The organism is Pseudonocardia hispaniensis (assembly GCF_042658695.1).
Lineage (GTDB): Bacteria > Actinomycetota > Actinomycetes > Mycobacteriales > Pseudonocardiaceae > Pseudonocardia > Pseudonocardia hispaniensis.
The window spans coordinates 182,702-239,300 of record NZ_JBHSQW010000044.1 but is presented as its reverse complement, the minus strand read 5'-3'; the positions used below and the strand labels follow the sequence as shown (position 1 = coordinate 239,300).

Genomic DNA, 56,599 nt, shown 5'->3' with positions numbered 1-56,599 from the left:
GCGAGGAGGGCGACGCGCAGCCAGCCGTGCCGGTCGGTGCTCACACGCACCATCGCCACACCCATGCCCTCGGCAAGCCGGTGGGCCTGCGCGCGGAAGTCGTCGGCGACCTGGCCGGGGAGCATCCGGACGACGAGGGTCAGCGGCGGGCCACCCTCCACCCACTGGACCCGGGGTGCCGAGGTGTGCGGGATACCGGCAGCCGTCTTGGAGTGGTGCACCAGCCCCGCACCGGTGACCGTGTCCTCCCAGCACCAGCCGAGCCGGGCGGCGAGCTCGTCGAGCTCACGGATCTCGCGGCGGCGCCGCAGCCGGGCGCGAAGGCCGCGGCCGCGGTGCCAGTCCTCGGTGATGACGTCCGGGACGTCGCGGGGCACGAGCGTCATCGCGCTCCCCCGCACTCGGCCAGCTCCCCCAGCCAGACCCAGCCGCCGCAGTCCGGGCAGCCGTCGCGGACCAGGACCTCGAACTCCCGCCGTTCGGTTCGCGCCGGCTCCCACACGTACGGGCAGGCCTGGCACACGATCACGGCGCGGATCAGTTCGGGCGCCGGCTGCTGCGCGAGCAGCCAGGAGACGGCGGCCCGACGGCTGGGCAGGCCCTCGGTACGGCACCTCGCCGCTCCAGCTCGCCCGGCCGGGTTGACCGCCGCGTACCAGCTCAGGCGGGCCGTGTATCGGCCGCCGAGCCAGCGCTTCTCGGAACCGACGACACCGTGACCGCGCCAGAACTCCTGCACGGTTCCCTGACCGTTCGCATCCCGCCTGCGCACGATGCGGTAGAGGCAGCCGCCGTGCCGCACCGTGAGCTGTTCCCCCAACCCGTCCATGGTCAGCCCGCGACCTCGGCAGGGCGCTTGCCCGTCGCCGCCGTCGACCGGATGGCCCCAGCGCGGTACCAGACCTGCACTCCGGTGACCTGGTCCTCGCGGTTCTTGCGCTCCATGACGCCGATCTCGAAGTCGAGCAGTTCGACCGGCGTCCCGGGCGCGATGTTCTCGCCGGGGTTCTTTTCGCTGGCCAGCCCGACGTTGATCAGCTCGCGCTGCGGGCGGCCGAACGCGCGGAACTCGGCGGCGAGCTGAGCGACCCACTTCGGGGTGCCGTCCTTCGCGACCTCCTGGCGGTACGGGTCGCCGAACGCCGTCTTGGGTTCGACGCCGAGCAGCAGGACGGAGCTGAACGTGCGGGCCTGGTCGACCTTGAAGTTCTGGATCACGACGAGTCCACCTCTCATGTCAGGTGACTGATGCGTCCTCGACAGAGGGCGTCTACGTCCCTACGGTTGCGGACATGAGTGTCACATGTCAAGGACAAGTTTGCCCCATTGAGGTGGACGGTAGCGTCCTATTGGCCGGACAGAACCGTCCCCGGCCGCACCAGGTGGACAACATGGAGATGCACGAGGTCATCCGCCAGCGTCGCAGCGAACTGGGCATGTCCCAGGGCGACCTGGCTACGAAGGTCGGCGTCGACCGCCGACAGATCCGCCGCTACGAGGCGGGAGAGACGCAGCCGACGCTATCGGTCGCGAAGACGATCGCCCGCGCGCTGGGCATCACGATCGACGAGCTGGCCGGCGACGAGACGCACCGCGTCGACCTCACCGGCGACTGGTGGGCCTGCTGGCAGTCCTGGAACAAGGGCCGCGAGGTCATCAACCCGCATGAGGTGCGGATGACCCAGCGCGGCGACACCGTCGACATCGTCGCCGTCACCCGCGGCACCCCCCTCGACGTGGGCGGCTACATGTGGCGCGGCGAGATGCGCCTCTGGGACAACGAGATCCTCATGGGCTGGTACACCGCCGACGAGGGCGCCGTCCGCTCGAAGGGCACGCTCTACTTCCACCTCCACCAGCACGGCGGGCACGCCACCGGCCGGTGGGTCGGACTGAGCTACGACGGCCCGATCATCAGCGGGTGGGGCGCCCTGGCCCGGTCGGAGGACGAGGTCGTCCGGTTGATGGACGAGCTGCGGAACGAGGAGAAGGCGAGCACGTCATGACCGAGTCGGCCCCCGAGCAGTACGAGTGCGTCGAGGTCGTGATCACGGCCGAGGATCCGGAGTGGCTCGCGAACTTCACCCGGCAGCTCGTCGAGGATCGCCTCGTCGCGTGCGGGCACAACATCGCGCAGATCCGGGCTATCTACCGGTGGGAGGGCAAGGTCTACGACGAGCCGCAGGCGCGGGTGGGGCTGCATACCCGCGCTTCGCTCGTGCCTGAGATCGTTGCTCGCGCCGACCGCGACCACGCCGACGACGTCCCCTGCGTGATCGCACTGCCAGTCAGCGCTGGCCACCCCGACTACCTCCGCTGGATCTACACCGAGACGACTCGACCTCACCAATGAGCGCTTCGCACGAAGATCGCAATGATCCGGAGAGCCGCCGAACCGCATTGGCGAAGAGTTTCAACGGCTCGAAGAGTGCGATGTACAGCGCCCAAATACAGTTCGAAGCAGCCAAGCATGGCTCCGCCCTGCACCCGATACCGCTTCGGGAGGGTCGGCCGACTCTCCCTCACGACGCACCCGGTGGGCTATCAGAAGCGGAGGCGGGGGGATGGGGCAGGTCAGCGAGGTAGCGCGCGAGCTGAGACGCGAACGCTGCACCGTCGTTGACGCACACGAACCCGCGGCCGTCGACGAATAGCCTCTTCCGCACGGTCGAGCGGCGGTAGTAGACGCGGCCCGTCGACTGCTCGACCCGCTGCACGGTGATCTGCTTGGTGAGGCCCTTGGCCCGGTACCAGCGCCGCGCGATGCGGCCGGCCGCGACGCCGACGGCGGGCGTGACCTGGCGGATCGCGAGGCAGCGGGACAGGCCGCGGTAACCCCAGAAGCGGCCGGCGCTGCCGGTCTCGACGAGGTCCGCATCCGGGCAGCCACAGGTGGGGCACTCGTCGAGGGCCTGGTCGTAGCCGGCGCCGCACTCCGCGCACACCAGCTCGGAGGAGACCCACTCGGGCGGCACCCGGTGCTGGTACTCCTTGCCGGTCGCCGCGGCGCCGTACTTGGCGAAGTAGATCGCCATCCGTCGCGGGTCGGTGAGCCTCACGCCCTGGGCGTAGTCGACGCCGGTCCCGGCGACGAGATGACGGCGACGCTGCTCCGGGTCCGGGTGCCCGACGATGTCCGCCCAGGTGATCGACAGCCAGCGGCGGAAGTCGACGACGACCAGGGCGCCGGTCTCCGGGTCGGTGACGGTGGTCGTGCCCATCGGCGGGGTGGTGGAGAGATGGAAGTGCACCGCGCCGCGACCCTGGAACTCCTTCTTCCACGGCCCGCGCAGCGGCTCACCCCAGGCTCGCGCGTAGCGCTTGCAGAGCGCCTGGAAGTGGCCCATCGCCGCCTCAGCGGTCGGCGCGACGGTGAGCCAGTCGCCGGGGTAGGTCAGGGTGAGCATCGCCGGGAGCCGGCCACGGCGGTCCTCGATCGAGCTGCGCGCGGACCGGCAGGCCGGGCAGTGCGCGAGCTGGTCGTCGAACTCCTCACGGCAGGCGTCGCAGACCCGGAAGCGGCCGTAGAGCTTCGTGTAGTCGAGATCCGACAGCCGCTCGACCAGCCGGGCGCGGGAGCGCCGCGTCCACGCCGTGATGGCGCCCCGGGTCGGTAGCGGGTCCGGCATGTCGCCCTCCCAGATCGCCGCGATGTCGACGTGCTTGCGGTGCCGCTCGACCTCCCGCTCGTGCCGCCGCTCGGCGCGGGCGTAGTCGCGGGTGCGCACGCGGAACACGCCGGGGCTGACCACGATCTCCCAGCGCGGCCCCTCGGCGATCTTCGAGCCGATCCCGACCGGGCCGCCGGTGATGTGCGGGATGAGATCGGCCGCGTGCGCCACCAGCTCCGGGCTCGGGAACGACGGCTGCCAGAGCGGAGCGACCGTGAGGGCGTTCTCGTCCTCACTGCGGACAGATATGGCACATGGGACAAGCCCGGCGCCACCGGCCGGCGGCGCCCCGACACCGGACACCGAGCCGGCCCGGCCCAGGGCTCGCCCCGCGCTCATGCCTCCGGCCCGCGCGGGGCGGCCAGGGCCGGCCGGCCGCCCAGCCGGGCGGGGCGGGCCGCCGCCGAGGACGGGCAGGACCGAGCCGACGAGTCCGCGCGTCATCGAGCCACCCCGACGTTTCGCGCGACAGTCGTCCGAGCTGGCCATGTAGCAGCCGTGTAGCAACGGCACCCGCCGCGGACCGTCCACGATGGAAACGACGAGCGGTGCCCGCGCTGGTCCCGGACATCACCGGACGGCCTCACACTCCCTGCCGTGGCTTTGGGAGCGAGGGGCCGTGGGTTCAAATCCCGCCACCCCGACCAGACCCGACCGTGGGTACGTGACCTTGCTGCCGGTCGGCCGGGACGAGCCCGATGCGCGAGGCGTTCTTCGCCGCTGCTGCGACGACCACCGTGACGCATATCGCCGGAGCCGGCAGCCCGCGCCGACGAATCGACGAACGCGAGGAGGGACGGCCACGCCAACCCTCGAATGTGAGACACATCACTGCAAGTCCCAGTACCCTGCCCCGATGAGCCTCGTCGTCGACGGCAACAGCGGCCTACTGGGACAACTGCTGTTCCTGGTCGTCGGCGGCATCATCGGTTTCGCGATCGCCTCGTTGCTCGCGCGAGTTCGACGCCACCGTGCCGAGCGAGAACGTCTGTCGCGTGCTGAGCTGAGCGCCCAGGACCGAGCGCGTTCCGCCGCCATCGTCCTTCGCGACGAGCTGGACAGGGCGGCCTGGGCGATCACCCGAGCGACCGACTATTCGAACCTGGCCAGATCGATCGGGGACGCCCGCCGCTCCCTCGACCGCGTAAGACTCGATCACATCGCGCACCGCACGGAGCTCAAGCTGGTCGAGTCCGCGATGAACTCTCTGGAGGCGAGCGAAGGCTACATGTTCTTCGCGTCGCGGATCCCGGCCGATCATGTCCTCGATCTGGCCGAGGCCACCGCCGCCAACAGTGGGACCGTTCGTGCCATCATGGGCTGGCTGACCGCCGTCCTCGACGAGGACCGCGGTGAGCTGAAGGCCGCGAGCGACGACCTGGCCCGTGAGGTTCAGAGACTGCGGGACTGGACCAACCGAATCGGCGACCAGCTCGACGAGCACGACCGAACGGTCAAGGCGCGCGGCAGGACGCCACGACGAGGCCTTCCGTCCGACGAGCCCTAGCTCATGACCTCCCCTCGGCCGGACTGAAACCCGCCGGATCCGCGCCACAGGCCACGAGTCGTCATGGGGGCCGGTTCATCGAAGGGTGGGGGACACGATGAAGGTGCTTCTGGCGGGCGCCTCCGGCGCCATCGGCCTGCCGCTGATACGGCAGCTGCGCGCGGCCGGACATGACGTGGTCGCAATCCATCGCGCCGAACGCGGCCGCGACGCGGTGCTCGACGCGGGTGCGACCCCGCTCCGCGCCGACGTCCTGGACCGGGACGCGCTGCTCGACGCCGTGCGGGACCATCGGTGCGACGCGGTGATCTCTCAGCTCACGGCGCTGAGGAAACCGCCGATGCGACACCGGGACATGGCCGGGACCAACCGGTTGCGCATCGACGGCACCGCGAACCTGCTCGCCGCCGCACAGCGAATCGGCGCCACCCGGTTCGTGACCCAGTCGATGGTGTTCGGTTACGGCTTCGGAGACTTCGGTGGCCGCGTGCTCACCGAGGACGACCCCTTCGCCCCGGCCGGACGCGGCCGCTTCGAGGATCATCTGGCCGCGATGCGGTCCAACGAGAAGCAGGTGTTCGGTGCGTCCCACGTGGCCGGGATCGCGCTGCGTTATGGGCTGTTCTACGGTCCGGGACCGGCTGGCGACGCGCTGGTCGACGGCCTGCGCCGCAGGCGCCTGCCGACGGTGCGCAACGGCGGAGTGCTGCCGTGGGTGCAGATCGATGACGCCGCGACGGCGACGGTCGCCGCCGTCGAGCGCGGCGCGACCAACTCGGCGTACAACATCGCCGACGACCTGCCCGTCAGCCTCTCCGATCTGATGATCGCGCTGGCCGATGCGCTCGGGGCACCGCGCCCACCTGTCATCCCGTCGTGGCCGCTCACCGCCATGCCCTACCTCAAGGCGATCATGACGGGCGGCCTTCGGGTCAGCACGGCCAAGGCCAAGCGGGAACTCGGCTGGACGCCGCGGCGGCCGACCTACCGCGAAGGGGTCGCCGAGATCGCCGACCACTACGTGCGGACGGCCGCCTGAGCCGGAACCGGTGAGCGGTCAGCCGGCTACGCCGGGAGCACTCCGACCCCGTGTCCTCGCGCTCCCGCTCACCCCTCGGGCGCCGGCATATGGCCGAGCTGGACGAGCATGCTGACCTGGTCGTAGTACCACTCGCCGCGAGTGACCTTGCCCTCGGCGTTGTACTGCCGGACCTCGCAGAACGGCAGGTTCACCTGCCGGCCGGTCGCCGGAAGCTGCCCGAGCATCCCGTCGTTGGTGCCCGACCCGGTGAACAACAGCACGGTCGTCGCACCGCCGTCGATGATCCGGGCGTTGCTGACCATTGCGTCGGAGAAGCCGGCCACCCAGGCCTTCTCCGCGTCCATCCATTGGTCTGGGCCCTTGGCGGTGACACCCCTGGCCTGGTCGACGAGTTCGCAGTCCTGCGCGAGATCCGCGGCGAACGCATCCCAGTTTCGCTGGTTGAACAGATCGATCGACCGAAGGTGACTGTCGCTGTTGCTCATGGCCATCCCTCACTTCCCGCTGGAAGGGGAGCCACGCTACCCGTGATGTGACTGCCATCACATCGACTGAACGGGCGTGTCCGCGGGCCGGCTGCGCTCAGCGGCGGAGGATCCCCCGCTCCACGGCGACGGCCACCGCGGCGGTGCGGGAGTCGACACCGAGCTTGCCGTAGATGTGCACCAGATGTGACTTGACGGTCGCCTGGCTGAGAAAAAGCCGCCTGCTGATCTCCTGGTTGGACAGCCCGTCGGCGACGAGCCGCAGCACCTCGGTCTCCCGCAGGCTCAGCGCGGTGGCGGGGGTACGCATCCGGTCCATCAGCCGGTTCGCGACCGCGGGCGCCAGCGCCGAGCGGCCCGCCGCGGCGTTGCGCACGGCGGCGGTGAGCTCCTCGGGCGGCGCGTCCTTGAGCAGGTAGCCGGTGGCGCCGGCCTCGATCGCGGCCAGGATCTCGGCCTCGGTGCCATAGGTGGTCAGCACGAGCACCCGTGGCGCGCCGGGCCGCGCCGCGATGGCCGCGGTCGCCGCGGAGCCGTGCATGCCGGAGCCGAACTGCAGATCCATCAGGACGACGTCGACCTCCGCCGTCCCGGCCAGCGCGACGGCCTCCTCCGCGGTCGCGGCCTCCGCGACGACCTCGATCCCGGGCTCGCCGTCGAGGAGGGCGCGCAGCCCGGCCCGGACGACCGGGTGGTCATCGGCCAGCAGCAACCGGATCGCGTCACTCACGACGTCGCCGCCTCGACGGGCGGTGGGTTCGCGAAACTGACCGCCACCGCCGTGCCTTGACCGGGCGCCGACTCGACACTGAGGGTGCCCTGCAGGCTGCGGGCTCGCGCCTGCATCGCGGCGAGCCCGAACCGGCCTCCGGCGCCCGGCAGGGGCACGGCGCCGGGATCGAAGCCGACACCGTCGTCGACGACATCCAGCGCGACGCGATCGTCCATATAGCTCAAGGTCACCTCGGCCCGGCCCGCGCACGCATGCTGCACGGTGTTGGCCAGCGCGGACTGGGCGATGCGCAGCAGTGCCACCTCCTGGGCGGCGGACAGAACGGCCGGGGTGCCACTGAGGTGGAAATGCACCGCCAGCCCGGAGCGCTGCGTCGTCGTCGCACACAACCGTTCCAGCGCCGAGGGCAGCGAGCCGTCCGCCAGACCGGGCGGGGTGAGGGCGTGCACGAACCGCCGGGCCTCGGCGAGGTTGTCCGCCGCGGCGACCCGGGCCTGCCGGACGTGCCCGGCCGCGGTGTCCGGCCGCGCGGGTAGCGCGCGCTCGGCCGCGCGCAGCAGCAGCTGGATGCTGGACAGTCCCTGAGCGAGGGTGTCGTGGATCTCGCGGGCCAGCCGCTCCCGCTCCGCCAGCACACCGGCCGCGTGTTCGGCGGCGGCCAGCTCGCTGCGCGCCGCGGTGAGCTGTTCGATCAGGCTGCGTCGGTGCTCGCTCTCCCGGTAGAGCGCCTGGTAGCCGAGCGCCGTGCCGACCGCCACGGCAGCACCCAGGGCGGGACCGATGACGACCGCCGGGGTCAGCTCCCCCTGATGCCAGGCGAACCCGCCGATCGCCCCCACCGTGGTCACGGCGACCGCGGGCAGTCCCCAGCGCGGCGGGAGCAGATGCAGCTGCAGGAAGAACAACGGGAACGCCAGCCACACCCCGTCGGGAGTCAGCGCCAGCAGCACCAGCCAGACCGCGGCCAACGTCCCCAGCCACGCGCCGGCCGCCGCGGCGGAGCGGGCGACCCGGGGAGTCAGGGGACCGGCGGCATAGACGGCCGCCAGCACGAGCGCCGCGGCGACGATCGCCGCCCGGTGCGGCAGGCCGGTGGTGACCGCGCGTCCGGCGGCGAGCGCGAGCAGGCCCGCCACCAGCAGATGCAGGCAGACGCGCAGCACACGCAAGGGGTGATCAAGGGTTCGGGGGTTCACGGCAGTGGCCAGGCTAGCGGGCTCCCCATCCCCATCGCCTCGTTCCGGATCCATCGAAAGGTTGAGCTTCGGCTCACCGGTTCGATCCGTGAGGTCCCAACCCGGGCGCGGTGCCACCGGCGTCCCGACGGTCCAGAGTCGGAGTCACACACACCCTCGAACTCCGGAAGGGCATCCGTGAACAAGCTGTACTGGTCCGCCGTCGCCTACCTCGTCCTCGGACTCGCGGGCGGGCTCTACTATCGCGAGCTCACCAAGGCGGTGGAGTTCACCGGGGCCACTGAGCTGGGCGTCGTGCACACCCACCTGCTCGTCCTGGGCATGACGTTCTTCCTGATCCTGATCGGGCTCGAACGGCTCTTCGGCCTCTCGCGCAGCGCGCTGTTCCCCTGGTTCCTGCGCACCTACCACGCGGGCCTGCTGCTCACGGTGGGCGCGCTGGCCGTCATCGGTACCCGCACGGTGCTCGGGCTGCCCTCCGGCGCCGCGCTGGCCGGGGTGTCCGGTCTCGGGCACATCCTGCTCACCGTCGGCCTCGCACTGCTCTTCGGCTGCCTGCGCTCGCGGCTGTCCACGCCGACGCCGGGTGACGCCGCCGAGGCCCGCCCGGCCGCGCTGCGCTGATCGCGACCGGTCACGAAAGGAGCAGACATGTTCGTCGCCTGGAGGGATCTCCGGTTCGCCCGCGGCCGGTTCGCGTTGATGGCGAGCGTCGTCGTGCTGATCACCATGCTGGTCGGGTTGCTGTCCGGACTGACCGCGGGTCTGGCCCGCGACACCACCTCGGCCGTGATCGACCTGCCGGCCGATCACCTGGTGTTCACCGCGCCGCCGGACGGCCAGCAGCCCTCGTTCACGAACTCGGCGATCGAGCCGCAGCTCTGGCGGCAGTGGGCCGAGGTACCCGGGGTCCGGGCGGCCGAGCCGCTCGGCCTCACCACCGGCTACGCCGAGGTGGGCACGACGACGGCCGCCGTCACCGTGTTCGGCGTCCGGCCTGGCTCGCCACTCGCGCCGCTGCCCGACGCCGTCGGCCCCGGTACCGCCCTGGTGTCGACCGGCGCCGCGGACGCGCTGGGCGTCGGCACCGGAGACAGCGTGACGATCGCGGACCAGCGGTTGCGGGTCGAGACCGTCGCCGTCGACGCCTCCTACAGCCACACACCGGTGATCTGGACCGGCCTGGCCACCTGGCAACAGCTCGCCCACACCGACTCGGCCACCGTTCTCGCGTTGACCACCGATGCCGGGGCCGATCTCGCCGCCGCCGATACCGCCCTGGGCACGCACACCCTCACCCGCTCCGACGCGCTGTCCGCGATCGGCTCCTACTCCGCGGAGAACGGCTCCCTGCAGCTCATGCGGGGCCTGCTGTTCGCCATCTCCGCGCTGGTGATCGGCGCCTTCTTCACGGTGTGGACCATCCAGCGCAGCGGTGACATCGCCGTGCTCAAGGCGCTCGGCGCCACCACCGGCCACCTGTTGCGCGACGCGCTCGGGCAGGCCCTGGTGCTGCTGATCGGCGGCACCGCCGTCGGCACCGGCCTCGCCGCGGCGCTCGGCGCCCTGGCCGCGGAAGCGGTGCCATTCGTGCTGGACGTCGGCACGATCGCGATCCCGGCCACCGTCCTGGTCGTCCTCGGGTTGCTCGGCGCCGCGCTGGCCGTCCGCCGGATCACCGCCGTCGACCCGCTGACCGCCCTGTCCGCCCGCTGAACCCCATCCGTCTCCCGAAGGAAGCATCCGATGAGCCTGCGCCTGACCGGCGTCACCCTCACCTATCCCGACGGCGAGCACCGGCTGACCGCGCTCGACCAGGTCGACCTGCAGGTGCCCGCGGGCACCGTCACCGCCGTTCTGGGCCCCTCCGGCTCCGGGAAGTCCAGCCTGCTGGCGGTCGCCGCCACCCTGATCCGTCCCGACCGCGGGCAGGTCGTGGTCGACGGGACCGACACCACCGGGCTGCGCCAGGCCGAGCTGACCGCACTGCGGCGCACCCGGATCGGCATGGTGTTCCAGCAGCCCAACCTGCTCGCCTCACTGACCGCCGCCGAGCAGTTGCAGGTGATGGCGCATCTGTCGGGCCGGTCCCCGCGCAGTGCCCGCGACCGCGCGCACGAGCTGCTCGCCGCCGTCGGGCTCGACCGCCAGTCGGGCAGGCGGCCGCACCAGCTCTCCGGCGGGCAGCGCCAGCGGGTCAACATCGCCCGGGCGCTGATGAACGACCCCGCCGTGCTCCTCGTCGACGAGCCGACCAGCGCCCTGGACCACGAACGGGGTGCCGCCATCATCGACCTGCTCACCGGGCTGACCCACCGCAATACCACCGCCACGGTCCTGGTCACCCACGACCGCTCGCATCTCGCGGGGGTGGACCAGGTCGTCGAGCTGATCGACGGCAGGCTGCGCAGCCCGGCGCATCTGTGATGCGGGGTGCCGACCGGTTCAGGCGGCCGGTCGGCGCTCGCCGCATCCACCGCTCGAACCGTCACGACATCCGTGTCCTTCGCAGGCCGGGCGCCGCGGCGGTGGGCGAGGGCCTCACTCTTCGTCATCGCCGCAGGTAACGCCCCGGCCCGGGGCGCGAGTGAACCTTCAGGTGGGCGAGAAGTCACCGCCCACCTAGGGCCGGCACATCCCTCTCCCCCGCCGGCCCTGGTCCACGTCGGCGTGCCCGCCGGCGTGGACCCCCGGGGCATTCCCGGCCGCCCCATTGGGAACGATCGGCCCGACTTGTCCGTTGAACTGCATGAGAGCGGGCTCTGGGCCCGGCATGGGGAGGAACGACCCGATGACCACGATCGTGACCGTGCTGGTCCTGGTCGCCATTGCCGCCGGCATCGTGTGGTTGGTACGCCAGCGCGCGGCGGCACAGGCACGCGAACTCGAGGACGCGAAGGCCGAGGCCCGTCGATGGGTCGAGCGACTCGGCGGTCAGGTGCTCAACCTCGTCGGCACCGACGAGGCCGCCAAACAGGCCCTTGCCGACGCGGCCGAGCGCTACAACGCCGCGGGCTCGCAGCTCGACCAGGTGAGGTCCACCGCGCAGGCCCGCCAGGTCACCGAGACGGCCTACGAGGGCCTCTACTACGTCCGCGCCGCTCGCACCGCGATGGGCCTCGACCCCGGGCCCGAGCTGCCGCCGCTACCCGGTCAGCAGCGCGCGGGGGCGGTGAGCGAGGACCGCGACGTCGAGGTCGAGGGGCACGCCTACAGCGCCTCGCCGCACCCGTCCGACCGCAACCGGCACTACTACCCGGGTGGCAACGTCGCCGGGCGGCCGGTTCCGGCCGGCTGGTACTCCGAGCCGTGGTGGAAGCCGGCCCTCGTGGCCGGGGCCTGGGGCGTCGGCTCGATGCTGCTGTTCAGCACGCTGTTCTCGGGAATGTCCGGAGTGGCCTACGCCGACGGATTCGCCGACGGCCTGGCGGCCGGCGACATGGGCGGCGACATGGGCGGCGACATGGGGGGAGACATGGGCGGCTTCGGGGATGTCGGGGGCGACGCCGGGGGGTTCGACCTCGGCGGTTTCGACTTCTGAGCCGACCGACGTCGCTGGAAACCACGGCCGGCAGGTCCGGCCACGCCACACCGACCGGCCCGGCGGGAGCGTCCCGGGCCGGTCAGTGGCGCTGGTGCGCCGGCTGGCAGGTGGGGCACCAGAACAGGTTGCGAGCGGCATGCGCGGCATGGGTGACCGCGGTCCCGCAGACCAGACACTCCTGTCCGGCCCGCCGGTAGACATAGACCTCGCCGCCGTGCCGGTCCTGTCGCCCCGGCTCGCCGCGGCGGCGCGGATCGTGCTCGGGCCGCACGGTGTCGATCCGGCCCCGGCGAGCCCCGGCCCGCATCAGCGCGACGAGGTCGTTCCACATCGCGTCCCAGGTCTCGCGCGGCAGCGCCCGCCCAGGCAGTAGCGGGTCGATCCGGTGCCGGAACAACAGTTCGGCGCGGTAGACGTTGCCGACCCCGGCCACGACGGACTGATCCATCAGCAGCGTCGCCAGAGGTGCCCGGGACCGGGTTATCCGTGCCCACGCCCGATCGGGATCGGCGCCGCGGCGCAGCGGATCGGGGCCAAGCCGGGCCCGCAGGGCGGCGACCTCGTCGTCGGTGAGCAGCTCGCAGGCCGCCGGTCCCCGCAGGTCCGCATAGTGCGTCGCCCCGACCAGCCGCATCCGCACCTGCCCCCGCGGCTCGGTCGCCGGTAACGGGGCGTCGTCGAAGGTGCCGTAGAGGCCGAGGTGGACATGGACGACCCGGTCCGGGCCGTACCGGTGGAACAGGTGCTTGCCGTGGGCGTCCACCCCGGTGAGCACCGCGCCGTCCAGCAGCGCGGCGGACTGTGCGAACCGGCCCTGTGGGCTGCTGACCCGCACCGGCGCCCGGCCGAATCGCCGTCGGTGCAGCCGCGCGAGCCGGTGCAGGGTGTGGCCCTCCGGCACGGCGTCAGGCCGGGTCGGGCACCGCCGGGTACGTCCCCGTGCGCTCGTAGTCGGCCAGCAGGTCGATCCGGCGCTGGTGGCGGGGCTCGGCGGAGAACGGCGTGCGCAGGAACGCCTCGACGATGGCAGCGGCCTCCTCGAAGGTGTGCATCCGGGCCCCGACGCCGATCACCTGCGCATTGTTGTGTTCGCGGGCCAGGCGGGCGGTCTCGGTGCTCCACGCCAGCGCGGCCCGGCAGCCGCGGACCTTGTTCGCCGCGATCTGCTCGCCGTTGCCCGACCCGCCGATGACGACGCCGAGGCTGCCGGCATCCTCGACGACCCGGCGGGCGGCCTCGATGCAGAACGGCGGGTAGTCGTCATCCGGGTCGAAGACATGAGCCCCGACGTCGATCGCCTCGAAGCCGAGCCCGTTCAGATGCTCGACCAGCCGGGCCTTGAGCTCGAAACCAGCGTGGTCACTGCCGAGATAGACGCGCACAGGCGATGATCCTGCACCATGCGCGCGGTGGCGGGTGTCGACGGGGTCCCCGGCGGCTGGGTGGTGGCCACGGTGCGCTCGCGCCCGCGGGGCGACGTGGTGACCTGGGCGGTGCTTCCGGACGCGGCCGCGGTGGTGGCCGCGACATCCGGCTGCGCGGCGGTCGGTGTCGACATCCCCCTCGGACTGCCGTCCGGCCGCACCCGCCGCGCCTGTGACGAGCACGCGGCCGCGCGGCTGGGCCGCCTGCGGTCGTCGGTGTTCCCCGCGCCGCCCCGGCCCGTGCTCGACGCGGCCTGCTTCGCCGACGCCTGCGCCGTCGCCCGCGAGCTGACCGGGCGCGCGATCAGCCTGCAGACCTTCCACATCGGCCCCAAGATCCGGGACTGGGACCGGGTCGAACCACTGCCGGACGGGCTGATCGAGGTGCATCCGGAGCTCTCGCTGCGCGCTCTCGCCCCGGAGATCGGATTCGCGCCGAAGCGGACCGCCCGCGGGGCCGGGCAGCGCATCGCCGCACTGGCCCGGTGGGTCGATCCCGCGGTCGCACTGGCCGACCTGCCGGTCGGGGCGCGCCTCGACGACTGTCTGGACGCGCTAGCGTGCGCCTGGTCGGCGGCGCGCTGGGCGCGGGGCGTCGCGGAGATCCTCGGGGCGGAGATCGACGAGCGCGGTCGGAGGATGCGTGTCGTGGTCTGAGAACGGCAGGCGCGACGGACGGGCCCGCTGGTGCGAGGTGGCCGACGGTGTGCTGGCCCGCAGGTACGCCGAGCTGGACCTCACCACCGGGCTCGTGCTGGGCACCGAGCGCGCACTGGTCATCGACACCCGTGGCGACGAGCGGCAGGGCGCTGAGCTCGCCGCCGCGGTCCGGGCGGTGACCAGGTTGCCGATCGTCGTCGCGATCACCCATGCGCATTTCGACCACTGCTTCGGCACCGCGGCTTTCCTGCCGTGCCCGGTGCATGCACATCCGGGATGCGCCGCCGCGCTGCGCGTCACCGCCGACACCCAGCGCGCCGAATGGGTCGCGCACTACCGCCGCCGCGCCCCCGAGACCGCCGAGGCACTCGCCGCGACCGTCCCGGTCGAACCCGACGGTACGGTCGATCCGGTCGCGCTCGTCGACCTGGGCGGGCGCACCGTGCAGCTGCGTCACCTCGGTCGCGGACACACCGACCACGACGTCGTCGCGCACGTCCCCGACCAGGGTGTCGTCTTCGCGGGCGACCTCGTCGAGCAGGGCGCGCCACCCGACTTCGGCGACGCGTTTCCGCAGGACTGGCCGGCCACCGTGGCGGCGCTGCTGGCGCTCGGTCCGGGCGTGGTCGTCCCCGGGCACGGGGAGCCGATGACCCCGTCCGAGGTGGCGGACCAGCGCGACGCGCTCGAACGGGTCGCCGCGCTCCACGCCGCGGTCGCCACCGGTGCGCTGGACGCCGCCGAGGCGCAGCGCCGTTCCCCGTTCCCCGGCGTGCGCTGGCCCCGCTGACCCGGGCGCCCCCCTACAGGATTCTCTGCTGCGGGCCGACGGCCCGTCTCCGTTCCGCCGACCGCACCCGGCATGCCCTGGAGGTGTCGGTGGACGGGTCGTTGTCCGGGTGGGCGGCCGCGGCGCGCGGAGCCTCGAGCTGATCGATCTGCGGACCGACGGGCGGGCCGCTGCCGGAGCCGTCCGGCGACGTCCTCACCGCGGTGGCGTTCACCAGCGGCGGGAGGACGTTGCTCGTGACGAGCGAGGGCTCGGCGCCTTCCCGGCTTCCTGGTGTTCGACGACGAGGGCCATGAGGTGCGCGGTGCCACCAACCGCGCGGCGCTCGTGCGTGAGGTGGTGCGGTGGGTCAGCGACAACATGCGCGGGATCGGCTTCCGCACGGCCTGAGGGTGCGCCCCGACCGCCCGCGTTAGGCTTCTGCTGTGAAGAGAGCCGATGCGGTGGTCGGTGCACCGGCGGGTGTCCGGGTGCCGCAGTATCCCATCGAGTCGGTGGACAACGCGCTGAAGGTCCTGCTGCTGCTGGGCGAGCGTTCCGAGTTGCGGCTGACCGAGGTGAGCGAGTACCTCGGGGTGGCGTCGTCGACCGCGCACCGACTGCTGGCCATGCTGACCTACCGGGGGTTCGTCCGGCAGAACGAGCGGACGAAGGCCTACGGCCCGGGCACCGCTTTGACCGGCGTCGCATTCGCGATCTTGCAGCGCTTCGACTTCCGCGGCGTGCTGCGCCCCTATCTCGAGCGGCTCAACACCGAGCTACGCGAGACCGTCCACCTTGGACTGCTCGACGGCGCCACGGTGCGGTTCATCGACGCGATCGAGAGCCCGCAGGCCGTCCGCGTCGCGTCGCGGCTCGGCCGGTCGATGCCCGCGAGCTCCACCTCGACCGGCAAGGCGCTGCTCGCGCAGCTGTCGATCGAGGAACTGCACGCGCTCTACCCGGACCAGGAGCTGGAGGGCCTCACCGACAACAGCATCCGCAGCCGCGATGAGCTCGAACGGCAACTGGAGGGCGTGCGCGAGCGTGGTTACGCCACGAGCGCCGAGGAGAGCGAGCGCGGTGTGTCCTCGGTGGCGGTCGCGTTCCCGTTCCGCCGTTCCCCCGCGCGGATCGCGTTCAACGTCGCCGTCCCGGCCAGCCGGATGTCCGACGAGGACCAGCGGGTCATCGGCGCGCGGTTGCGCGCGATGGTCGGCGAGGCGGCGCAGCTGCTGCACAGCTGAGCTCTCGCCCCCTGCCCGGGCGAGCCGTCCGCGCGCGCTTCGCTAGATGTACCCAGCCATCACGATGGATCCCTCGGTGAGCGACGAGTCCGATCCGCTGTCGCTCGACCCGTTCGACCCAGCCAACGGGCCCCCGTTCCCGGTGGAGTTCCAGCGCCGCTACCCGGCCGCCCAGCGGGCCCGCAACCAGCGCATCACCGACCGGGTGCACGCCCGCGGCGACGCCGGGGTCTACGAGAGCAACACGCGCGGCATCCTCGACGAACTCGCCGCAGGCGAGCCCCTCGAGCTGCTGGCCGGTGACCACTACTTCACCCAACCGGCCGGGGCTCGATCCGAGCTGGCCGAGCTGCTCACGGGCTGGCTGGGCCAGCGCGAGGCATGAGGATGCGACTCGGTCACGGAAATACCCCGACTCGCGCGCGGAAATACCCCGACTCGCGGGTCAGGTGCGGCTGAAGGACTGGATGAGCTGGTTTCCCTCGGAGCCCGTGCCGACGATGAACCGGTAGGGCTCGCGGGTCGTCACGCCATCCCTGCGGGTGAACACGATCGTTGCCTGCACCGCGTTGGCCCCGGTCGATCGCGCCGACTCGACGGCCACCGCACTGAGCTGGTCGTAGAAGCGGCGGAAGCCCTCGATACCGCCGGACTGCGCCTGCGCGCCAGGACCGAGCAGCGCGAACGCCTGATCGACGTTGGCGGGCAACAGCCCGTAGTAACGCTGCACGAACGCCACGGCGTCACCGGGAGCGACCTGGCCGGACGGCTCGGTGGTGACCGCGGGCGATGGCGTCGTCGTCAGCGGGAGGGTCGGGCCGGTCGTCGGCGCGCGGGTCGGCGCTCCGGCGCCGGTGGCGGGCGCGGCGGAGGTCGCCGACGGCGGGCCGGCGAGCGGCGGGACCTCGCTGGCGGCCACCCCATCCGACGAACGCAGGATGCCGATGACCACACCCGTGGCGATGACCAGCAGCACCAGCGAGCCGATCAGCACCGGGATCCGCAGCCGTCGCCTGCGGTCGGCTCGGTTCGGAGCCGCGGGAGCGCCTGCTGGGTTCGGCGGCGGTCCGGTGAACGCCGCGGCGGGAACCTCGATCTCGGTCAGCGTCCGCGCGTTCAGCTGCGCGGGAACGGGTATCGCCGGACCGGGCTCGGCCGGGGACTCGGGGTCGCCCTCGACCGCCGGGCCGGTCGGGAGGCGGCTGGCCGCGACGGCGGCGAGCACGTCGCGGGCCTGAGCGGCGGTCGGCCTGCTCTCCGGATCGCTCGCCAGCAGCCGCATGAGCAGCGCCGTCAGCGGACCGGCCTCCGTCGGCGGACGCACCGCACCGGTGGCGACCTTGTGCAGCAACGCGTACGCATTGTCATCGAGCCCGAACGGCGGCTCACCCTCCACGGACGCGTAGAGCGTGGCGCCGAGCGCAAAGATGTCCGAGGCCGACGTGGGCTGCTGACCGCGGGCGACCTCGGGCGCCAGGAAGGCGGGAGTCCCGGCGATCATGCCGGTGCGGGTGAGCTGAACGTCGTCGACGGCCCGGGACACCCCGAAGTCGGTGATCTTCGCCCGTCCGTCCTCGGCGATGAGCACGTTGCCCGGCTTGATGTCACGGTGGACGACGCCCGCGGAATGTGCGGCGACGAGGCCGTCGGCGACCTGCCGGCCGACGGCGGCGACCTCGAGCGGCGGCAGGGGGCCCTTCTCGGCCAGCACCGCGGCCAGCGACCGCGAGGGCAGGTACTCCATGACCAGCCACGGCCGGTCGTCGTGCACCACGACGTCGAACATGCTGATCACGTGCGGGTGCTGCAGGCGGGCACCGATCCGACCCTCGCGCAGAATGCGCTGACGGGCCTCCTCCAGGGCCTCGCCGCCCGAGGTGCCGGGTGAGGTGGCCGCGATCAGCTCCTTGATCGCGACGGTGCGGTTGAGCAGCTCATCGGTCCCCCGCCAGACAGCGCCCATCGCTCCAGCGCCGATGCGCTCGTCGAGCCGGTAGCGATTCCCGATGCGAGGGGCATCGGAGTCGGTCGGGCTCATAGAACTCCAACGTAGGATCGCGGGGACTGACGCGGCCCACCGGGCCTTGTGATCCTATCCCTCGAACAGGTGTCCCCGGCCGCGGCATCCGCCATCCCTCGATGACCGTGTGTTGTCCACCCCGGCGTGGCACCGCCCACATGATGCACCGCGACCGCATCCGCGGCAGCCCCCGCCCCGCCGAAGCCCGGGCGGTGCTTGCGGGCTAGGTGTACCCAGCCATCATTGCGGCAGCCCCAGCTTGCGGGAACAGGCGGGCCAGGAGCCGTAGCCGCCCCGGTCATCGCGCACCTTCCGCGCCACCGCGATCTGCTGCTCGCGGGTGGCCTGGTCGGCGCGCGGGGCATAGGCGGTGCCGCCGTAGTCCCGCCAGGTGGCGTCGTTGAACTGCAGGCCGCCGTAGTAGCCGTTGCCGGTGTTGATCGCCCAGTTGCCGCTCGACTCACACTGGGCGAGCCGATCCCACACCGCTTCATCCGGCGCCGGGGGCGGCGCGGCGGGCGGTGGCGCCGGGGGCGGCGCGGCGGGGACCTGAGGTTTCGGCGGGGCGGAGGACGGCACCGGTGGGTCAGCCGACGGGGACGGCGGGGCGATCGGCCGCGACGGGGGCGCCGGAGACGGGGGCACCGGAGACGGGGACGCAGGAGACGGGGACGCAGGAGACGGGGGCCGGGCGGCCGGGTCCGGATCGTCCCGGACGGCCGCGGCACCGGGCCGCCCGAACCCGGCCTCGACGTCGTCGAGCACCAGCACCCAGTCCTGTCCGGCGCCACCGGGGGTGCGGAACAGCGCCCGGCCCTGGCTCGGCAGCACCGAGAGCTCCATGGCGTCGCCCGTCCGGGGGTCGTACCACCACGGCCGGACCCGGTCACCGGACAGCGCGTCGAGATCGATCTCGACGTCGAGGCCCGCGGCCGTGTAAGCGATCAGGTACGACCCGTCGTCGGCGACCGCGGCGACGATCTGCTCGGCTCCGGTACCGACGTCGCCGGTGAGAACCCGCTGATCGGATACGGCTCGCTGGTAGGGCCGCGACTCCAGCAGCGACCGGAGATTGCCCAAGCCACCGGCATCGGACACGGTGGCCGCGCCGCCGAGAAGAGCCCAGTAGGCGGCACGGCGGACATCGCGCCAGCGCGGCGACGCCTCGTCCGCTGCGGCGACCAGCCGGGTCTCGAACGAGTGTGACGCCGGGCGCGCCGACGGTCCTGGGCAGGCGTCGCCGCAGCTCGGCGCCCCGACACCGGCCACGGTGCGAACCGGCAGCCCCACGCGCGGGGTCAGCAGCGCGAGGACGGCGACACCGAACAGCACCACGGCCACCGACGGCCACCAGCAGTTTCGATCCGATCGCGGGGAGCGCACGCCGCACGGTCGCAATGACCGGGCGGCCGCCGGGCGTGTTCGAGGCCGGTGGTTGCGATCGCACACCGCCGCACGACCACACCGGCCTCCCCCCGGACGGGGGAGCCGTTCGGCGCACCAAATGCCGCAATCTGGCTCAACGGGACATCACAAGTGTGACGAGTAATACCTTGACATCCCGCGTTTACTCGGGATGCCGCACGATTTGCGGCGGGGTCGTCGCGGAACGGAGGAAGCACCGATATGAAGATCGCGGATATCCTCAACACCAAGGGCCGGGTCGTTCACACGGCGGTGCCGTGGACCACGGTCAGCGAAGCCGTCGACCGGCTCAACAGGCTCGGCATCGGCGCACTTGTCTCCTGCGACCAGGATCGCAAGATCTGCGGGATCATCTCGGAACGCGACATCATGCGTGGCCTCGGCAAGTACGGTGCCGCGCTGCTGGACATGAAGATCGACGAGGTGATGACGCACCACGTCGTGACCACCACGCCCGATGAGTCGATCGTCTCCGCGATGGCCCAGATGACCCGGGGCAGGCACCGGCACCTGCCGGTCGTCCAGCACGGCGCGCTCGTCGGCATGGTGAGTATCGGTGACCTGGTGAAGCACCGGGTGAAGGAGATGGAGTTGGAGACCGGCGTGCTGCGCGACGCGTTGATCTCGCGTTACTGATCTCGCTGACCGGCGGGCGGCTCTCCGGGGAGCCGCCCGCCGCAACCAGGCGACGATCGTTCAGTCGAAGATCGGGTCCTCGGTGCGGGTCCGCTTGAGCTCGAAGAAGTGCGGGTACTCGGCGAGCAACCGGGCGCCGTCGAAGAGCCTGCCCGCCTCCTCCCCACGAGGCACCTTGGAGATCACCGGACCGAAGAAGGCGACCCCGTCGACGTGGACCGTCGGTGTCCCCACGTCCAGACCGACCGGGTCCATCCCGCGGCGGTGGCTCGCCACGAGCTGCTCGTCGAACTCGGTGGACGAGGCGGCCTCGGCCAGTCCGGCCGGGAGGTCCAGCTCGGCCAGCGCCTCCTTGATCACGATGTCGAAGTCCTTGTTGCCGCCGTTGTGGATCCGGGTCCCGAGCGCGGTGTAGAGCGGCCCGAGGATCTCCGGGCCGCGCTGTTGCGCGGCGGCGATACAGACCCGCACGGGGCCCCAGGACTTGTCCATCAGCCGCTGGTAGTTCTCCGGAAGGTCGCGTCCCTGGTTGAGCACGGCAAGGCTCATGACATGGAACCGCACCTCGATGTCGCGGACCTGCTGTACCTCAAGAATCCAGCGCGAGGTGAGCCACGCCCACGGACACAGTGGGTCGAACCACACGTCGACCTGGGCGGATGGTGTCTCGGCGCTACTCACGGTGACTCCGTTCCTGAACAATCTCGGTGCCCGGCGGCCGGGCGCTTCCCCGCAGCGGTCAACACCTCCGACCCGGCCCGTGTTCCCGCGCCCTCCGCGGGCCCACCGGGCCGCCGTGCAGGCGACGCACCGGCCCGGCTCATGGTTGGATCGGCGGTCTGCGTGCTGGTCGACCCGCAGCGCGGTGAGAGATCGAGGAGAGCCGAGAAGGACATGGCCCCGCCCAACCTGACCCGAACCGAGGCCGAGCGTCGTGCCGCCCTCCTGGAAGTCGCTGACTACGCGATAGTCCTCGATCTCACCGACGGCGCGGGTTCCCCCGGCGACAGCACCTTCGCGACCACGACGACGCTGCGGTTCCGCAGTCGTGAACCGGGCGCCGACAGCTGGATCGACCTGGTTGCCGCCGAGGTCACCGCGGCCACGCTCAACGGGCGCGAGCTGGATGTCTCCGGCTACCGGGAGGACGACGGCATCGCCCTGCCCGGCCTCGCCGCCGACAACGAGCTGACGGTCGTCGCTACCGGCCGGTACATGAACACCGGCGAGGGGTTGCACCGGTTCGTCGACCCGGTCGACGGCGAGGTCTACCTCTACAGCCAGTTCGAGACGGCCGACGCCAAGCGGATGTTCGCCTGCTTCGACCAGCCCGATCTCAAGGCCCGGTTCCGGCTCACCGTCACCGCACCCGTCGGCTGGAAGGTGGTGTCGAACGCCGCCGTCGAACGGACCGAGGAGGGCCCCGGGGGCGCGCTCGTCCACCACTTCGCGACCAGCGAGCCGATGTCCACCTATCTGGTGGCGCTGGTCGCCGGGCCCTACGCCGAATGGCGGGACGAGCACGACGGGATCCCGCTCGGGATCTACTGCCGCGCCTCGCTGGCCGAGCACATGGACGCCGAGCGCCTGTTCACCGAGACCAAGCAGGGCTTCGACTTCTACCACCGTCATTTCGGCGTCCGCTACCCGTTCGGCAAGTACGACCAGCTCTTCGTGCCCGAGTTCAACGCGGGCGCGATGGAGAACGCCGGCGCGGTGACGTTCCTGGAGGACTACGTCTTCCGCAGCCGGGTCACCCGGTTCCTCTACGAGCGCCGCGCCGAGACCGTGCTGCACGAGATGGCGCACATGTGGTTCGGCGACCTGGTCACCATGCGCTGGTGGGACGACCTGTGGCTCAACGAGTCCTTCGCCACCTGGGCGTCCGTGCTCTGCCAGGCCGAGGCCACCGAGTACGAGAACGCGTGGACGACCTTCGCGAACGTCGAGAAGAGCTGGGCCTACCGGCAGGACCAGCTGCCCTCGACGCATCCGATCGCCGCCGACATCCCGGATCTGCAGGCCGTGGAGGTGAACTTCGACGGGATCACCTACGCCAAAGGCGCGTCGGTGCTCAAGCAGCTCGTCGCCTACGTCGGGCTCGAGCCGTTCCTTGCCGGGCTGCGCAGCTACTTCTCGGCGCATGCCTGGGCCAACGCGACGTTCGACGACCTGCTCGGTGCGCTCGAGCGCGCCTCGGGCCGGGATCTGTCGGACTGGGGCACGCAGTGGCTCAAGACGACCGGGCTGAACATGCTGCGCCCGTCCTTCGAGGTCGACCACGATGGCCGGTTCACCCGGTTCGAGGTCGTCCAGGGTGGCGCCCGGCCCGGCGCCGGGGAGCTGCGCACGCACCGCATCGCGGTCGGGATCTACGACGACGAGGGCGGCCAGCTCGTGCGCACCCATCGGGTCGAGGTCGACGTGAGCGGCGAGCGCACCGAGGTGCCCGAGTTGGCCGGAGTACCCCGCGGCCGGCTGATCCTGGTCAACGACGACGACCTCACCTACTGCGCGCTTCGACTGGACCCCGACTCGCTGGCCGTGCTCGTGGACCGGATCGGCGATATCGCCGATCCGCTGCCGCGCACCCTGTGTTGGTCGGCCGCCTGGGAGATGACCAGGGAGGCCGAGCTCAAGGCCCGCGACTTCACGGCGCTGGTCGCGGGCGGCTTCGGCGCCGAGACCGAGATCGGCGTGGTTCAGCGGCTGCTGCAGCAGACCCAGACCGCGCTCGGGTCCTACGCCGAGACGGCGTGGGCCGCCGAGCGGGGCTGGCCGATGCTGGTCGATGCGCTGCTGAGCCGGCTCGACACCGCAAAGCCCGGGTCGGACGCCCAGCTCAGCGTGGTCAACGCGCTGGCCGCCAGCGTGCTGGACGAGGCGACGCTGGACCGGATGGCCGGCTGGCTCTCCGATCTCGACGTCCCGCACGGGCTCACCGTCGACACCGACCTGCGCTGGCGGCTGTTGCAGGCGCTGGTCGCGCACGGAAAGGCGGATGCGGCCCGCATCGACTCGGAGCTGGAGCGCGACGCGACCTCGACCGGGCAACGGCAGGCCGAGCGGGCCCACGCGCTGCTGCCCACCGCCGAGGCGAAGGCCAGGGCGTGGGACCGCGCCGTCCACGACGACGAGCTACCCAACGCGGTCAACGAGGCGATCATCGCCGGGTTCAGCCATCCGGCCCAGCGTGACCTGCTGACCCCCTACGTCGAGCGCTACTTCGCCGAGGTGGCCGATGTCTGGGCGCGGCGGACCTCCGAGCGGGCGCAGCCGGTGGTGCTCGGTCTCTTCCCGTCCTGGGCGGTGGACCCGCTGACCGTCGCGGCCGCCGACGCCTGGCTGGCCGACGACTCGCATCCGCCCGCCCTGCGCAGGCTGGTCTCGGAGGGGCGGGCCGGGATCGTCCGGGCGCTGGCCGCGCGGGAGTTCGACCGCTCGTCACCGCCGGGCGGACCGGACGGATCCTGATCCGCAGGATCCCGCCGGGCTGCCGCTCCCTCGCCGCCCGGGTCGGCGAGGGACGGCGTCAGTGGCAGGCCCGCCCCAGCGCACGCAGCAACCGTCGCACGCGTCCGCCCCGAGGCCGGTAGGCCGAGCAGACATCCGGACCGCAGGCCCCGCAGTCGCTGCCGCGACGCAGGTGCTCATGCATCTCGGCGGAGTGCCCACACAGACAGCTCGTCCGGTCCACCGCCACCGCGGCGGGCGGTGCGGCCGGCGGTGGCGCGACGGCGGGTTCCTCGAACGCCGGGCGTCCAGGAGGGATCGGAGGCGCTGCGTCCCACTGCAGCGGGAACCCGGTCGGCGGAGTCAGAACGGACGGGCTCACGCCTCCAGGCCGGTCCTGCCTGTCGCGCCGCGCGCGGCGGCACGGCTCCACTGGCGGATCACCCATACCGGTCCTGCCCTTCGTCGCACAGCGGCCGAAAGCCGCTTACCGACCAGTATGGGACTGTGTCCGCACCCCAGGAATCCCCCGCGGCACCGAACCGGTCGTCAGTTCGTGACCACCGGCGGGGTCAGCGCACCCGCGGTCGCCCACCCGCCTGGTCTGCCAGCATGCGCAGGCCGCTGAGCAGCCCACCGACGAGGTCGCCCTCCCGGAACGAGGCCACCATGCTCATCACGGCGAGCTTGGCGCCGCGATCGGGCAGCCGCAGCCGCGCCTCCTCGCCGGTGCGCACCTCCACGAGGCGCTGTCCCGGGCTCACCGCCACCAGCACCGCCTCGCGGGCACCCTCGAGCACGCCGTGCAGCTCGGTGACCCGCTCGGACGGGCGCGGACCGAGATCTCCGAGGTAGACGCTGAACCGCAGGCCCGTCTCCCGGCTGGCCAGGGTGAGGGCCTCGTCCAGCCTGCTGAGCTGGACCGGGCTGAACGGCTGGTCCGCGCGCGACGGCTCGCGGAAGACCTCGGCGGCCGAAACCCGGCCGGACGCGGTGACCGCGGCACCCACCGGAAGGTCCCGCTGTGCGGTGTCGATGGCCGCGCCGGAAGCGGTGTGCTCACCAACTGCCACGGGCACCTCCCTGCTCGCCGTCGCCGGTGTCCTCGTCGCGCGCGGGCGTCAGCCCGGCGCCCTCCGGATTGGCCGTCCAGAACACCGGACCATACGTCCAGGGCTGACCCACCCGGTACCGCGGCCTACGTGCCAGTCGCGGCGCGGCGACCATCAGGGCGATGACCAGGCACACGACGAGCGGCGTCACCACGAAGATCAGCACCGTCTCCACCACGCTCACGGCCGTGAACCTAGCCGACGCGCCGCCGCGCGTGGCCATCAGGTCCGCTGGCCTGCGGATCCGTTCGGTAACGGCGGGACCGGCCACACCGAGACAAGGGACGGAACATCCCTCGGCGAGGAGAGCGGCGCATGAAGGTGGTTCTGTTCTGCGGTGGTTACGGAATGCGGATGCGCGACGGGGTGTCCGACGTTCCCAAGCCGATGACCTACGTCGGACCGCGCCCGCTGATCTGGCATGTGATGCGTTATTACGCGCATTTCGGGCATACCGACTTCATCCTCTGTCTCGGCTACGGCGCCCGTCACATCAAGGACTTCTTCCTCGGCTACTCCGAGACGGCGTCCAACGACTTCGTGCTGCGCGGCGGCGAGGTCCAACTGCTCAGCAGCGACATCCAGGACTGGACGATCACCTTCATGCACACCGGGCTCGACTCCCCGATCGGGGAACGGCTGCGCCGGGTGCGCGCGCTGGTCGAGGGTGAGGAGATGTTCCTGGCCAACTACGCCGACGTCCTCACCGACGCGCCGCTCAACGACATGATCGACGAGTTCAAGCGCAGCGACGCCGTCGGCTCGCTGCTCGCGGTGCCGCCCCAGTCGGCGTTCCACTGCGTGCAGCTGACCGACGACGACCGGATCTCGGAGATCACCAGCGTGCAGGAGCTGCCGTTGTGGGAGAACGGCGGCTACTTCGTGCTCCGCCCCGAGATCTTCGACCACCTTCCGCAGGACGGCGACCTGATCACCGACGCATGCCGGCCGCTCGCGGCGGCGGGCCGGATGCTCGCCTACCGCTACCGCGGGTTCTGGCAGCCGGCCGACACGGTCAAGGAACGGACGGCGTTGGAGGCCGCCTACCGTGCGGGCCGCAGCCCGTGGATGGTGTGGACCACCCGTGAGCGTCCCGACCCGCTGCAGATCACGATCGCCGAGATCGCCGCGGGCGCCCAGGTCTGAACCGATCCGCGGCCGCAACCCGGCCGACTCCGAGACCCGATGTCCCCCATGCCCGAGCGGCGCGACCCGCCTCCGCCACCGGTGCTGCCCGTCCCGATGCGCAGGCCGATGGCGATTCTTGCCGGGCTGGCCGGGATCGTGGTCACCGTGCTCGCCGTCCACTACGCGGGCACCGCCACCGCCGGTCCGCTCGACCAACGGCTGCGGGCCGGGGTGTGGAACCTGTTCGGGCGGGCACGGCCCGGCGCGCTGGTCCTCGACCTGTTCGGTGAGCCGGTGGTGGCCGCCCTCCTGGTGGCGGCGCTCGCGGCGCTCTGCCTTGCGCTGCGCCGCCGGGCGCTGGCCGTGGTCGCCCTCGTCGGCCCGGCCCTGACCGGCGTCGCCACCACCACCCTCAAACCGGTGGTCGGGCGCACGATCCACGGCGGTCACCTGGCTTATCCCAGCGGACACACCGCGACGGTGACCGCGCTCGCCCTCGTCGGCATGCTGCTGGTCGCGAGCCTGGTCCGGAGTGGGCGAGCGGTCGGCCTGCTGCTCGTGCTGGGCGGGGCCGGGGCCGCCGGCGCGGTGATGGCGGTGGCACAGATCGTCCTGGACGCCCACTACCCCACCGACACGGTCGGCGGGTTCGCGGTGGCGCTGGCGGTCGTGCCGGCGACGGCGCTGCTGGTCGACCGGTTCGCCGCACGATGGAGGTGGCTCCGAAGCCCCACCGATGCCTCCCGATGATCACCGGCGCGGACGTGCCACCTGCTGCAGAGCCGGCCGCAACTGGTCGAGCAGCCAGCCGACGGCGACGACGTTCGGCGCCTGCAGCGCCACGGCCTGATCGAGGGTCAGCGGCAGATAGGTGCCCTCGCGGACGGGACGCAGCCGGCGTACCAGCGGGTTGCTCTCGAAGGTGGTGCGGTCGCCCTCGCCGGCGAAGGTCATGAACAGTACGTCGGCGCTGTCGAGTCGGCCGACCTGCTCGTAGCTGACGCCGACGGTGCCGGGCGCGAGCGCGGCCGACGCGGGCGCGTCCCGGAAGTTGTCCGGGATCCTCAGGCCGAGCGAGCGCATGAACACGGTGGAGGCGTTCTGCTCGCCGACGACCATCGGCAGGACCTCGCCACGGGCCTGGCCATAGAGGTAGGTGCGCTCGGTGAGGGCCGGAAGCTCGGCACGCAGCGCCGCGACCGTCGCATCGGAGGCGGCGATCAAGGCCTCCACCTTCTCGCTCTCGCCGATCGCCCGGCCGATCTGACGGGCGTCATCGTGCATGGACGAGCCGTACAGCGACTTCTCGTAGACGACGACGGGTGCGATCCGGGAGAGCCGCTCGTAGGTCGCCCGGTCGTCGACCATGGGCGCGGACACGCCCAGGATCAGGTCCGGCCGGTACGAGGCGACCTTCTCGACGTTCACACCGCCGCCGATGTCGGCCGGGATGCCGAGGACCTCCTCCGACAGCGGCGTGCGGAGGTAGGGCAGGTTCGGGCCGCCGCTGTCGTTGCGCACGGCTCCGACGATCGGCGCATCCACGGCGTTGGCCACGGCGACATCACCGTAGCCCAGCGCCACGATCCGCTGCGGCATGGCCGGAATCGTGGTCGCCCCGTAGGCGTGGGTGATCGTGACGGGAAAGGGGCCGGCCCCGTCGGTCGCAGCGGGTTCGGACCCGAGGCCGGGGGCGCGGCCGGTGCAGGCCACCACCATCAGCGAGCAGACGGCGACGACCATCGCGACCGGAACGGACCGGCACCGGGCTGGACGCATCGACACTCCTCCGGGCAGGCTAAAGTTAGCCTCACCTAATCGAATCGAGGAGTGGTGGTCAAGACGGGACCGCGGGGGCAGAGGGCGCGCCGGCCACGCCCACCGAACGAGTGCGGCGACCGCTCACGTCCCGGATGAGCCACCGGGCGGTGCGGCCGGCTTCGACGGTCTCCCGCGGTCAAGCGCTCAGGCCGTCGCCACCGCCATGGGCCGCCTGACCGACGACCTCGTCCGCGAGGACCCACCGCCCGCCGTTCGCCTCGATCTCCGGGAGCGCGGCCCGGACCTCGTCGAGCAGGTCCGGCACGAACAGCAGCACCGACTCCGGCTCGGCGGTGACCAGATCGTCGGTCCCGATCACCGGGATGTCCGTGCCCGGCATCCGGCTGCCCTGCTTGGCCGCGGACACATCGGCCACGCCGCAGAGCAGGTCCCGGCCGGCCCTCGCGCTGTGCAGCAGCCCCACCGAACGCGACGCGGCGCCGTAGCCGTAGACCCGCCTGCCGTGGCTGCGCTCGTCCGCCAGCCAGCCGGCCAGCCGCTCCCCGTCGGACCGGGCGGCCTCCTGGAACGCCTTCATCGCGACCGGGTCGAGCACCCCGCAGCCGATCTCGCGCTCGGTCAACGCCGCGAGGTCCGCCTCGGCTGCGGCGCCGTGGCGCGCCGCGATGAGCACGGTCCCGCCGTAGAGCGGGAACCAGAACGCGGCGAACGCGGTCAGGCCGACACCCGCGAGCATGGTGCGCATCGCGGGAACCGAGTAGTACGCGTAGTGGCCATGGCGGATCGCGTTCCATTCGGTGCGCTGCAGAATCGCCGCCAGCGAGTGGAACTGGACGAGCAGCAGCCCACCGGGACGGGTGCGCGCGGCCCGCTCGCGGAACGCGGCCTCCTGGTCCTCGGCGTGCATGAGGCCGAAACAGCAGTCGAGGACGACGTCGGCGGGCTCGCCCGCGGACGCGGGTACCAGGCCGCGCGAGGTCAGCAGGGAAAGCCAGGTACCACCGTGCGGGCTGGGAAACTCGGCCACCGTCCCCGCTGAGGGCAGGATCCCCGACGCGGCCAGCCGGGCGACGGCGTCGGCCGCCTGCCGGGTGAGCGCCTCGGGCTGGACGCCCTGCGGGTCCTCCGGCACTGCCATGTCGTCGGCAAGCTGGGCGAGCCCACAGCCGGCGCACAGCCACAGCCGCAGCGGAAACACCGGGTCCGGCCCCGGGTCGGCGAGCCGCGGGAAGAACTCGCAACCCGGCTGGGTCCCGAGATCGGCGACCACCGATCCGTCGTCCGACCGACAGAACCGGCACCGGATCAGGCCGACCGACGCACCACTGATCATGCTGCACCACCTTGAGGGACTCTCACGGGACTGGCCGGATCGAGGTACTCGGAACGCGGGACCAAAGCGTTACCGGCTCGCGGAACGTGCCCACCGACTCGGCAAGGTAACGACGCACCGGACGCGGGCGAGTCCTTCCCTGAGCACCGACGGCCGCGGGCCGAATCCGGTGCCGGCGACCAGGGAACCTGACCGTACCTGGCGGTGGCAGAAACACGGCATGGGGGCCAGCGATGACGGTGATGGCGCCGGCCCTGTCGAAAACGGTGCGGGCCGCAGCACGAAGGCTCAGTTGGGGCATGGCCGACCAGGCGGTGTCCAGCCTGACCAACTTCGCCGTCGGGATCGTCGTCGCCCGCTCCCTGGGGTTGGCCGAGTTCGGGGCGTTCAGCCTGGCCTGGGTGACGTACGGGGTGGTCCTGAACCTGTCCCGCGGCCTGGCCACCGATCCGCTGGTCGTGCGGTTCAGCGCGGTGGCGGCCGGGCGCTGGCGCGCGGCGGTGTCCCGTTCCTCCGGGACGGCCCTGGTCCTCGGCCTGGTCACCGGCGTTGGCTGCGCCGGGATCGGACTCGTCGTCGGCGGCCCCATCGGTGCCGCATTCGTCGGGCTGGGCCTCGCGCTGCCGGCCGTGGCTCTGCAAGACTGCTGGCGGTTCGCGTTCTTCGCCGCGGGGCAGCCCCGCCGGGCGATGACCAACGACCTCGTCCGGGCCGCGGCCCTCGTTCCCGCGATGTTCGTCGTGGCCGAGTCCGCGAGCATCGTGGGCTTCATGCTGGCGTGGGGCCTGTCCGCGGCCGTCGCGGCCGGGTTCGGCTGTCTGCAGCTGCGCCTGCTGCCCAGCGTCGGCGCGGTGCGCGGCTGGCTGCGCGAGCAGCGGGACCTCGGCCTGCGCTACATGATCGAGAACGTCAGCAGCAGCGGGGCCGCGCAACTGCGCATGTACGGGCTGGGCGCGATCGCCGGGCTCGCCGCGGTCGGCACCGTACGCGGCGCCGAACTGCTGCTCGGCCCGTTCCTCACGGTTCTCATGGGGCTGAGCCAGGTCGCGGTGCCGGAGGCCGCCCGGGTGCTGCAGCGCTCGCCACACCGGCTCTCGGCGTTCTGCCTGCTGCTCGGTGGCGCCCAGGCCGTCGCCGCGCTGTTGTGGGGCCTCGGGCTGCTCCTCCTGCTGCCCGACGAGATCGGCGAGCACCTCCTTCACGCGCTCTGGCTGCCGGCGTCGGCGCTGATCCTGCCCGCGACGTTGGCGGTCATGAACGCCAGCTTCTTCACCGGGGCGGCGGCCGGGTTACGGGCGCTGGGCGCCGCTCGGCGCAGCCTGCGGGCCCAGCTGCTCGCCTCGGCCGGTTACGTCATCGGCGGGCTGGCCGGCGCCGCGGTGGCCGGAGCGCTGGGCTCGGCCTGGGGGGTCGCCCTCGGAACCGCGTTCGGCGCCACGGTGTGGTGGTTCCAGCTTCGCGCCGGCATCGCCGAGCGCACCGCGACGACTGTGTCGGCGCAGTCGCCATCCGTCGAGAACGAAGGGACTCCGGCACCATGACCTCCGCCCCCAGACTCACCATCGGTCTTCCCGTCTACAACGGTGCCCAGTACCTGCCCGAGGCGCTCGATGCCCTGCTGAAGCAGAGCTACCCCGACTTCGAGCTGCTCATCTCCGACAACGCCTCGACCGACGCGACCATGGAGATCTGCCAGCAGTACCGGGCGCGGGACGAGCGCATCCGGGTCTTCCGCCAGTCCCGCAACATCGGCGCCTGCCCGAACCACAACTTCCTCGTCCACCAGGCCCGGGGCGAGCTGTTCAAATGGGCGTCGCACGACGACCTGTACGCCCCCGACCTGCTGCTGCGCTGCGTCGAGGCGCTCGATGCACATCCCGAGGTGGTCCTCAGCCACGCGGGGCAGGGGACCATCGACAGCGCGGGCGAGATCATCGATGTCTTCGACTACACGATGGCCACCGACTCCCCGCATCCGCCGGAGCGGTTCCGCAGCCTGCTGTTCGCCCCCGGCGGCGACGACTTCTACGGCGTCATCCGCACGGACGTCCTCCGCCGGACTCCGCTCAACGGCAGCTACCACCACTCCGACCGGACCATCGTCGCCGAGCTGGCCCTGCTCGGTCCCTTCCACCAGGTCCCCGAACTTCTGTACTTCCGCCGCGACCACCCGGACCGGGCAGAGCGGGCATGTCCGACGAAGCGGGCACGATGTGCCAACATGGATCCGCGCCGCGCGAACCGGTTGCGGCACCCGGAGGTGCGTTTGCTCGCCGAGTACGTGTGGGGGTTCATCGCGGCGATCCGCCGCGCTCCGCTCTCGAGCGCGGATCGCAGGCGGTGCTACCGCGACCTCGCGTCGTGGCTGGCGAGCCGGGCGCTGCCCCGTCCGGTCGGCTCGCTGGTGTCCGCCGGCGAGGCCGGCGACCGATGAGGGTGCGCGGCGGACACCGGACGACGCGGGCCGGGCCGCGCGACCGGCCGCTCCGGATCGGCCTGTTCGGCCTGCTGGGCTCGGGGAACATCGGCAACGACGGCTCGCTGGAGGCGGTGCTCGGCTACCTTCGCGAGGAGCACCCGGACGCGGTCCTCGGCGGTCTGTGCGCGGGGCCGGAGCGCTTCTCGGCGCGGTGGGGCATCCCCGCCACAGCGTTGCACTGGTACGACACCGTCGCCCCCGCGGCGACGGGGATCACCGCGGCGGTCCTGAAGGTCGTGGGCAAGGGACTCGACGCGTTCCGCACCGCGGCCTGGGTCCGCCGGTTCGACATCGTGATCGTGCCGGGTATGGGCGTCCTCGAGGCGACGCTCCCGCTGCGGCCGTGGGGGTTCCCCTACGCCCTGCTGCTGCTCTGCGCGTCCGGCAGGCTCTTCGGTACGAAGATCGCCCTGGTCAGCGTGGGGTCCTCGGTCATCACGCAGCGGTCGCTGCGGGTCGTGGTCACCTCGGCGGCCCGGCTTGCGCACTACCGGTCCTACCGCGACACCCTGTCCCGCGACAACCTGCGGACGATGGGCGTCGACACGTCGGCCGACGAGGTGTATCCCGATCTCGCCTTCGCGCTCCCGGTGCCCGACTCCGCCACGGACCGTCCCACGACGGGCGCGGTGGGCATCGGGGTGATGGACTACCGCGGCGCGAACGCGGACCGTGACCGAGCCGACGAGATCCATGCCGAGTACCTGGCGAAGGTGAAGCGCTTCGCCCGGTGGCTCATCGACGACGGCCGTTCGATCAGACTGGTCACCGGCGACGGGGCCGACGCCGCGGTGGCCGCCGAGATCGTCGCCGACCTGCGGGCCTACCGACCGGATCTCGACCCGTCCCGGGTCCTCGCCGAGCCGGTGTTCTCGCTGACCGATCTGATGACGCAGTTCCGCTCGGTCGATTATGTGGTCGCGACGCGATACCACAACGTCCTGTGCGCGCTGCGAATGTCGAAGCCGACGATTTCGATCGGCTATGCCGCGAAGAACGACGTCCTCATGGCCCGGATGGGCCTGGGGGATTTCTGTCAATCCGTCAGATCATTCGAGGTGGCCCGACTAGTCAATCAGTTCCGCGAACTCGAGGGCCACCGCGAAAAACTGACCGACGTGCTGTCCAAGACGAATCTGGAGCACACCCAACATATCCAGGAACAGTTCGCCGCACTGTCCCGGCAGATCCGAAACCATCCCATTTCCCACAAAGGCTGACATGACCCGCACCGACCTTTCCCTGCCGATCTCGACCGAGCAGAACACGCTGCTGCACACGATGGTCCCGGGCGGCGCCCACACCTACGCCAAGGGTGACGACCAGTACCCCGAATCGCTGGCCCCGATCATTTCGCACGGGCGCGGTGGCCATGTCTGGGACGTGGACGGGAACGAGTACATCGAATACGGATCGGGCCTGCGTTCGGTGAGCCTGGGACACGCTCATCCCCGGGTGCTCGAGGCCGTTCGCCGCGAACTCGACCGCGGCGCCAACTTCGTCCGCCCGAGCGTCGTGGAGATCGCGGCGGCCCGGCGTTTCCTGGAGACCGTCCCCACCGCGGACATGGTGAAGTTCGCCAAGAACGGCTCGGACGTGACGACGGCCGCCGTACGGCTGGCCCGGGCCGTCACCGGCCGGACAATGGTCGCCATCTGTCGCGACCAGCCGTTCTTCTCCACCGACGACTGGTTCATCGCGACGACCGCGATGTCGGCCGGCATCCCCGAGCAGATCGCCGAGCTCACCGTCCGCTTCCCGTACGGCGACCTCGCCGCCACCGAGGCGGTACTCACCCAGCACGCCGGTCGGATCGCCTGTCTGGTGCTCGAGCCCGCGGCCGCGCAGGAGCCGCCGCCCGGCTACCTGGAGGGGCTGCGCGACCTCGCGCACCGGCACGGCTGCCTGCTCGTCTTCGACGAAATGATCACCGGTTTCCGCTGGTCGGAGGCCGGTGCGCAGGGTCTTTACGGGGTGGTCCCCGACCTGTCGACGTTCGGCAAGGCGCTGGGCAACGGGTTCGCGGTGGCGGCGCTGGCCGGCCGGCGCGAGCTGATGGAGCGCGGCGGGCTGCGCCACGCCGACGAGCGGGTGTTCCTGCTCTCCACCACGCACGGGGCCGAGACGCATGCGCTGGCGGCCGCGATGGCGGTGCAGCAGACCTACGTCGAGGAGGGCATCACCGAGCGGCTGCACCGGCTCGGCGACCGGTTGGCCGCGGGGGTGCGCCAGGTCGCGGCCGATGCGGGTGTCGGCGACCATGTCCTCGTCCGCGGCCGCGCGAGCAACCTCGTGTTCGCCACCCTCGACGAGAACCACCAGCCGTCGCAGCCCTATCGCACGCTGTTCATGCGCCAGCTCATCTGCGGGGGGATCCTGGCCCCGTCGTTCGTGGTCAGCAGCGCGCTCACCGAGGACGACATCGACCGCACGGTCGAGGTGGTCGCGAAGGCCTGCGAGGTCTACCGCGCGGCACTCGATGCGGGGGACCCGACGCCGTGGCTGGCCGGGCGGCCGGTGAAACCGGTCTTCCGCCGGTTCGCCTGACCCGGGCACGGCCAGCGGCACACCCTGGCTCCACACCGCGCGGGAGGGACCGGCCTCTACGACGTTATGGAGCCAGAACGCCGTCGAGGTGACACCCCTGACCGCACTCTGGCTCCATAATGCGCGGGAAGCCCGCACGCGACCTACAGCGCGGGCCGATGCTGGCTCCACGGGTTGGCGGCCTCGTAGGCAGCCGCCGCGGCGAACACGGACAGGTCGTCATAGGCGTGACCGACAATCTGCAGGCCCGTGGGCACACCGCTCGTGGGCGAGAACCCTGTCGGAATCGACGCGACCGGAAGCGGGCTGAGCAGGTTGAACGGATACGTCAACGCCCAGCCGAGATACGGGTAGACGGGCTTACCGTTGATCTCGAACATGTTGTCCTCATTGTCGTGATCCGCCGGCACGGACGGCACGGCGAGGGTGGGGCAGATCAGCAGGTCGTAGCTCTCGAAGATGCGCCCGATCTTCTGATACGTCTCGTACCGGACCCGGTTGACCTCGTAGAAACGCTTCACTGAATGCCCGGACCCACGCTCGATGAGTTTCACGACAAACGGGTCCATCTCGAATCGCCACCGCGGCAGCTGGTCCCCAGCAAGCGCCCAGAACAGGCTTTCCCAGTTGGTAAGCCACGCGTCCAGGACGCTGTAGTCCCAGCCAAGTTCGACCTCGTCGACCGTGCAGCCGAGACCTTCGAACACCGCGGCGGCCCGCCGGGTGTTTTCCTGGACCTCCTCGGAGATCTCGAAGTAGCCGAGGTCCATCGACAGTGCGATGCGTCGCCCCGCAATACCGTCGAAGCTCGCCGGGATGGACACCGTGTCCCGCAGCGAGTGGATGTCCGCGGGGTGCTGGCCGGACATGACGTTCTGCATGAGTCCCGCGTCAGCGACGCTGCGAGTAAGCGGACCGTAGTGGAGCACCGTCTCGCTCGGATGTTCCCGGTCGGTCGGATTGCGCCCGAAGGGGGGCTTGTAGCCGAACACCCCGTTGGCCGAGGCCGGGATCCGGATTGAGCCGCCGCCATCGGTGCCGTCGGCGACGGTCGTCATCCCGGCCGCAAGCGCGGCGCCCGCGCCGCCAGATGAGCCGCCCGGACTGAACTCCGGGTTCCAAGGGTTGCGGGTGATTCCCCACAGCGGGCTCTTGGTCACGCCCGCATGAGCCTGTTCGGGCGTGGTGGTCCGGCAGTGCATGATCGCACCGGCATCGAGCAGTCGCTCGACGGTCGGCGCGGAGCGCTCCGGCCGGAAGTCCCGGAATGCCTTGGAGCCGTACGTCGTGATCTCACCGGCGACCGAATGCCAATCCTTGATCGCACATGGCACGCCCTCCAGCGGACGAGCCGCTCCGGGGTCGCGCGCGTACACCGCCTCGGCCTGGCGTGCTTGGTCGAGTGCGCGCTCGAAGTAGTCGTAGGTCAGACAGTTCAACCGGCCATTGACCTGCTCCGCGCGTTTGACCACGGCCTGCATCAGTTCGACCGGGGAGACGGTCCGGTCCTTGAACCCAGCGATCGCCTCGGTCGCGGTGATATAGCAGAGGTCAGAGTCCGTGTAGTCCATGCCGCTCCTTTGTCAGCAGGCCACCCCGGCGGGTGGTGCGGTGTGGGAAGTTAGCCAATCGGCGCGGCCGTCGGCATCGGTCAAATGACACACGGCAAACGGGTCGCAGCCCGGCACTCGATTGACCACAGCCCCAACCGATGCGAGTCTCGAAACCGCCTCGGGCCGATCGCTGCGCCTCGGTCCACTACAAGGAGGTGTGGATGAAGACCTCGCACATCACAGCGATCGCGGAGGTCGGCTCGATCGTCGCCGGCGCGGTGCGCGGCGCCGAGGAGCCGGGCAGCGTCCTCGCCCCGCTGCGGCGGATCGCCTCGTTCGACGCCGCCATGATCGCGGTACGGGACCCGCTCACCGGTCGGCACCGGCCACTGGCCAACGAGGGTTACGCACCGTCGCTGCTCACCTTCCTGAATTCGGGATACCTGTCCTGCTTCAGCTACGACGTCGCCCGACGATGCCGGCGCCCGATGCGGATGCGCGACTTCGGGCCTGACTTCTACCGGACGCCCGTCTATCGCGAATTCCTTGACGGCGCGGGTTACCGCGAGGGCGTCACGCTCGTGCTTCGCTCCGGTGGGGATCGCGGATGCGTGACCGGACTGATGACCATGAGCTTCGCCGAGGCTCGCGCCGCGGATCAGGCGGCCCGGCGGGGGTTGGAACTGGTGGCTCCTACCCTGGGTCAGCTGGTGGATTCCGGCCGCACCCCGGCCTTGCTCGCCAGCCTGATCGGCGACGGCGCCGCCGCATATATTGTCGACGGCACGGGGGCCGCGGCCGCCACGTCGGACGCCACGGAACAGACCGGGCCGCCCTCCGCCGCCGCGCTCGCGGTGACCCGGGCCTTTCTCCAGCAGCGGCAGTCCTCGACGCGCGGCTACTGCGCCCGCCATAGCGACGCCACCTGGGAGCGTGCGCACCTGGTGCGCCTAGGCGGCGACAACCACGTCGATGGGCCTCGTGCCCTGCTCATGCTTCGGCACGAGCCACTGCCGTGTGGCCTCACCGACCGCGAGTTGGACGTGCTCACACTCGTGGCCCGGGGCCTACCCAACCGTGCGATCGGGACCTCATTGGGAATCAGCCCGCGCACGATCGGCCGCCACGTCGAGCACCTTCTCCTGAAGACCGGCCTCGCCAACCGTGCCGCCCTCGCCTCCTACGCCGTCGAGAACGGGCTGATCCGCCTGGGTCTGTAAGCGGGCCTCCGCGGCTGCCGTCACCCCGGCTCATACGTCAACGCCGAGTCGTACCTTCGCGTTCACCCGGCTGTCGCAAGCTCGCCAGGCTCGACGCGTGGCCAAGCCCGGTGCCGGCGGTCAGCGTGACCGACGTCGGCCACCGCCGGGAGATCCACCGCTAGCAGGTTGCGCGGTCGCGCTCTGGGCGATCGCCGCCGTGTACCCGGCGAGCAGGCGGTCCAGCCCGATCTGCGGGGTGAGGTCGCGCTCGTAGCGGCGCCGCCCGGCCGCGCCCAGCGCCGCGTTGCGGGCGGGGTCCGCCACGATCCGGCCCAGGCAGTCGGCGAGCGAAGCCGCATCGCCGGGGCGGTGCCGCAGACCCGTCACCTCGTCCTCGACGAGCTCGACGAACGCACCGTGGTCGGCGGCCACGACCGGCACCGCCGCCGCCATCGCCTCCCCGACCACCAGCCCGAATGCCTCCGGCCATACCGACGGCGCCACCACCGCCGCGGCACCCGCGACGAGCCCGGCGCATTCGGCTCTCGTCCGGGGGCCGAGGTAGCGCACGTCGTCGCGGCCGCTCGCCCAGGACGCCAGCTCGTCGTGCAGTGGCCCGGCGCCCGCCAGCAGCAGCGGCTGACCGAGCCCGCCGCGCGCCCGCACCTGGTCCCAGGCCGTCATCAACAACCGCACGCCCTTCTCCTCGGCGAGCCGCCCGAGGTAGAGCAGCCCGTCGCCGGATCCGCGGCGGCGCGTGCCTGGGTCGGGGACGAAGTTGTGCTTGACCCTCAGCCGGTGCGCGGGTGCCCCGGCCCCGACGAGGATCCGGCGCTGCGCGGCGGAGATGCAGAAGAACCGCTCGACGCCCGTCCACCAGCGACGGCGGTTGGCCGCCAGGCTCACCGCCAGCGGGATCGTCGCCAGCCGCGAGCCGCGGTAACAGCCGTGCCGGACCGCGGGCAGGGGCAGCGCACCGGCGCAGCAGTCGGTGCAGATCCGCCCGGCGCGGTAGAGCGTGCCGGTCGGGCACACCATCTGGTAGTTGTGCAGGGTGGCCACGGCGGGCACCCGCGCGTCCCCGCACGCCGCCACCACCGACGGGCTGAGCAGCGGAAACGTGCTGTGAATATGGACGACGTCCGGTCGCTGGCGCCGCAGCAGCGCGGCCAGCTCGGCGCGGACCGCCGGGTTCCACGGCACGCGCAGCGGAACCGCGGCCTTCTGCGGCAGCGACATGCCCGCGATGTCATCGCTGCGCCGCTCGAATCGGCTGACCCGGTGCCCGGCCTCGGCGAGCAGCGCCACCTCCTGGTCGACCACCCGGTCCTCCCCGCTGGGCTGCGCCGAGCGGTACCGGTTGTGCACGACGAGCACGTGCAGCCGCCGCCGCGCGGTCATCCCAGGGCCTTTCGCGAGAGCCCGCCCGGCGCCACGGCGGCGGGTCCCGGGGCAACCAGCAGCGCGGCCGCCACGGCGAGGTTCAGCACGTAGGGGGACGCGTCGCCGAGGGTGACCTCCGTATAGGAGGCGATGATGCAGTATCCGACGAGGAACACGGCGCAGGCCCGCTGCGCGGACGGCGGGCGAAGCGCCGCGATGGCGAGCAGGCCGACCATGATCGCGGCCACCAGCCCGACACCGAGCAGTCCCTGCTCGTGGTAGACGGCCAGCCACGTGTTGTCGATGGGCAGCCCGGCGAACGACTTGTCGGTCAGGCCCACGCCCATGATCTCCTCGCCCAGGCTGCGGTCGGCGCCCAGCAGCAGGTCCCACACCTTCTGCCGTCCGGTGAGGTTGGCCAGCTCCTCGGCGTCCTGGCCACGTTGCAGCCACACCATGATGCTCTCGCTGAACAACCCGGCGCCCACCACGGCGAGCGCGGCGGCCGTGCCGATCGCCCGCCGGACCCTGCCGTAGGTCAGGGCGAGGGTGAGACCGGCCACGCCCAACGCGACCAGCAGTCCCAGCAGCGCGGTCCGGGTGTGGCTCAGCAGCAGCAGGACGGTCGCGGGCACCGTGATGACGACGGTGCTGCGCCAGTCGATGTTCCGGGTGAGCCGGAGCAGGACGGCCAGTCCGATGGCCGTGGCGGCGTACATCCCGACCTGGGGTGGCTGGATCGGCCAGATCGCGCCGACCAACCTGCCGTTGGGGCCGGAGAACGCCGAGCCCGGTGAGATGACCAGGCCGGCGAGGACCGTCAGGAGCACCACGCAGACGGTGCGCAGATGCAACCGGGCGACGTACAGGTCGCCGCGCCACCACGCCGTCGTCAGCCACAGGGTCGCGACGAACAGGACCAGCCGCGCGCACCGCAGTAGCGCCCCGAGTCCCGCGGTCAGCAGCAGGCTGGAGGCCAGCGCGACGATCGTCAGCAGGCTGACCAGCAGCAGGTAGGCATTGGGCCGCACCAGGCCCCGCGGATTGAGCGTCACGGCCAGGCCGAACGCGAGCCCCAGCGCGGCCATCGTGATCACCTGGGCGAGCTGGCGCGGGAACGGGATGATCAGGTCGACCGCGGTGTAGCCCAAGGTGTCCAGGAGCAGCAGCGCCCAGATCACGCCGAGCAGCCGCGGCGGGCGCGCACTCGCGATGCGGACCTGCCCCGCCCGGTCCGGCCCGGTCAACACGGCTGCACCGTCTCGTCCGTGGTGAACGTGCTCCCCTGGTCCTGCCGATACGGATCGGCCTGCCATTCGACGACACCGACCGAGTGGTCGACGCTGCCCAGCACGAACGTCCACGGCCCGACGTAGCGGTTGTCCCGCCACGTGATCTGCTGGTCGTGCACGATCGCGTCCTGGACGACCTCGGCCCGGTACGGAGACCAGTCCGGATAGGTGCCGTAGTTGGACAGGACGGCCATCCGGCCGCCGAAGCCCGGCAGGCAGCCGGCCACCGCCGGGTCGAAACCGAAGGTGTTGTCGTGGATCTCGACCCGCTGGGTCCGCCACCGGCAGTCGCTGTAGAGCGGCTGGGTGGCGATCCCGGGCTGGGTGCACCGCGCCGTGTCCGGCACCAGCAACGTGCAGCTGTCGGTGGACGTGTTGGCGGGGCTGTTGCAGAAGCGGTCGGCGTTCTCCCATGCGGTGATCCCCGACCAGTTCTCCTCGAACCGGTTCCCCGTGATCTCGATCTTGTCGGTGCGGGCGGGCACCCGCGGCTCGCCGCCGGACTCGCTCAGGTACACGGTGCCGATCGGGAAATGATCACCACTTCGCGCCACCTCCCGGCCCTCGACCAGCGTGTTGCGGCGCAGCAGGTTGTTGCGCAGGATGAGGTTGTAGCTGGTTTCGTAGAAGACGGCGGGTCCGTCGTTGTTCTCGATGAGGTTGTCCTCGATCAGGAAGTCGTTGTTGTTGGTGTCGGCCCACAGCCCCGGCCCGCGGTTGTCGTGGATCCAGTTCGACCGGATGTCCGCGCCGTTGACCGACCAGAACTTCGCACCCCCGGTGCACCCGCAGCCCGGGTTGCGGGTCTCCCAGTCCTCGGTGTTGTTCCCGGTGATCTCGTTTCCCTCGACGACGAGTCCGACGATCCCGTTCCCGGGCTGGAAGGCGTTGAGCCCATACTGACCGTTGTCGCGCAGGCAGTTTCCCCGGACCTGCTGGTGGGCGCCCGCCATCAGCCCGGCGCCCCGGTTGTCGGAGACGGTGTTGTGCTCGATCACCCAGCCGTCGCCGGAGTCATGGTTGACCACCCCCTGGTCCTGCGGCGGCACGAAGCCGCGGACCGTCAGGAACCGGATCGTCACGTCGCGGGCCTCGCCGACGAAGGCGTAACGGTTGAGTCCGCGGCCGTCGATGATCGCGCCCGGTGCGCCGAGATACACGTCGCGGTCCTTGGGCGCGACCTGGCTGAACTGGTCGCCGCCCAGCAGGTGGGTCCCCGGGGCGAGCCAGAACGTCGTCCCCGGCGGGTTGGCCCTGGTCTTGGCCACCAGATCGCCCTCGATCCCCGGATCCACGACGATCGCGCCCTGCGGCGGCGACGCGGGGCCGGGCGGCATCCGGTCGCAGACCGCGGCCCTGGGCGGCGGCTGCGGCGCCGGGGGCGGCGTCGAGCAGGCGGCCAGTCCGAGGGCCAGCATCAGCGCCGGTACGAGCGCGAGCCCGCGCCCCGGCGTCAGCTGGCTCACCGTGACCGACCGACCGGGGCGTCGGGGCCGAGGCGCAGCAGGGTCCGCAGCACCGGGCCGTGCGGCCCCACCCGGCCGCTGCCGACCAGCGTCACCGCGGGCTCCTTACGCCCGAACCCCGCCGAGTACCAGCCCAGTGGTGGGTCCAGCTCGCCGCGATGCCTGCTCCACACCAGCTCCGGGGGCAGGTCGAGGACGGCGGCGTGGTCAACCCCTCGGTGCGTCCACGACAACCGTGCCCGCGCCCCGTCGAGCTCCGCCGCCACCCGCGGCCCGAGGTGATAGACCAGCCGGCAGCGATGCCGTCGCCGGGTGTGGAGCTCGTCGGACACGCGCAGGGTTCGGGTGGCGGCGTCGAGCTCGACCCACCGGCGGTGCACGACCCGGCGACCGGGCCGGCGGTAGCCCTCGTGCTCGGCGCCCCAGCGGGACACCCCGCTCTCGTCGAGATCGACCGCGAGCACCCGGCTGCGGGCGTGGCGGGTCCACAGGAACGGTCCGCCGGACCGGGACTGGTCGGCACCGTCGAGTTCGATCGTGTTGTGCCCCAACGTGGAACGGAAAAAGGCCCGCCACTGCGGCTGGCCGTGATAGCAGTAGCAGCCGGGATCGGCGAGCACGTCGACGCCGTCCTGGCGGACCTCCACCGACAGCGCGTCGGCGTGCGCGTGGGCCGCGATCGACCCGAAACCGTGCGGCCCGCCGTCGCAGCGACACCAGATCTCGCCGTCGCCGTCGCTGCGCGGCACCCGCAGGATGGTCATCCCGGCGTCGGCGAAATGAGACGGGCGGCGCGCGGGCCGGTCGGTACGCGGCGGGCGTGGCCGCAGCAGGCCCATCAGCAGCGGGGTGCGGACATCCGCGACGGGCGACTCGGGCCACCAGTCCGCCCGGCCGAACACCGCCGCCCCGGTGGCCAGCAGCGAGGCCCACCGGTCGGTACCCGCGCCGTCCAGGACCAGCCCGTACCCGTCGTCGCCGTCGCCCTGGCGCGGCGGCCTGCCCCGCACATCCAGGACGGCCGCCAGCGCGTCGGTCATCCGAGCCAGGACGGTCCACCCTCGCTCCGGCATCGGCATCCCCGCGGCGTCGGCCTCGGCGAACGCCGCGAGACCCAGCTCCAACACCAGACCGTGGTACTCGGTCGCCAGTTCGCGATTGAGCCCGGACCCGAAGGTGTTGCGGCCCAAGTGGTCCACCAGCGAGCGCGCCGCCGCGACCCGCCAGCTCGCCGACTCGGGAAACCAGCCGAACGCACAGGCCGCCGCGAGCAGCCCCGCCGACTCGGCGATGATGTGGTTGTTGGCCGACGAGCCGCGGCTGGGAAACGCCGCGAGCCAGCGCTGGTGGAACCAGATCTGCTCCAGCGCCTCGGGGTTGTCCTCGAACAGGCCGGGCGCCCCGCGCCAGCCGTCCAGCAGCCTGCGCACCCACACCCACGACAGCAGCCGGATACCCAGCTCGATCCCGCTGATCCAGGCCACACCCCGCATCGGCGGATGCGCCGCCCACCACGATTTGAGGTGATCGGCCACCCGTGTCGCGTAGCGCTCGTCACCGGTCAGCGCGAACGCGGCGGCCAGCACCGTCAGGTACTGGTGGCGGGACAGCTCCCAGATCTGCTTGATGTCGCCCACCACCTGCTCGTCACGGTAGGAGATGTCGAACGCGTAGGCGTCCGCCGGGGCCCGCCGTCCGGTGCGCGGGTCGAACGACCAGTCCGGACTGACCAGGTCGGCGCGCCGGTGGCCGAGCAGCTCGGCGTCCCCGTCCATGAGCCGGTCGGCCGTGCCGAGCAGGCGCGCGCGGGCCGCCTCGGGAACGGCGGCCAGGACCGAGGGCGCCAGCACAGCCGCGAACCGGCGGGGCACCGGCCCGGGTGAGCCGCCCCGCGTCGGCGGCATCCGGCGCCACCGCTGGACCCGGACCGCCGTCTCGACCCGGCCCACGATCTCGCGGGGCCCCATCCGCGACAGCCGCCGCAGGTACCAGCCGAGATCGGTCATGGACCGGCCCCGTCCGCCGTCGCGGGCTCCAGCCGCACCGGCCCGCCGGTGCTCAGACTGGTGTGCACGGCCAACGTCGCGCGGGTGGTCGCGACGAGCGAGTCGAGCCCGATCGGCATCGGTCCGCCGGAGCCGACCGCGGTCAGGAAGGCGTCGAGCTGGGCGCGCTGGCCCTTGTCCCGTCCACGGGGTAGCCGCGGGCTCGGCCGGCGACGCCTGCCGTAGACGGTGGCGCTCAGGAAGTCGTTGAACCGCAACACCTTTCCATCACCCAGCAGCTCGATCGTCTCCTTGGGGAACGTGGGGGCACCCGACGTCGCGTACGTGAGGGTGGCGGTGGAGCCGTCCGGGTAGCGCAACAGGACCTGCAGGTCGCCCTGGTCGCGGGTGGCCCAGGCGAAGACCTCGGTCGGGTCGCTCCCGAGCAGCCAGCTGATCGTGTCGATGAAATGCCCCCCTTCGCCGGCGAACCGGGAGCCCTCGCTGTCCCGGCGCCGGTACCAGCTCCCCGGATCCAGCTGTCCCGCGTTCACCAGGTACCGCACCGAGGCGGGCCCGATCCGCCTGCCGAGACGTTCCCGCGCCTGCCGCAGCAGCGGCGCGAACCGGCGGTTGAACCCGACCTGGAGGCGATCGTTGCCCGACTCGGCGACGGCGTCGAGGATCTGGCGCAGCTGCGCCTCGTCGAGGGCGAGCGGCTTCTCCACGAACACCGCCTTTCCCGCGCGCAGGGCCCGGCTGGTCAGCTCGGCGTGGGAGCTGTGCCGGGTCACCACGAACACGGCGTGGATCGCGGGGTCGGACAGCATGGCGTCGAGATCCGTCGAGGCGGTGGTGAAGCCGAAGGAGCGCTGGGCGTTGGCCGCCGACAACGCCGAGGTCGTGACCACGTGGCGCAGCGCCACGTCGGTTCGCTCCGTCAGATGCGGCAGCAGCATCGACGAGGCGTAGGCGCCGGCCCCGACGAAGCCGAGCCCCACCCGGCCCGGCACCGGCGCCCGGGGCGTCGCGGGGCGGGTCCGGCGATCCGGCTGCCACGCGGCCTGGCCGTTGCCGTCCGCACCGGGCGCCGGGGCCGGGCGGGGCCCCGGATCCGGATACCGGAAGAGCACCGCGACCGCTTTCAGTTCGCCCGAACCGAGCTGCCGGTAGGTCTGCACCGCGTCCGCGAAGTCCGCCACATGTGAGATCAACGGCTCGATGTCGAGCCGCCCGCGGGCGATCAGGTCCAGCACGCAGGCGAGGTTGCGGCGCTCGGTCCAGCGCACGTAGCCGTACGGGTAGTCGCGCCCCGCGAGCTCGTAGTCCGGGTCGTAGCGCCCCGGGCCGTAGGACCGCGAGAACCGCAGGTCGAGCTCCTTGCCGTAGTAGGCGTTCCACGGCAGGTCGAGGCGGCATTTGCCGATGTCCACGACGCGGCCGCGGTCGCGGGCCAGCCGCGCGGCCAGCTCGACCGGCTCGTTGCTGCTCCCGCCCGCAGCCAGGTAGACCTGGTCGACGCCGTGACCACCGGTGAGCTCGGCGACGGCGGTGTCGACCACACCGGAGCCGGGATGCCCGCAGGTCAGCGCGCCCAGCCGCTCGGCGAGCGCGCAGCGCTGCGGATCGGGGTCGGCCCCGACGACCCGGACGCCCGCGGCCGCCAGCAGCTGCACGACGAGCTGCCCGATCAGGCCGAGACCGATGACCAGCGCAACGTCACCGAGCTGGGGCTCGCCGCGACGGACCCCCTGCAGCGCGATCGCACCGACCGTGCCGAACGCCGCGTGCGCTGCGGTCCCACCCTCCGGGACCCGCGCGTAGAGGTTGGTGGGGACCCAGTTCAGCTCGCTGTGCAGGGCGTGCTCGTTGCCGGCGCAGGCGACGAGATCGCCCACCGCCACATCGTCGACCCCCTCGCCGACCTGCTCCACCACCCCGCACAGCGAGTAGCCCAACGGGGTGTACGAGTCGAGCTTGCTCATCGCCTTGCGATAGGTGGCCACCACCCCGGTCGTGGCGACGCTCTGCATCACCTTCGCGACCTGGTCCGGCCGGGCCCGCGCCTTGGCCAGCAGCCCCATCTCGGCCTCGGAGACCTTCATCATCTCGGTACCCGTGGAGATCAACGAGTACCGGGTCCGGACGAGCACACCCCCCGGTTTGCACCGCGGCGCCGGGACCTCCAGCAGCGCCAGCTCGCCGGTCCGATAGTTCTGTACGACCTGTCTCACCGTTCGCCCACCTATGCCGCCAGGACACCGCGGGCCGTCGCGCCGCGGTACCAGTACTCGAGAGTCAGGAGATGCCAGAGGTGCTTGGACCGGTCCTCGCGGCCCGACGCGTCCTCGTCGATGAGCCGCGCGACCGCGTCGCGGCGCAGGAAACCGGACGACACCAGCACCCCTTCGTTGGCCACCGCATGTACCAGCGGCGCCAGGTCGCGGCTCATCCAGGCCCGCAGCGGCGCGCTGAACAGGCCCTTCGGCCGGTAGACGATCTCGTGGGGCAGGACGGCGAGGGCGGCCTGCTTGAGCGCGACCTTGCCCTGCCGTCCGCTGATCTTGCGGTTGCCCGGGATGCGGAACGCCGCCTCGACCACGTCGACGTCGACGAACGGCACCCGGACCTCGGTCGAGGCCGCCATGCTCGCGCGGTCGGTGTAGGCGAGGTTGAGGCCGGGCAGGAACATCCGCGCGTCGGCCAGGCACATGCGGTTGACGACGTCGTCGAGCGCGGTGTCGGCGTAGACCGCGGCGTGCTCGGCGAGCACGTCCTCGACCGCCCCGGCCAGGTCGGGGTTGACCAGATCCAGCAGCTCCGTCCGGTCGTACATCGTGTAGCTGCGCCGGAAGGCCACCTGCTCCGGCAGGTCGGCGAAGGACAGGAACCGCTTGGCGAAACGCACCGAGCGGTAGCCGCGCCGGGCCGTCGCCACCGGTAGCCGGTCCACCCCCGCCCGCAGCCCGCGGCGCACCGGCCGCGGAAGCGCCTGGTAGCGCCGCGCGAGCAGGTTGGCCCGGTGTTTGCGGTAGCCGGCGAACAGCTCGTCGGCGCCCATCCCCGACAGCAGCACCGTGACCCCGGCGGCGCGGGCCGCCGAGCAGATGAGGAACGTGTTGATCGCGGCGGGGTCGCCGATCGGCTCATCGAGGTGGTAGGTGAGCCGTTCGAGCAGGTCGCCGACGTCCGGCGCGATCTCGATCTCACGCAGGTCGACGCCGTAGCGGCGGGCGACCCGGCGGGCGTAGCGCAGGTCGTCGGGCATCGCCTCGAACCGGGCGTCCTGGGGCCGGAACCCGATGGTGTAAGCGGGCAGACCCGGCCGGTGCCGCGCCGCGAGCGCGGTGAGATAGCTGGAGTCCAGCCCACCGGACAGGAACATCCCGACCGGGACGTCGGCGAGCAGATGCCGCCGCGTCGACTCGGCGACGACGGCGTGCAGGTCGGTGTCCCCGAGGCCCTGCGCCGCCGCCCGCTCCGCGACCTCACGGATCGACCAGTAGCGGCGCCGCTCGACCCGCCCGTCGGGCCGCAGGGACAACCATGTCCCCGGCGGCAGCTTCTCCACGCCGCGGTAGACGCAGCGACCCTCGGGCACCCAGTAGTAGAGCAGCGAGGCGACCAGCGCCGCGTCGTCGATGTCCAGTGTCGTCCCGAGCCCGTCCGCGAGCGCCTTGAGCTCGGATGCGAAGGCCAGCCCCCGGCCCCGGCGGGCGACGAACAGCGGTTTGATGCCCAACTGGTCGCGCGCCAGCACCAGCTCGCCGGTGCGCTCGTCGAACAGCGCGAAGGCGAACATCCCGCGCAGCCGCGGCAGACATCCCGGGCCCCAGCGCCGCCACGCCTGAAGCAGCACCTCCGTGTCCGACGACCCTCGGAACCGCACCCCCGCGGCCACCAGCTCGGCGCGCAGCTGCGGGGCGTTGTAGAGCTCGCCGTTGTAGGTCAGCGCGAGACCGTCGGCGACCATCGGCTGGGCCCCGGTCTCGGACAGATCGATGATCGACAGCCGTCGGTGTCCAAGATGGACTTCACTGTCGCCCGCGCGATGGGTGTAGCGGCCGCTCGCGTCCGGGCCGCGGTGGGCGAGCGCCGCGGTGAGCCGGTCGGTCAGCGCGCCGCCGTCGAGCCAGTGATAGGTGCCTGCGATCCCGCACATCGCCGCCGGTCCCCTCAGCCCCGGCCCGTCAGGCGGTCGTAGACGCCCACGTACGCGGGGACCTGGGTGTCCCAGGCCAGCACCGTCTCGACGCGGTGCCGGCCGCGGGCGCCCATCTGCTTGCGGCGCACCTCGTCGTCCAGCAACGCCAGGATCGCCTCCGCGTAGTCGTCGATCCGGTTCGGCTCGGCGTAGACCGCCGCATCCGCTGCCGAGACCCGCGTCTCGACCAGGTCGAACGCGACGACCGGCAGCTCGAACGCCAGGTACTCCATCGTCTTGTTCATCGTGGACACATCGTTGAGCGGGTTCTTCGGATCGGGCGACAGGCCGATGTCCGCGGTGGACAGCAGCCGGGCCACCAGCTCGTCGGGGGCGCGGCCGGTGAACTCGACCCAGCCGTCCAACCCCAGCTCGGTCGCGAGGGCCCGCAGCCGCGGCGCGTCGTCGCCGTCCCCGATGAGGGTCAGCGCCACATCGGACCGCTGGCGGACATGGACGATGTGGCGCATCGCCCGCAGCGTGATGTCGACGCCGTCCTGCGGGCCCATCACGCCGAGATAGACCAGCAGGTGCGCGCGCCCGCGGCGCAGCGCCGGGTCGGGGCTGCCGCGACGCATCCGGTTCGGGTCCGGTCCGCTGCGCACGACCGTCACCTCGTCCGGGCGTTTGCCCCCGCGGTCGATCGCGACCCGCCGGTACGACTCGTTCGTGGAGATGACCTGCGTCGAGCACCGATAGGTCAGCCACTCGGCCGCGCGCAGCGCCCGATGCGGCAGCCGCGCCCCGTCCGGGAAGCGGGACTCGTACAGCTCCGGACACAGGTCGTGCTGGTCGAAGACGAGCCGGACGCCGAACAGGACCTGGAACGGCAGAACCGCCAGGCACAGCACGTCCGGCGGGTTGCACACCTGCACGACGCCGAACGGCCGATCCCGCCACACCTGCACCAGCCGTACCAGGGTCGCGAGGATCGACCAGGCGTACTCGGCGACGAACATGACCTGTCGGGTGATGGGCGGAAACGCCCGATACCGCAGCAGCCGCACCCCGTCGATCTCCTGCCGGGCGGGTTCCCCCCGGCCCCGTGGGCAGACGACCGAGACCTCATAGCCCGCGCCGCGCAGCGCCTGGCACTCCAGCCAGACCCGCCGGTCGAACGGCACCGGCAGGTTCTGCACGACGATGCAGACGTGACGGCCGTGCCGGACAGGTCTGCGACGCAGGAACCTCACCAGCCCACGCCCTGGTAGCCGGCCAAGCTCTCCACCTCGGCACCGAGCCGTCCGTCCAGATCGAGCACCAGGGGCGGCCGGGCCGCGGCCACGGCGGCCGCCACGTCGGCGCCGGTGGACCCGACGACCGCCACCGCGGCCCCGTCCAGCGCCTCGGCGACATCGTCGTAGAGCACCCGGTGCAGATGCGGAAGCCGGTGCTGCACATAGCGCAGGTTCGTCCCGGACAGCCGCGCGGGGTTGACGATCGGATCATGGATGCGCACGTCGAGGCCCTTGCCGAGGAGGATCTCGGCGAGCGCCACGTTCGGGCTCTCCCGCAGGTCGTCGGTCTGCTGTTTGAACGACAACCCGAGCAGCGCCACCCGGCGGCTCGGTCCGCCGTGGGCGTCCACCCCGTTCAGGACCCGCTCGGCGACATCGCGCACCAGCATCTCGTTGGAGGCGAGCACGGCGTCCAGGACCGGCAGGTCCACACAGTTCATCCGGGCGAGGTAGAGCAGGCTGCGCAGGTCCTTGGGCAGACACGACCCGCCGAACGCGAAACCGGGGCGCAGATAGGCCGGCGAGACGTTGAGCTGCCGGTCCTGCACGAAGACGTCCATCACCTGCCGGGAGTCCACATCGAGCATCCGGTACAGCCGGGCCAGCTCGTTGGTGAACGCGACCTTGAGCGCGTGGAAGGCGTTGCCGGCGAACTTGATGCTCTCCGCAGACCGCAGCGAGACCGCATGCACCGCACAGTCGAGGAACCCGAAGAGCTCGCGGACCGTCGCCGCGGCCGCCGCCGAGCCCCCGACCACCAGCATCGGCGGGTGGAAGAAGTCGGCCACGCTGGATCCCTCGCGCAGGAACTCCGGGCACATCGCGACCTCCAGGCCGGTGCCGACCCGGCGCCCCGACGTCTCCTCCAGCAGCGGGACCACGGTTCCGTCGACGGTGCCCGGCGGCACCGTCGAACGGATCACCACCGTGTGCGGGCGGTCCGATCCGGCCAGCGCGGAACCGATCTCGCCGATCACCCGCCGCAGCTGGTTCAGGTCCGTGCTGCCGTTGGCGGCCGACGGGGTCCCGACGCAGACGATCGAGACGTCCGCGTGGGCGATCCGGTCGTGGGCGGATTCCACGGCACTCAGCGCTGTGCGCTCGACGGCCTCCGCGACCAGTTCCGCGAGGCCCGGCTCGATCACCGGCGGTCTGCCGGAACCCAGGGCCGCTACCTTGATCTTCTCCGGGTCGACCCCGACGACGCGATGGCCGCGAGCCGCAAGGCAGGCTGCGGTGACCGAGCCGACGTAGCCGAGGCCGAAGACGATGACATTCATCTGAGCTCCAGGTCGATGACGGGGGCGGCGGTCACGGCCGGGGCCGGTTCGCCGCGCGGACTTGCTTCGACGGTTGTCCCCTGGGTGCGCGACGGGTCGGCCGCCGCCGTCCCGCCGGGCCCCGGCGCGGCTCGCCCGCGCAGCGCCATGTGCAGGCCGTCCCAGAGGGTGCCGTCGGACCGGTCACGCGGATCCGGGTGCACGAGCACCACGCCGATGATCACGATCTCGGCGTCCGCGAGCTGGCGGGCGACGGTGTGCAGCCATTCGGTGGCCGCGTATCCGGCGCGTACCACCAGCAGGGTCTCGCGGCCCAGCCGCGGCAGGTCCGTCCATGTCGCGCCGAAACCGACGGTGCCGACGCCGAGGACGAACCGGCCCGATGTCCCCCGCTCCGGCCGATCCGCCGGGTAGTCGGCACCGTCCCGGACCGCGACCGGATTCTCCGACGTCGCCGCGTACTCGACGACGGGGCGGCCGGGCAGGTCGTCGACGACCAGCACGGGCTGCTCGAGCACGAGCAGCGTGGCGACGTCGATCGCGAGCGGTACGGCGACCTGCGGACAGCCGAGCTCGAGCAGCGACACGCCCGCCGGCGAGTCGCGGACCAGCCGGGCGAGGGTCGCCGCGACCCGTCCGCGCTCGACCTCGGCGCGGCTCCTGCGTCGCCAGAGCCGCCGACGGGTGGGGGCGGACAGCTGCACCAGGACCGAGGCCCCGAGGTGGTCGGCGATGTCGCGGCGCAACACCGGACGGTCCCGCACGACGGTCGCGACCGCGGCCAGGGCGAGCCCCACACCGAGCCCGAGCACGAGACCGACGATGCCGGCCAGACCCGCCGAGACCGGCAGCGACCGACTCGTCACGTGCGGGGCGTCCAGGATCTGGGTGCCGGCGGCAACCTGCGGCGAGCCGATGCCGGCCAGGGCCGCGCGCTGGGTGACGTCCTCGATCTGCCCCGACATCGCCCCGCGGCGCGCCCCCAGCGCGGCGACCTGCCCGGCGTCGCCGGCCCGGTCCGCCGCGGCGATCCCCGCGTCGAGCTCGGCGAGCTCCCGCTCGGCGCGCGCAGCCTGCTCGGTCAGCGCCGCGACCTGCGCCTTGGCCCGGTCCTCGATGCGCTGCACGTGGTCGGCGATGAACGAGTCCGCCAGCGCCGAGGCCTTCGCGAGTGCCTGTGCCTTGTCGGCCGCGCGGACGGTGATCCCGAGAACGTTCGGGGCCACCGCAGCTCCGGAATAGCTGTCCCGGAAGTCCTGGATGGGCTCGGTGGTGCCCAACCGCTGCATGGCCGCGGCCGCGATCCGGCTCGTCTCGAACACCGCGACGTCGGTGTCCATGAGGACGCTCGGATCGCCCACCTCCTCGCTCTCGTGGACGACATAGACGCGGGCCTGAGCGGTCACCCGGGACGGCAGCGCCACGGTGAACAGGACGCCGAGCAGCAGCCCGGCCACCGCGCAGCCGGCCCACAGCCTGCGTCGCCAGCGAATCCCCGCCACCAGACGCTGCAGGTCCAGCAGCGGTTCCGGGGTCGAGGTGGCCGTCGTCGTGGTCGTCGTCATGCCGACCCCGCCATCGTCGAGGTGCCGGAGCGCGTGGGGGGCTCCCGCTCGTCGGACTCCGCAGGGCACGGCCGCACCACGATCGCGCCGACCAGGGGGCAACCCAGGTCGAGGCAGGCCCCGGCGAGTGCCACCAGCTCCCACGCGGTGCGCGTACCGCTCGCCAGCACCACGACGGCATCGGCCGGTGCGCAGTCCGCGAGGGTGGGCTGGCCGGCGATGTCGAGGACCCGCTCGACACGGACCGGAGTTCCGTCGGCGACCGCGACCAACCGTCTCGCGGCGTGCTGGGCGGCGGGATCGTCGTCGGGGACGAGGACGAGCAGCGCGGCCGCGGCGTCCGCCGACCCGCGCAGCCGGGCCAGCAACCGGCGCAGCCGGGCATCGGTTCCCGCTCCGTCGCCCGGCGCTCCGGTCCACGCCACCTCGTCGCGCAACAGGTCGCGCAACCGATTCCAGCTGAGGCGGCGCCCGTCGTCCGGTCTGTCCTGCGCCCGGTCACCGGGCGGCACGGCGATGTCCACGGTGGTCAGGACCGGTGCACCGAGCGCGGTGGCGATCGCCTCCTCGTCGCGTAGCCGCCGGTCCGTCCGCACCGCGACGAGCAGGCCCAGCAGGCCGACCAGTCCGAACACGAGCGCGCCGCCGAGCATGAACTGCGGCATCGTCGGCGATGCCGCGCCGCGCACGACGGCGGGCCCGATCACGGTGATCCCGGACGGGCCGGACCTGGCCGTGCCGGACTGCTGGCCGCCCTTCTTGATCTCGTCGAGGTCGGCGGCAGCCTCGGCCAGGGTGGTGCGCAGCCGATCGAGTTCGGCGCGGGCCGTGGCACCCTCCGCCGAGGCCGCCCCCAGCGCCGGTGAACCCTGGAGCTCGTTGATCCGTGCGGTGGTCTCGTCGACCTTGCGCTGGGCCGCGACCCGCCGCTGCAGCAGCGTGGCGGCCGCGGCGGCCGCGGCGTTGTCGGAGATCTGCGTCGAGAACGTCACGTACTCCTGGGTCACCCGGCCGACGAGCTGCTGCGCCCGATCGGCGTTCCTGGCCGTCCCGCTGATCTCGATCACGTTGCCGTCCACCACCGCGGCGCTGACCGAACGCTGCAGGTCGGCGGCGCTGTCCCCCCAGCCGAGCCCCGCCGCGGTCCGGTCCAGGACGACCAGGCTCATGGCGACCTGAGCCTCGCTGAGCACCTGCTGCTTGTCCCGCGACCCCTGCAGCAGGACCCTGCTCGCCGCCTCGTAACCCGGCGAGAACAGCAGCGAAAGCCCGAGTCCCACGAGCGCACCAAGGCCGGCGAGCGCGGCGAGCAGCCGCCATCGCCGGCGGACGAGCTGCCCGACGACGGACAGCCGAACCACGTCCTCCACGCCGCGTCATCACCTCCTCCGGCCAGGTGGGATCGGGTCAGGTACGGCTGGACTCGCCGTGCTCTGCCACCGCGTTACAGCCGTCGGTCCAGGTACGACTGTCCGGGGGTGGTCGAGGGTGGCGGTGTAACGCCCGCCGCCGTGGCCGCGAGCCCTCTCGCGACGCCCCTGGTTGCGGCCCGCGAGCTGCGGTATCCGGGGGGTCCGCTCGCCGGGCGGTTCGGTACCGGCGCAGCGCGCGTAGGCATGAGGGGCGACATGGCTTCAGACGTCGAGTTGACCGACGGGTCGGAGCCGGGTGCGCATACGCGGTCCGCGCCGGGGCCGGCCGCGACTGCGTCCCGGTCCACGTGGGAGTTCGGGCGGCTGCCGGGGGCATCGGTCACCCGCCCGCGCTGGGAGATCCGGTACGCCCGCCTCGTCGTTGCCAACGATCTGCTGGCCATCGCCATCGCGGTGCTCGTCGGGCACCTGTTGCGGCTGGGGAACTACGTGCCCTACTTCGGTGGGTCGACCTCGCCGGGCCTCGGCGTCGTCAGCGGGCTGGTCACGGTGGCCGCGCTGCGGGTGACCGGAGCGTGGGATCCCCGGGTGCTGGGCCAGGGCTCCGACGAGTTCAGCCGGGTGCTCCACGCCCTGACCGCCAGCGCGGTCGTGGTCGGCCTGGGTGGGCTGGCCCTGGAGATCTCCTCCGTGCGGCCCTGGGTGTTCGGGCTCATCCCGCTCGCCGGAGTCCTGACGGTGATCGGCCGGTACCTGCTGCGCCGCTGGCTGCATCGGCACCGCGCCGACGGCCGGTTCACCCATTACGCCCTGGCGGTCGGCACGATCGAGTCGGTCAGCAACCTGATCCGGCGCACCCGGCGCGACTCGCACAACGGCTGGGTCGTGGCCGGTGTGTGCACGCCGACCGGCACCGGTCCCGACGGTGCCCCCGTGGTGCTCGACGTCCCGGTGCTGGGCGACCTCGACTCGGTCAGCGAGATCGTGCGCCGCGGCGAGCACCGGGTGGTGGCCATCGGCGACGCGCCGGGCTGGTCCGGTCGCCGGCTGCATCAGCTCGCGTGGGACATCGAAGGCGTCGGCGCCGACCTCGTCGTCGATCCCGGGTTGATGGAGATCGCGGGCCCGCGGTTGCATGTGGCGCCGGTGGACGGGCTACCCCTGCTCCGGCTGACCGAGCCGGTCTTCACCGGGGTACCGCGGGTGGTCAAGAACGCGATCGACTGGGTGGGCGCGGCCGTGCTGCTGGTGCTGGTCGCCCCGGTGCTGGTCGCCATCGCCGCCGTCGTGAAACTCGACGGTGGCCCGGTGCTGTTCCGCCAGACCCGGGTGGGCCGGCACGGAAAGACGTTCCGGATGCTCAAGTTCCGGTCGATGGTCGTCGACGCCGAGGCACGCCAGGCCGAGCTGATGGCGACCAACGAGGGTGCGGGCCCGTTGTTCAAGCTCAAGAACGATCCGCGGGTGACCCGGGTCGGGGCGGTCCTGCGAAAATACTCACTGGACGAGCTCCCGCAACTGGTCAATGTGCTCACCGGCAGCATGTCACTGGTCGGGCCGCGGCCACCGCTACCCCACGAGGTGGCCACCTATTCCCGCGCCGCCGAGCGCAAGCTCTTGGTCAAACCGGGCCTCACCGGGCTGTGGCAGGTCAGCGGCCGCAGCGATCTGTCCTGGGAGGAGGCGGTCCGGCTCGACCTTCGCTATGTCGAGAACTGGACGCTGGCAATGGACCTGCTCATCCTCTGGAAGACCGTGGGAACCCTTGTTCGCGGAAATGGGGCTTATTGAGATGCGCCGATCATCGCTCGTTCACAACGAATTCGGCCCGCCGACCGAGTACCGAGGAATGCAGACGGCCGAGTTGGCGCTCGCCGGGGTGCTGGTGTTCATCCCCACCCCGCATCATGACGATCGCGGATTCTTCACGCGCACCTTCGACAACGCCGTCGCCCGTCACCACGGCCTGCGGCCGGAACTGTTCGTGCAGGACAGCCAGTCCCGGTCCCGCTACGGGACGATCCGCGGGTTGCACGGCCGCGGCGGCCGCGGCGAGGCCAAGCTGATCCGCTGCGCCCGCGGCGCGGTGTTCGACGTTCTCGTCGACGCCCGCCCGGACTCGCCCACCTTCGGCGAGCATCTGAGCCTGACCCTGGACGACACCCAGTTCGTCCATCTCTACGTGCCCCCCGGATTCCTGCACGGCTTCCAGGCGCTCACCGAGGAGACGGACATCTGCTACCGGATCGACCGCGAGCACGACCCGAGCCAGGACCTCTCGGTGCGTTTCGACGATCCCGCACTCGATATCCGCTGGCCGCTGCCGGTGACCGCGATCAGCGAGAAGGACCTCGGCGCGGGTTCGTGGGACGACCTGGCCGGGCTGCTGTCCGGCGGGTCTCACACCCCCTCCTCACAGGGCAGCACTCCGGCCCGGATCGCCGCCAGCAACGCCGCGTGGTCGCGTTCGGTCTGATCGGCGTAGTCCCTGGCGAATCGGCACATCGCCCGGTCCAGCCGGTCCGAACCGCCGCAGTAACCCGCGATCATCGACGCCCCGCTGGTGCGGGCGTGGCCTTTGGCCAGCAACAGCCCGCAGACCGCGGCATAATCCTCCAGCGCCGAGGCGTCGATGCCGTCGAGGACGATCGCCCCCTTCATGTCCCGGAACTGCCGCACGTAGTACTGCCGGTCCTCCACGGTGGTCCAGCCCAGCAGCGGGTCGCTCACCGTCTGCAGCGCCTGCTGGTACTCCACCACCCGGTTGCCCTGATGGGCGTGCCACGCGTCGTCGCCGTGGACGTACGGCGCGATCACTGAGCGACGGGCCTGTTTGAGCTGCAGGAAGACCACGTCGTCCGGGCTGGAGCCCTCGCACAACGCGATGTAGGCGCGCAGCCCCACCGACCCCACGCCGACGACCTTGTGCGCCACGTCGATGAGCCGGTACCCGCCGAGGATGCGTGCCCAGTGCGGGGGCAGCGTCCGCAGATAGTGGTCGAGCGCCTCGGCGAGCCGCTCGTACTGCTGCGGATCGGGCCGGGTGATCAGCGGCGGCTCCTCGACGATGCGTCGCGCGCCGCCCAACTCACGGGTGAATCGGGGCAGCGCGCGGTCGCTGGTCCGCCGGCGGGCCCGCCGTGCGGCCTGTTCGAACTCGCGGCGGATCGCCTTGCGCGACGCGGTCTGCTGCAGCCGCTCCAGATCGAGCCGTTCGAACGAGCGGGCCAGCAGCGGTTGCTCCGCCAGATTCGCCAGATGCTCCCGATAGGACGCGACGCACCGGCTCACCGCCCGCGCGCAGTCCTGTTCCGAGGCACCGTTCTCCCGGCCCGCGACCCAGACGCTCACCACCAGTCTGCGCAGGTCCCATTCCCAGGCCCCCGGGTGGGCCTCATCGAAATCGTTGAGGTCGAAGACGAGGTCGCGCTCCGGCGAGGCGTAGAACCCGAAGTTGCCCAGATGCGCGTCGCCGCAGATGACCGGCTGAATCCCGGAGGCGGGTAGCGCCGCGAAGTCGGCCGCGTGGATGGCCGCGGCGCCGCGCAGGAACGCGTACGGGGACTTCGCCATCCGGCCGACCCGGACCGGGATCAGCCGTTCGACCCGGCCCTCGTGGCTCGCGATGATCTGCACGACCGGGTCGGCCCGCAGTGGCGGCGGCTCCCAGGTCCCGAGCGACTCACGCGAGGCCCGCTTGCGCAGCCCGCGCCCGATCGCATACCGCTCGGCTCGCGGCGTGGCCGGCAGGCGCAGCGACGCGAAACCCCGCCGGTCCCCCGCCGGCAGCACCGCGTGCCGGTTCAGTTCGTCGTTCATCGGGGGCGACGCCATGTCATTCCCTCTTCCGACCCTCGTACGATCG

The 56,599-nt window shown here is 71.9% G+C and carries 51 protein-coding genes (1 of these 51 only partly in view); 23 read left to right on the top strand and 28 right to left on the bottom strand.

Features of this window, described 5'->3' with window-relative positions:
- The 3 genes in view from ACFQE5_RS21280 to ACFQE5_RS21270 are tightly spaced (at most 2 nt apart) and all read right to left on the bottom strand, a layout consistent with a single transcriptional unit that may run on beyond the window.
- On the bottom strand, positions 1 to 386 hold the 5' portion of the coding sequence (locus tag ACFQE5_RS21280; protein WP_379587557.1) for an FtsK/SpoIIIE domain-containing protein. Its footprint begins 817 nt before the window's first position; 386 of the gene's 1,203 nt are visible here — the first part of the coding sequence; its start codon is at positions 384 to 386; its stop codon lies beyond the left edge, outside the window.
- Positions 383 to 829 (bottom strand): hypothetical protein, encoded by a 447-nt coding sequence (locus ACFQE5_RS21275; RefSeq protein ID WP_379587556.1) that lies wholly within the window; start codon positions 827 to 829, stop codon positions 383 to 385. Before ACFQE5_RS21275 ends, ACFQE5_RS21280 begins: the two co-directional genes overlap by 4 nt.
- 2 nt (positions 830 to 831) lie before the next feature.
- Positions 832 to 1,218: a hypothetical protein gene (locus ACFQE5_RS21270; RefSeq protein WP_379587555.1), complete on the bottom strand. Its 387-nt coding sequence runs from the start codon at positions 1,216 to 1,218 to the stop codon at positions 832 to 834.
- A 173-nt stretch (positions 1,219 to 1,391) separates the two neighbouring features.
- Here ACFQE5_RS21270 and ACFQE5_RS21265 point away from each other — a divergent pair, with 173 nt between their 5' ends.
- Both ACFQE5_RS21265 and cutA read left to right on the top strand, forming a co-directional pair.
- On the top strand, positions 1,392 to 2,006 hold the full coding sequence (locus tag ACFQE5_RS21265) for a helix-turn-helix transcriptional regulator (protein WP_379587554.1): 615 nt from the start codon (positions 1,392 to 1,394) through the stop codon (positions 2,004 to 2,006).
- On the top strand, positions 2,003 to 2,353 hold the full coding sequence (gene cutA, locus ACFQE5_RS21260; protein WP_379587553.1) for a divalent-cation tolerance protein CutA: 351 nt from the start codon (positions 2,003 to 2,005) through the stop codon (positions 2,351 to 2,353). Before ACFQE5_RS21265 ends, cutA begins: the two co-directional genes overlap by 4 nt.
- Before the next feature lie 169 nt (positions 2,354 to 2,522).
- Here the strand turns inward: cutA and ACFQE5_RS21255 are convergent, their stop codons facing one another.
- Positions 2,523 to 4,115: a hypothetical protein gene (locus ACFQE5_RS21255; protein WP_379587552.1), complete on the bottom strand. Its 1,593-nt coding sequence runs from the start codon at positions 4,113 to 4,115 to the stop codon at positions 2,523 to 2,525.
- A gap of 412 nt (positions 4,116 to 4,527) precedes the next feature.
- On the opposite strand from ACFQE5_RS21255, the gene ACFQE5_RS21250 reads away from it, so the two are divergent.
- Together ACFQE5_RS21250 and ACFQE5_RS21245 are read left to right on the top strand one after the other, a co-directional pair.
- On the top strand, positions 4,528 to 5,178 hold the full coding sequence (locus ACFQE5_RS21250; RefSeq protein ID WP_379587551.1) for a hypothetical protein: 651 nt from the start codon (positions 4,528 to 4,530) through the stop codon (positions 5,176 to 5,178).
- A 97-nt stretch (positions 5,179 to 5,275) separates the two neighbouring features.
- Entirely contained in the window at positions 5,276 to 6,217 is a 942-nt protein-coding gene (locus ACFQE5_RS21245) for an NAD-dependent epimerase/dehydratase family protein (RefSeq protein ID WP_379587550.1), read from the top strand.
- Between the two features lie 68 nt (positions 6,218 to 6,285).
- On the opposite strand, the gene ACFQE5_RS21240 is transcribed toward ACFQE5_RS21245, so the two are convergent.
- From ACFQE5_RS21240 to ACFQE5_RS21230, 3 genes are all read right to left on the bottom strand, one after another.
- Complete coding sequence (locus ACFQE5_RS21240; protein ID WP_379587549.1) at positions 6,286 to 6,705, bottom strand: ester cyclase; 420 nt, start codon at positions 6,703 to 6,705, stop codon at positions 6,286 to 6,288.
- Positions 6,706 to 6,802: 97 nt separating this feature from the next.
- Entirely contained in the window at positions 6,803 to 7,435 is a 633-nt protein-coding gene (locus ACFQE5_RS21235) for a response regulator (RefSeq protein WP_379587548.1), read from the bottom strand.
- Entirely contained in the window at positions 7,432 to 8,634 is a 1,203-nt protein-coding gene (locus ACFQE5_RS21230; protein ID WP_379587547.1) for a sensor histidine kinase, read from the bottom strand. Before ACFQE5_RS21230 ends, ACFQE5_RS21235 begins: the two co-directional genes overlap by 4 nt.
- Positions 8,635 to 8,811: 177 nt before the next feature.
- On the opposite strand from ACFQE5_RS21230, the gene ACFQE5_RS21225 reads away from it, so the two are divergent.
- From ACFQE5_RS21225 to ACFQE5_RS21210, 4 genes are all read left to right on the top strand, one after another.
- Positions 8,812 to 9,258 (top strand): DUF2871 domain-containing protein, encoded by a 447-nt coding sequence (locus ACFQE5_RS21225; RefSeq protein WP_379587546.1) that lies wholly within the window; start codon positions 8,812 to 8,814, stop codon positions 9,256 to 9,258.
- A gap of 27 nt (positions 9,259 to 9,285) precedes the next feature.
- Positions 9,286 to 10,350, top strand: a complete 1,065-nt coding sequence (locus ACFQE5_RS21220) for an ABC transporter permease (RefSeq protein WP_379587544.1) — start codon at positions 9,286 to 9,288, stop codon at positions 10,348 to 10,350.
- Between the two features lie 30 nt (positions 10,351 to 10,380).
- Positions 10,381 to 11,061 (top strand): ABC transporter ATP-binding protein, encoded by a 681-nt coding sequence (locus tag ACFQE5_RS21215; protein ID WP_379587542.1) that lies wholly within the window; start codon positions 10,381 to 10,383, stop codon positions 11,059 to 11,061.
- Positions 11,062 to 11,425: 364 nt separating this feature from the next.
- Positions 11,426 to 12,175, top strand: a complete 750-nt coding sequence (locus tag ACFQE5_RS21210; RefSeq protein WP_379587541.1) for a hypothetical protein — start codon at positions 11,426 to 11,428, stop codon at positions 12,173 to 12,175.
- Between the two features lie 82 nt (positions 12,176 to 12,257).
- Here ACFQE5_RS21210 and ACFQE5_RS21205 read toward each other — a convergent pair whose 3' ends face one another.
- Together ACFQE5_RS21205 and ACFQE5_RS21200 are read right to left on the bottom strand one after the other, a co-directional pair.
- Positions 12,258 to 13,079: an Fpg/Nei family DNA glycosylase gene (locus tag ACFQE5_RS21205; RefSeq protein WP_379587539.1), complete on the bottom strand. Its 822-nt coding sequence runs from the start codon at positions 13,077 to 13,079 to the stop codon at positions 12,258 to 12,260.
- A gap of 4 nt (positions 13,080 to 13,083) precedes the next feature.
- The gene (locus ACFQE5_RS21200; RefSeq protein WP_379587537.1) at positions 13,084 to 13,560 is read right to left on the bottom strand and encodes a ribose-5-phosphate isomerase; all 477 of its coding nucleotides are present in this window, start codon (positions 13,558 to 13,560) and stop codon (positions 13,084 to 13,086) included.
- A gap of 18 nt (positions 13,561 to 13,578) precedes the next feature.
- Here ACFQE5_RS21200 and ACFQE5_RS21195 point away from each other — a divergent pair, with 18 nt between their 5' ends.
- The 4 genes from ACFQE5_RS21195 to ACFQE5_RS21180 all read left to right on the top strand — a co-directional run bounded on the left by ACFQE5_RS21195 (position 13,579) and on the right by ACFQE5_RS21180 (position 16,663).
- Complete coding sequence (locus tag ACFQE5_RS21195; RefSeq protein WP_379587535.1) at positions 13,579 to 14,259, top strand: DUF429 domain-containing protein; 681 nt, start codon at positions 13,579 to 13,581, stop codon at positions 14,257 to 14,259.
- A complete protein-coding gene (locus tag ACFQE5_RS21190; RefSeq protein WP_379587534.1) occupies positions 14,246 to 15,052 on the top strand; it encodes an MBL fold metallo-hydrolase in 807 nt (268 codons plus the stop codon). Before ACFQE5_RS21195 ends, ACFQE5_RS21190 begins: the two co-directional genes overlap by 14 nt.
- Positions 15,053 to 15,477: 425 nt before the next feature.
- Entirely contained in the window at positions 15,478 to 16,278 is an 801-nt protein-coding gene (locus ACFQE5_RS21185; protein WP_379587533.1) for an IclR family transcriptional regulator, read from the top strand.
- A gap of 76 nt (positions 16,279 to 16,354) precedes the next feature.
- Positions 16,355 to 16,663 (top strand): hypothetical protein, encoded by a 309-nt coding sequence (locus ACFQE5_RS21180; RefSeq protein ID WP_379587532.1) that lies wholly within the window; start codon positions 16,355 to 16,357, stop codon positions 16,661 to 16,663.
- 60 nt (positions 16,664 to 16,723) lie between these two features.
- On the opposite strand, the gene ACFQE5_RS21175 is transcribed toward ACFQE5_RS21180, so the two are convergent.
- Entirely contained in the window at positions 16,724 to 18,316 is a 1,593-nt protein-coding gene (locus ACFQE5_RS21175; protein ID WP_379587531.1) for a serine/threonine-protein kinase, read from the bottom strand.
- Positions 18,317 to 18,538: 222 nt separating this feature from the next.
- Positions 18,539 to 19,639, bottom strand: coding sequence for a transglycosylase family protein (locus ACFQE5_RS21170; protein WP_379587529.1), 1,101 nt, complete (start codon positions 19,637 to 19,639; stop codon positions 18,539 to 18,541).
- Between the two features lie 285 nt (positions 19,640 to 19,924).
- Between ACFQE5_RS21170 and ACFQE5_RS21165 the strand changes: the two genes are divergently transcribed.
- Positions 19,925 to 20,359: a CBS domain-containing protein gene (locus tag ACFQE5_RS21165; protein ID WP_379587527.1), complete on the top strand. Its 435-nt coding sequence runs from the start codon at positions 19,925 to 19,927 to the stop codon at positions 20,357 to 20,359.
- 60 nt (positions 20,360 to 20,419) lie between these two features.
- Here ACFQE5_RS21165 and ACFQE5_RS21160 read toward each other — a convergent pair whose 3' ends face one another.
- On the bottom strand, positions 20,420 to 21,040 hold the full coding sequence (locus ACFQE5_RS21160) for a mycothiol-dependent nitroreductase Rv2466c family protein (protein ID WP_379587525.1): 621 nt from the start codon (positions 21,038 to 21,040) through the stop codon (positions 20,420 to 20,422).
- Positions 21,041 to 21,253: 213 nt separating this feature from the next.
- On the opposite strand from ACFQE5_RS21160, the gene pepN reads away from it, so the two are divergent.
- Positions 21,254 to 23,833, top strand: a complete 2,580-nt coding sequence (gene pepN / locus ACFQE5_RS21155) for an aminopeptidase N (protein ID WP_379587523.1) — start codon at positions 21,254 to 21,256, stop codon at positions 23,831 to 23,833.
- Positions 23,834 to 24,384: 551 nt separating this feature from the next.
- Here pepN and ACFQE5_RS21150 read toward each other — a convergent pair.
- A complete protein-coding gene (locus ACFQE5_RS21150; RefSeq protein WP_379587522.1) occupies positions 24,385 to 24,885 on the bottom strand; it encodes a DUF5130 family protein in 501 nt (166 codons plus the stop codon).
- The gene (gene ctaJ / locus ACFQE5_RS21145) at positions 24,872 to 25,108 is read right to left on the bottom strand and encodes an aa3-type cytochrome oxidase subunit CtaJ (RefSeq protein ID WP_379587521.1); all 237 of its coding nucleotides are present in this window, start codon (positions 25,106 to 25,108) and stop codon (positions 24,872 to 24,874) included. Before ctaJ ends, ACFQE5_RS21150 begins: the two co-directional genes overlap by 14 nt.
- A gap of 131 nt (positions 25,109 to 25,239) precedes the next feature.
- Here ctaJ and ACFQE5_RS21140 point away from each other — a divergent pair, with 131 nt between their 5' ends.
- Together ACFQE5_RS21140 and ACFQE5_RS21135 are read left to right on the top strand one after the other, a co-directional pair.
- Complete coding sequence (locus ACFQE5_RS21140) at positions 25,240 to 26,070, top strand: glucose-1-phosphate cytidylyltransferase (RefSeq protein WP_379587519.1); 831 nt, start codon at positions 25,240 to 25,242, stop codon at positions 26,068 to 26,070.
- A 39-nt stretch (positions 26,071 to 26,109) separates the two neighbouring features.
- A complete protein-coding gene (locus tag ACFQE5_RS21135) occupies positions 26,110 to 26,802 on the top strand; it encodes a phosphatase PAP2 family protein (protein WP_379587517.1) in 693 nt (230 codons plus the stop codon).
- Here ACFQE5_RS21135 and ACFQE5_RS21130 read toward each other — a convergent pair whose 3' ends face one another.
- Both ACFQE5_RS21130 and ACFQE5_RS21125 read right to left on the bottom strand, forming a co-directional pair.
- Positions 26,803 to 27,831, bottom strand: a complete 1,029-nt coding sequence (locus ACFQE5_RS21130; RefSeq protein WP_379587515.1) for an ABC transporter substrate-binding protein — start codon at positions 27,829 to 27,831, stop codon at positions 26,803 to 26,805.
- A gap of 178 nt (positions 27,832 to 28,009) precedes the next feature.
- On the bottom strand, positions 28,010 to 29,167 hold the full coding sequence (locus tag ACFQE5_RS21125) for a class I SAM-dependent methyltransferase (protein ID WP_379587513.1): 1,158 nt from the start codon (positions 29,165 to 29,167) through the stop codon (positions 28,010 to 28,012).
- A 299-nt stretch (positions 29,168 to 29,466) separates the two neighbouring features.
- Here ACFQE5_RS21125 and ACFQE5_RS21120 point away from each other — a divergent pair, with 299 nt between their 5' ends.
- From ACFQE5_RS21120 to ACFQE5_RS21105, 4 genes are read left to right on the top strand one after another with little or no spacing between them, the layout of a single operon-like run.
- Positions 29,467 to 30,708: a hypothetical protein gene (locus ACFQE5_RS21120; protein WP_379587511.1), complete on the top strand. Its 1,242-nt coding sequence runs from the start codon at positions 29,467 to 29,469 to the stop codon at positions 30,706 to 30,708.
- On the top strand, positions 30,705 to 31,601 hold the full coding sequence (locus ACFQE5_RS21115) for a glycosyltransferase family 2 protein (protein WP_379587508.1): 897 nt from the start codon (positions 30,705 to 30,707) through the stop codon (positions 31,599 to 31,601). The genes ACFQE5_RS21120 and ACFQE5_RS21115 overlap by 4 nt, the downstream gene beginning before the upstream one ends.
- Positions 31,598 to 32,866 carry a polysaccharide pyruvyl transferase family protein gene (locus ACFQE5_RS21110; protein ID WP_379587506.1) on the top strand — a complete coding sequence of 423 codons (1,269 nt, stop codon included), beginning with the start codon at positions 31,598 to 31,600 and terminating at the stop codon, positions 32,864 to 32,866. Before ACFQE5_RS21115 ends, ACFQE5_RS21110 begins: the two co-directional genes overlap by 4 nt.
- Before the next feature lies 1 nt (position 32,867).
- A complete protein-coding gene (locus ACFQE5_RS21105; protein ID WP_379587505.1) occupies positions 32,868 to 34,193 on the top strand; it encodes a glutamate-1-semialdehyde 2,1-aminomutase in 1,326 nt (441 codons plus the stop codon).
- 143 nt (positions 34,194 to 34,336) lie between these two features.
- On the opposite strand, the gene ACFQE5_RS21100 is transcribed toward ACFQE5_RS21105, so the two are convergent.
- Positions 34,337 to 35,674 carry an amidase gene (locus tag ACFQE5_RS21100; protein ID WP_379587504.1) on the bottom strand — a complete coding sequence of 446 codons (1,338 nt, stop codon included), beginning with the start codon at positions 35,672 to 35,674 and terminating at the stop codon, positions 34,337 to 34,339.
- A gap of 293 nt (positions 35,675 to 35,967) precedes the next feature.
- On the opposite strand from ACFQE5_RS21100, the gene ACFQE5_RS21095 reads away from it, so the two are divergent.
- The gene (locus tag ACFQE5_RS21095) at positions 35,968 to 36,966 is read left to right on the top strand and encodes a helix-turn-helix transcriptional regulator (RefSeq protein WP_379587503.1); all 999 of its coding nucleotides are present in this window, start codon (positions 35,968 to 35,970) and stop codon (positions 36,964 to 36,966) included.
- Between the two features lie 120 nt (positions 36,967 to 37,086).
- On the opposite strand, the gene ACFQE5_RS21090 is transcribed toward ACFQE5_RS21095, so the two are convergent.
- The 10 genes from ACFQE5_RS21090 to ACFQE5_RS21045 are packed head-to-tail and all read right to left on the bottom strand — an operon-like array spanning position 37,087 to position 52,731.
- Positions 37,087 to 38,331 (bottom strand): glycosyltransferase, encoded by a 1,245-nt coding sequence (locus ACFQE5_RS21090; protein ID WP_379588067.1) that lies wholly within the window; start codon positions 38,329 to 38,331, stop codon positions 37,087 to 37,089.
- A gap of 14 nt (positions 38,332 to 38,345) precedes the next feature.
- Positions 38,346 to 39,581, bottom strand: coding sequence for an O-antigen ligase domain-containing protein (locus ACFQE5_RS21085; protein ID WP_379587502.1), 1,236 nt, complete (start codon positions 39,579 to 39,581; stop codon positions 38,346 to 38,348).
- Positions 39,575 to 41,041, bottom strand: coding sequence for a right-handed parallel beta-helix repeat-containing protein (locus tag ACFQE5_RS21080; protein ID WP_379588065.1), 1,467 nt, complete (start codon positions 41,039 to 41,041; stop codon positions 39,575 to 39,577). The genes ACFQE5_RS21085 and ACFQE5_RS21080 overlap by 7 nt, the downstream gene beginning before the upstream one ends.
- 44 nt (positions 41,042 to 41,085) lie before the next feature.
- Positions 41,086 to 43,095 (bottom strand): heparinase II/III family protein, encoded by a 2,010-nt coding sequence (locus ACFQE5_RS21075; RefSeq protein WP_379587501.1) that lies wholly within the window; start codon positions 43,093 to 43,095, stop codon positions 41,086 to 41,088.
- A complete protein-coding gene (locus tag ACFQE5_RS21070; protein WP_379587500.1) occupies positions 43,092 to 45,308 on the bottom strand; it encodes a bi-domain-containing oxidoreductase in 2,217 nt (738 codons plus the stop codon). The genes ACFQE5_RS21075 and ACFQE5_RS21070 overlap by 4 nt, the downstream gene beginning before the upstream one ends.
- 11 nt (positions 45,309 to 45,319) lie before the next feature.
- Entirely contained in the window at positions 45,320 to 47,236 is a 1,917-nt protein-coding gene (gene asnB / locus ACFQE5_RS21065; RefSeq protein ID WP_379587498.1) for an asparagine synthase (glutamine-hydrolyzing), read from the bottom strand.
- Positions 47,237 to 47,250: 14 nt separating this feature from the next.
- Entirely contained in the window at positions 47,251 to 48,471 is a 1,221-nt protein-coding gene (locus tag ACFQE5_RS21060) for a glycosyltransferase family 4 protein (RefSeq protein WP_379587497.1), read from the bottom strand.
- Positions 48,468 to 49,796, bottom strand: a complete 1,329-nt coding sequence (locus tag ACFQE5_RS21055; protein WP_379587496.1) for a nucleotide sugar dehydrogenase — start codon at positions 49,794 to 49,796, stop codon at positions 48,468 to 48,470. The genes ACFQE5_RS21060 and ACFQE5_RS21055 overlap by 4 nt, the downstream gene beginning before the upstream one ends.
- Complete coding sequence (locus ACFQE5_RS21050; protein ID WP_379587495.1) at positions 49,793 to 51,361, bottom strand: Wzz/FepE/Etk N-terminal domain-containing protein; 1,569 nt, start codon at positions 51,359 to 51,361, stop codon at positions 49,793 to 49,795. The genes ACFQE5_RS21055 and ACFQE5_RS21050 overlap by 4 nt, the downstream gene beginning before the upstream one ends.
- Entirely contained in the window at positions 51,358 to 52,731 is a 1,374-nt protein-coding gene (locus ACFQE5_RS21045) for an exopolysaccharide biosynthesis protein (RefSeq protein ID WP_379587493.1), read from the bottom strand. The genes ACFQE5_RS21050 and ACFQE5_RS21045 overlap by 4 nt, the downstream gene beginning before the upstream one ends.
- A gap of 258 nt (positions 52,732 to 52,989) precedes the next feature.
- Here ACFQE5_RS21045 and ACFQE5_RS21040 point away from each other — a divergent pair, with 258 nt between their 5' ends.
- On the top strand, positions 52,990 to 54,525 hold the full coding sequence (locus ACFQE5_RS21040) for a sugar transferase (protein WP_379587492.1): 1,536 nt from the start codon (positions 52,990 to 52,992) through the stop codon (positions 54,523 to 54,525).
- A 58-nt stretch (positions 54,526 to 54,583) separates the two neighbouring features.
- Positions 54,584 to 55,210, top strand: a complete 627-nt coding sequence (locus tag ACFQE5_RS21035; RefSeq protein ID WP_379587491.1) for a dTDP-4-dehydrorhamnose 3,5-epimerase family protein — start codon at positions 54,584 to 54,586, stop codon at positions 55,208 to 55,210.
- Here ACFQE5_RS21035 and ACFQE5_RS21030 read toward each other — a convergent pair.
- Positions 55,135 to 56,553 carry a DUF2252 domain-containing protein gene (locus tag ACFQE5_RS21030; protein WP_379587489.1) on the bottom strand — a complete coding sequence of 473 codons (1,419 nt, stop codon included), beginning with the start codon at positions 56,551 to 56,553 and terminating at the stop codon, positions 55,135 to 55,137. The genes ACFQE5_RS21035 and ACFQE5_RS21030 overlap by 76 nt on opposite strands.
- Positions 56,554 to 56,599: the final 46 nt, after the last annotated feature.

What these genes read in the sequence shown, in the direction of transcription:
- ACFQE5_RS21165 (WP_379587527.1), top strand. Translation starts at nt 19,925, where the DNA reads ATGAAGATCGCGGATATCCTCAACACCAAGGGCCGGGTCGTTCACACG.
- ACFQE5_RS21220 (WP_379587544.1), top strand. Translation starts at nt 9,286, where the DNA reads ATGTTCGTCGCCTGGAGGGATCTCCGGTTCGCCCGCGGCCGGTTCGCG.
- ACFQE5_RS21120 (WP_379587511.1), top strand. Translation starts at nt 29,467, where the DNA reads ATGGCCGACCAGGCGGTGTCCAGCCTGACCAACTTCGCCGTCGGGATC.
- ACFQE5_RS21100 (WP_379587504.1), bottom strand. Translation starts at nt 35,674, where the DNA reads ATGCAGGCCGTGGTCAAACGCGCGGAGCAGGTCAATGGCCGGTTGAAC.
- ACFQE5_RS21095 (WP_379587503.1), top strand. Translation starts at nt 35,968, where the DNA reads ATGAAGACCTCGCACATCACAGCGATCGCGGAGGTCGGCTCGATCGTC.
- ACFQE5_RS21250 (WP_379587551.1), top strand. Translation starts at nt 4,528, where the DNA reads ATGAGCCTCGTCGTCGACGGCAACAGCGGCCTACTGGGACAACTGCTG.
- ACFQE5_RS21130 (WP_379587515.1), bottom strand. Translation starts at nt 27,831, where the DNA reads ATGCGTCCAGCCCGGTGCCGGTCCGTTCCGGTCGCGATGGTCGTCGCC.
- ACFQE5_RS21140 (WP_379587519.1), top strand. Translation starts at nt 25,240, where the DNA reads ATGAAGGTGGTTCTGTTCTGCGGTGGTTACGGAATGCGGATGCGCGAC.
- ACFQE5_RS21125 (WP_379587513.1), bottom strand. Translation starts at nt 29,167, where the DNA reads ATGATCAGTGGTGCGTCGGTCGGCCTGATCCGGTGCCGGTTCTGTCGG.
- ACFQE5_RS21255 (WP_379587552.1), bottom strand. Translation starts at nt 4,115, where the DNA reads ATGACGCGCGGACTCGTCGGCTCGGTCCTGCCCGTCCTCGGCGGCGGC.
- ACFQE5_RS21115 (WP_379587508.1), top strand. Translation starts at nt 30,705, where the DNA reads ATGACCTCCGCCCCCAGACTCACCATCGGTCTTCCCGTCTACAACGGT.
- ACFQE5_RS21030 (WP_379587489.1), bottom strand. Translation starts at nt 56,553, where the DNA reads ATGAACGACGAACTGAACCGGCACGCGGTGCTGCCGGCGGGGGACCGG.
- ACFQE5_RS21275 (WP_379587556.1), bottom strand. Translation starts at nt 829, where the DNA reads ATGGACGGGTTGGGGGAACAGCTCACGGTGCGGCACGGCGGCTGCCTC.
- ACFQE5_RS21135 (WP_379587517.1), top strand. Translation starts at nt 26,110, where the DNA reads ATGTCCCCCATGCCCGAGCGGCGCGACCCGCCTCCGCCACCGGTGCTG.
- ACFQE5_RS21105 (WP_379587505.1), top strand. Translation starts at nt 32,868, where the DNA reads ATGACCCGCACCGACCTTTCCCTGCCGATCTCGACCGAGCAGAACACG.
- ACFQE5_RS21265 (WP_379587554.1), top strand. Translation starts at nt 1,392, where the DNA reads ATGGAGATGCACGAGGTCATCCGCCAGCGTCGCAGCGAACTGGGCATG.
- ACFQE5_RS21245 (WP_379587550.1), top strand. Translation starts at nt 5,276, where the DNA reads ATGAAGGTGCTTCTGGCGGGCGCCTCCGGCGCCATCGGCCTGCCGCTG.
- ACFQE5_RS21040 (WP_379587492.1), top strand. Translation starts at nt 52,990, where the DNA reads ATGGCTTCAGACGTCGAGTTGACCGACGGGTCGGAGCCGGGTGCGCAT.
- ACFQE5_RS21210 (WP_379587541.1), top strand. Translation starts at nt 11,426, where the DNA reads ATGACCACGATCGTGACCGTGCTGGTCCTGGTCGCCATTGCCGCCGGC.
- ACFQE5_RS21055 (WP_379587496.1), bottom strand. Translation starts at nt 49,796, where the DNA reads ATGAATGTCATCGTCTTCGGCCTCGGCTACGTCGGCTCGGTCACCGCA.
- ACFQE5_RS21215 (WP_379587542.1), top strand. Translation starts at nt 10,381, where the DNA reads ATGAGCCTGCGCCTGACCGGCGTCACCCTCACCTATCCCGACGGCGAG.
- ACFQE5_RS21050 (WP_379587495.1), bottom strand. Translation starts at nt 51,361, where the DNA reads ATGACGACGACCACGACGACGGCCACCTCGACCCCGGAACCGCTGCTG.
- ACFQE5_RS21035 (WP_379587491.1), top strand. Translation starts at nt 54,584, where the DNA reads ATGCAGACGGCCGAGTTGGCGCTCGCCGGGGTGCTGGTGTTCATCCCC.
- asnB (WP_379587498.1), bottom strand. Translation starts at nt 47,236, where the DNA reads ATGTGCGGGATCGCAGGCACCTATCACTGGCTCGACGGCGGCGCGCTG.
- ACFQE5_RS21175 (WP_379587531.1), bottom strand. Translation starts at nt 18,316, where the DNA reads ATGAGCCCGACCGACTCCGATGCCCCTCGCATCGGGAATCGCTACCGG.
- ACFQE5_RS21240 (WP_379587549.1), bottom strand. Translation starts at nt 6,705, where the DNA reads ATGAGCAACAGCGACAGTCACCTTCGGTCGATCGATCTGTTCAACCAG.
- ACFQE5_RS21195 (WP_379587535.1), top strand. Translation starts at nt 13,579, where the DNA reads ATGCGCGCGGTGGCGGGTGTCGACGGGGTCCCCGGCGGCTGGGTGGTG.
- pepN (WP_379587523.1), top strand. Translation starts at nt 21,254, where the DNA reads ATGGCCCCGCCCAACCTGACCCGAACCGAGGCCGAGCGTCGTGCCGCC.
- cutA (WP_379587553.1), top strand. Translation starts at nt 2,003, where the DNA reads ATGACCGAGTCGGCCCCCGAGCAGTACGAGTGCGTCGAGGTCGTGATC.
- ACFQE5_RS21075 (WP_379587501.1), bottom strand. Translation starts at nt 43,095, where the DNA reads ATGACCGATCTCGGCTGGTACCTGCGGCGGCTGTCGCGGATGGGGCCC.
- ACFQE5_RS21110 (WP_379587506.1), top strand. Translation starts at nt 31,598, where the DNA reads ATGAGGGTGCGCGGCGGACACCGGACGACGCGGGCCGGGCCGCGCGAC.
- ACFQE5_RS21080 (WP_379588065.1), bottom strand. Translation starts at nt 41,041, where the DNA reads ATGCTGGCCCTCGGACTGGCCGCCTGCTCGACGCCGCCCCCGGCGCCG.